The following is a 57,671-nucleotide window of genomic DNA, read 5'->3' as shown; positions in this document are numbered from 1 at the left end:
GAAATCCTTGGCAGCTCGGAAACCGGCGGCATCGCCTGGCGTCAGGGCGCGCAACCCTGGCAGCCGTTTACCGATGTGCAACTGAGCCAGGATGCCGACGGCGCCCTGCGCATCGCCTCGCCCTACCTGCCCGCCGGGCATGTCGAACACACCGCCGACGCCGTGCGTATCCATGCCGACGGCCGCTTCGAACTGCTCGGCCGCCTGGACCGCATCGTCAAACTGGAAGAGAAACGCATCTCCCTGCCCATGCTCGAACACGCGCTGATGACCCACCCGTGGGTCGCCGAAACACGCCTGGGCGTGGTACAGGAAAACCGTGCGTCCCTGGGCGCCCTCGTGGTGCTCAGCGCCGACGGCCTGCATGCCCTGCGCAACCAGGGCCGGCGCAGCCTCACCCAGACCCTGCGCCAACACCTGAGCCAGCATTGCGAAGCCCTGGCGCTGCCGAGGCGCTGGCGTTTGCTGCGCCAACTGCCGCTGAATGCCCAGGGCAAACTGCCCCAGGCCGACGTGGCCGCGTTGCTGCTGGCGCCTCGGCCAAAAGCACCGGAAGTGTTGGAACAGGTCGAAGCCAATGGCGAATGGACCGTGCAGTTGAGCGTGCCGCCGGACCTGGCCTATTTCAGCGGGCACTTCCCGGCCACCCCGGTGCTGCCCGGCGTGGTCCAGGTGGAGTGGGCGTTCAACCTCGGCCAGCAACTGCTCGACTTGCCCGCGACCTTTGCCGGCATGGAAGTGCTCAAGTTCCAGCAACTGGTGCGTCCTGGCGACCGCATCGAACTGCACCTGCGCTTCGACCGCGAGCGCAGCAAGCTGTATTTCGCCTACCGCAACGGCGTCGCCGCCTGTTCCAGTGGCCGGATCCAACTGGAAACCGCCCATGCATAACCTCCTGTGGCGAGCGGGCTTGCCCCGCGTTGGGCTGCGAAGCGGCCCTAAAACCTGCGCCAGAGTTCCGGCTGACACACCTCGGTTACCTTACTGGGGCCGCTGCGCGACCCAACGCGGGGCAAGCCCGCTCGCCACAGGTTATTCACCAACCGGTGGGGTCCATCATGCATAACCCCTGCGCCCTGATCCCGGTCTACAACCACGAAGCCGCCGTGCCGGCCGTGGTCAACAGCCTGTTGCACAGCGGCCTGCCGTGCCTGCTGGTCGATGACGGCAGCAGCCCGGCCTGCGCGGCAGTGCTGGCGCAATTGGCGACCCTGGATCACGTCACCCTGCTGACCCTGCCCCGCAACCAGGGCAAGGGCGGCGCAGTGATGGCAGGCTTCCGCGAGGCAGCGCGCCTGGGCTTCAGCCATGCGCTGCAAGTGGATGCCGACGGCCAGCACGATCTGCGCGAAGTCGAGACCTTTATCGACACCTCGCGCAGGCACCCCGACGCAATCATCTGCGGTTACCCCGAATACGACGAAAGCGTGCCCAAAGGCCGCCTGTACGCCCGCTACCTGACCCATGTGTGGGTGTGGATCAACACCCTGTCACTGCAGATCCGCGACTCGATGTGCGGCTTTCGCGTGTACCCGCTGGCACCCGTGCTGGCGCTGATGGACTCGGCCTATATCGGCACGCACATGGATTTCGACTCGGACATCCTCGTGCGCCTGGCCTGGCGTAACCAGCCGATGCGCTGGCTGCCGACCCAGGTGCATTACCCCGCCGATGGTTTGTCGCACTTCCGCCTGTTCCGCGACAACGTGCGCATCAGTGCCATGCACACCCGCTTGTTCTTCGGCATGTTGGTACGTGCGCCGATGATCCTGTGGCGCCGGTGGCAGGCATGAGCGACAGCAGCAAACACTGGGCTGACCGCGAGGAGCGCGGCAGCTATTGGCTGATGAAACTCACCGCCATCGCCGCCAAGGTCCTTGGCCGTCGCCTGCTGAGCCCGGTGCTGTACGGCATCGTGTTGTACTTCTTCCTGTTCGGTCGCACCGCGCGCCAGAGCGCCTGGCACTACCAGCAGCGCCTGGCCGACTGGAGCGGGCGCGATGAACTGCGCCCTACCCACCGCAAGGTCTTCGCTCAGTTCATGGCCTTCGCCGACGCGCTGCTCGACAAGCTCGACGTGTGGAACGGCAAGTTGCGCCTGGAACAGATCGAGATCGACGACCCGGCAAAACTACGCGGGCAACTGCACGGCGAGCGTGGGCAGATGCTGGTGGGCGCGCACCTGGGCAACCTTGAAGTGTGCCGCGCGCTCGCCGAGATCGGTGAAAAGGTCACCATGAACGTGCTGGTACACACCAAGCACGCCGAACGTTTCAACCGTCTGCTGGGCGAAGCCGGCGCGACCCATTTGCGCCTGATCCAGGTCAGCGAGCTGGACCCGGCCACCATGCTGCTGCTCAGCCAGCGTCTGGACGATGGCGAGTGGCTGGCGATTGCCGGTGACCGCGTGCCGCTGCACGGCGGGCGCACGGTACGCGTGGACTTCCTCGGTCATGACGCCGCATTTCCCCAGGGCCCGTGGCTGCTGGCCGGTTTGCTCAAATGCCCGGTCAACCTGCTGATGTGCCTCAAGCACCAGGGCCGCTATCGCCTGACTATCGAGCCGTTCGCCGCATCGATCGAATGGAAACGCAGCACCCGCGAGCAGGTCATCGCCCAATGGACCGCGCGCTACGCTGCACGCCTGGGCCAGTTCTGCCTGGAGGCGCCCCAACAGTGGTTCAACTTTTACCCTTTCTGGAAGACCGATGACGACGCATCTTGAGCCGGTAACCTTTGGCGAACGCCCCTTGCGCATCGAAGACGTGCTGGCCCTGGCCAACCGTCAGGCGCCTACGCAATTGCAGGACGATGCCGCCTATCGCCAGCGCATCGCCAAGGGCGCGCAGTTCCTCGACTCGCTGCTGGACAAGGAAGGCGTGATCTACGGCGTGACCACCGGCTACGGCGACTCGTGCGTAGTGGCGGTGCCGTTGCAGCACGTCGAAGCCCTGCCCCGTCACCTGTACACCTTCCACGGGTGCGGCCTGGGCAAGTTGCTCGACGCCCAGGCCACCCGCGCGGTGCTGGCGGCGCGTTTGCAGTCGCTGTGCCACGGCGTGTCCGGGGTGCGCGTGGAACTGCTGGAGCGTCTGCACGCGTTTCTGGAACACGACGTGCTGCCGCTGATCCCGGAAGAGGGCTCGGTGGGCGCCAGCGGTGATCTGACGCCGCTGTCCTACGTGGCGGCGACCCTGTCCGGCGAGCGCGAGGTGATGTTCCGCGGCGAACGCCGCCAGGCCGCCGATGTGCACCGCGAACTGGGCTGGGAACCGCTGGTGCTGCGCCCCAAGGAAGCCCTGGCGCTGATGAACGGCACCGCGGTGATGACCGGCCTCGCCTGCCTGGCTTTCGCCCGCGCCGATTACCTGCTGCAACTGGCCACGCGCATCACGGCGCTGAACGTGGTGGCGCTGCAAGGCAACCCGGAACACTTCGACGAACGCCTGTTCGCCGCCAAGCCGCACCCGGGGCAGATGCAAGTGGCCGCCTGGCTGCGCAAGGACCTGGCGATCGATGCGCCCACCGCGCCGTTGCACCGCTTGCAGGACCGCTACTCGCTGCGCTGCGCTCCCCATGTGCTCGGCGTGCTGGCCGACAGCCTGAACTGGCTGCGCTCGTTTATCGAGATCGAACTGAACAGCGCCAACGACAACCCGATCATCGACGCCGAAGAAGAACGCGTGTTGCACGGTGGGCACTTCTACGGCGGGCATATCGCCTTTGCCATGGACAGCCTCAAGACCCTGGTGGCCAACGTCGCCGACCTGCTTGATCGTCAACTCGCGCTGCTGGTGGACGTGCGCTACAACCACGGCCTGCCGAGCAACCTGTCGGGCGCCCCGGCCGACCGCGCAATGCTCAACCACGGCTTCAAGGCCGTGCAGATCGGCACCAGCGCCTGGACCGCCGAAGCACTTAAAAACACCATGCCGGCCAGCGTGTTCTCGCGCTCCACCGAGTGCCATAACCAGGACAAGGTGAGCATGGGCACCATCGCCGCCCGCGATGCGATCCGCGTGCTGGAACTGACCGAGCAGGTCGCCGCCGCCACCTTGCTCGCCGCCAACCAGGGTGTGTGGTTGCGCGCCCAGGCCGAGGATGCACGCCCGTTACCGCCCGCACTGGCAGCGATGCACGAAGCACTGGCAGCGGACTTCCCGCCCGTCATCGAAGACCGCGCCCTGGAAGGCGAACTGCGCCTGTGCCTGCAACGCATCGCCGAGCAACACTGGAGGCTGCATGCGTAGCCCTGGCGTATTGCACAGCGACACCGAAATCCTTGTGCCGTTTTTTGACGTCGACACCATGAACGTCGTATGGCACGGGCACTACGTGAAGTACCTGGAAGTAGCGCGCTGCGCTCTGCTGGACAAGATCGGCCACAACTACACGGCGATGCTGGAATCGGGCTATGCCTGGCCGGTGATCGACATGCAGCTGCGCTATGTGCGCGGCGCCACCTTTGGCCAGACGCTCAACGTGCGCGCCAGCCTGGTGGAATGGGAGAACCGCTTGAAGGTCAATTACCTGATCACCGACCTCGCCAGCGGCGAACGCCTGACCCGCGCCAGCACTGTGCAGGTAGCGGTGGAAATCGCCAGTCGCGAGATGCAATTGGCCTCGCCCAAAATATTCACCGACGCCGTCGAAAGGGCCTTGAAATGAAATCCCCTGTAGGAGCGAGCTTGCTCGCGAAGATCGTCAACGATAACGCTGGTCACCTGACACCCCGTGGCGGCCTCAGGTTTTTCGCGAGCAAGCTCGCTCCTACCGTGTTCGCGTTGTTTGGTTTTGCGGCGGCGGCCCATGGGTTCGATTTGCAACAACTCAGCGACCAGTTGGCCAAACCCAGCGTGATCCACGGCAGCTTCACCCAGGAAAAACACCTGCGCGCCCTGCCGCAACCGCTGGTCAAGATGCAATTGGCCTCGCTCAAAATATTCACCGACGCCGTCGAAAGGGCCCTGAAATGCTGACCCTGTTCTCTGTAGGAGCGAGCTTGCTCGCGAAGATCGTCAACGATAACGCGGGTTTCCTGATACCCCGCGGCGCTCTCGGGTTTTTCGCGAGCAAGCTCGCTCCTACAGTGTTTGTATTGTTTGGTTTTTCGGGGGCGGCACACGCCTTCGACCTGCAACAACTTAGCGATCAACTGGCAAAGCCAACGGTCATTCACGGCAGCTTCACCCAGGAGAAACACCTGCGCGCCCTGCCGCAACCGCTGGTCAGCAAGGGCACTTTCGTCCTGGCCAAAGACCACGGCCTGCTATGGCTGCTCAAAAGCCCGTTGCAACAGGACTACCGCATCAGCCCCCAGGGCATTGCGCGGCGTGATGCCACTGGCTGGCAAACCCTGCCGAACAAGAGCGCCGGCGCTGAGCAGAATCGTTTGTTCCTCGCCGTGCTCCAAGGCGATAGCAGCGGCTTGCAGCGCGACTTCGAACTGCAGCTGCAGGGCGAAGCCACGCAGTGGAAGCTCACGCTGATCCCGCGTTCGATGCTGCTCAAGCAGGTGTTCACCCAGATCAATATCGACGGTGGCGCGCTGGTGCACACCATCGAACTGCTGGAAACCCAGGGCGACAGCACCGTGCTGCGCATGCAGGACAGCACGGCCAGCCAACCGCTCAGCGACGCGGAGCAACACGACTTTGCCCAGTGAGCGTCTGTTACCGCGCCTGTTCCTGACGCTGCTGGTGGCCGTGCTGGCCCTGGCCGGCTGGCAGTGGCGCCATGGCGCGCCGCTGTCGGCCAACCTGATGGAACTGGTGCCGGGCAGCACCCCGGATGCCTTGGAGCAGCAAGCCGAACAGCGCATGCAGGAACCGCTGAACCGCGAGCTGCTGGTGCTGGTGGGGCATGCCGACCGCCAGCAGGCGGTGGCCGTGGCGCAGCAGTTGGGCGAGCGCTGGCAGGCCAGCGGGCTGTTCGAAAAGGTGCAGTGGAACCTGCAGGCCGACCTGCCGGCGTTGCGCGAACAGTTGCTGCGCGGCCGCCTGGCAATGCTTTCGGCCAAGGACCGCGAACAACTGATCGAACACCCCGACGCTTTTATCCAGCAGCGGGTGCAGTCGCTGTTCGACCCGTTCACCGGCTTCAGCCTGGTGCCGAGCCAGGATGACTGGCTGGGCCTGACCGGGCGTATCCAGAACAGCCAGCCGCAACGCGGCGCGGTGCAATTGGATATCGGCAGCGGCGCATTGATCGCCGATGCCGACGGCAAAAGCTGGGTACTGCTGCGCGCGCGCACCACCGGCAATGCCTTCGACATGAAACTGCCGTTGCAAGTGGCGGACTTGCTCCAGGCCAGCCGCGAGCAGGCCGGCCAGCAAGGCGCGCAATTGCTCGCCGCCAGCGGCTTGCTGTATGCCGCCAACGGCCAGCAGCAGGCCACCCGGGAAATCACCTGGGTTGGCGGCGGCGCGACCGTGGGTATTTTGTTATTGCTGTTGCTGGTATTCCGCCGCTGGCGGGTGTTGCTGGCCTTCGTGCCGGTGCTGGTGGGCATGCTGTTTGGTGCGGTGGCCTGCGTGGCGTTGTTTGGCCACATGCATGTGATGACCCTGGTGCTGGGCTCCAGCCTGATCGGGGTGGCGGTGGATTACCCGCTGCACTACCTGTCGAAGAGCTGGAGCCTGCAACCCTGGCGCAGCTGGCCGGCGTTGCGCCTGACCCTGCCGGGGCTGAGTCTGAGCCTGGCAACCAGTTGCATCGGTTACCTGGCGCTGGCCTGGACGCCGTTCCCGGCGCTGACCCAGATCGCGGTGTTCTCCGCCGCCGGCCTGGTGGGTGCCTACCTGTCCGCCGTGTGCCTGTTGCCGGCGCTACTCAAGGGCGTTGAACTGCGCCCGGCGCAATGGCCGCTGCGCCTCGCCGAATGGCTGTGGCGAGTGCGCGGCGCCTTGCTCAAGCGCGTCCCCGGTTCGGTGCTGCTGGTGTGGGTGCTGCTGTTTTGTGCCGGTGGCCTGTGGCAGCTCAATAGCAAAAACGATATTCGCCAATGGATCGGCGCGCCGCCGCAGTTGCTGCAAGAGGCCCAGGCCGTGGCGCGCATTACCGGCTTCCAGCCCACCAGCCAGTTCTTTCTGGTGCGCGCCGAGAACCAGCAGCAGTTGCTCATGCGCCAGGGCGCGTTGAGCCAGCGCCTGGACCAGTTGGTGAACATGGACAAACTCCAGGGTTACCTGGCGCTCAACCAGTTGGTCAACCTGCCTGCCGAGCAGCAACAATTGCGGGATGCGCTGAACAACCTGGCGCCACATTGGCAGCCACTGCTGGACCTCGGCGTGCCCGTCAGCGCCCTGCAAGCGGAAGTCGCGCAGTTGCAGGCACTGCCCACCGAAGACATCGACGCCGCGCTGATGGGGCCCTTGGCCGAGCCTTGGCGTACGCTGTGGCTCGGCCCGGTGGACGGCGGCGTGGCCGCCATGGTCAGCCTGCAAGGCCTGAACAACCCGGCGCTGCTGCGGGTGCAGGCAGTGGATTTGCCCGGCGTACAGTTGGTCGACCGCCTCGGTGACTTGAACCGCGTGTTCGCGGCCACGCAGGTCAGCGCCGCTGAACTGAAATTGATGTCGTGCGTGCTGATCGTGCTGTTGCTGATCCTGCCGTTCGGCTTTGGCGGTGCCTTGCGCATCGTCGCTCTGCCGCTGCTGGCCGCGCTGTGCAGCCTGGCCAGCCTGGGTTGGCTCGGCCAGCCGCTGACACTGTTCAGCCTGTTCGGCCTGCTGCTGGTCACGGCGATCAGCGTCGACTATGCGATTTTGATGCGCGAACAGATCGGCGGCCCTGCCGTGAGCCTTTTAGGCACACTGCTGGCCGCCCTGACTACCTGGTTGTCGTTCGGCCTGCTGGCAGTGTCCAGTACGCCGGCGGTGAGTAATTTCGGCTTATCGGTCAGCCTGGGCCTGGCATTCAGCTTTATGCTGGCGCCCTGGGCCGGCCACCGGACACACGCCTTATGAATATGATTATCGCCAATCTGGCAAGGAGCCCTCGTGCCCATCGTTGAAATGGAACGTCGCCAAGTGGTGGTGATCGGTGCCGGCCCGTCCGGCGCCATCGCCGCCGCGCTGCTAAAGCGCAAAGGGCATGATGTATTGATCATTGAGCGCCAGCACTTCCCGCGCTTCTCGATCGGCGAAAGCCTGCTGTCCCACTGCATCGATTTTATCGAAGAGGCCGGCATGCTCGATGCTGTGCAGGCAGCAGGTTTCCAGGTGAAGACCGGTGCCGCGTTCGCCTGGGGCGAGCGCTACAGCGCCTTTGATTTCAGCGATACCTTCAGCAACGGCAAGCCGACCACCTTCCAGGTGCAGCGCGGCGAATTCGACAAGGTGCTGGCCGACCAGGCGGCGCTGCAGGGCGTAGACATTCGCTACGGCGAAACCATCGTCGGCGTGGACTTCTCCGGCGCCTGCCGCTACCTGCATGTGCGCCGCGAGAACGGCAGCGAATACCACGTCAAGGCCAAGTTCGTGCTCGACGCCAGTGGCTACGGTCGCGTGCTGCCACGCCTGCTGGACCTGGAAGCACCGTCGAATTTCCCGGTGCGCCAGGCGGTATTCACCCACGTCGAGGACCGCATCGAACACCCAGGCTTCGACCGCACCAAAATCCTCGTGACCACCCACCCGACCCAACGCGACATCTGGTTCTGGACCATCCCCTTCAGCGACGGCCGGTGCTCGGTGGGCGTGGTCGCGGCCAAGACCTGTTTCGAGGGCCGCGATGCCGACCTCGATGCCTGCCTGCGCGGCTTTATCGACGAAACCCCGAGCCTGTCCGGCGTACTGCAAAACGCGGTGTGGGACACCCCGGCGCGCACCATCGGCGGCTACTCGGCCAACGTCAAAACCCTGCATGGGCCTGGCTTCGCGCTGCTGGGCAACGCAGCCGAGTTTCTCGACCCGGTGTTCTCCTCCGGCGTGACCATCGCCATGCGCTCGGCGAGCATGGCCGCCGGCCTGCTGGACCGTCAGCTCAAAGGCGAGACCGTGGACTGGCAGAGCGAATTTGCCGAGCCATTGAAGCGCGGTGTCGACACCTTCCGCTGCTACGTCGAAGGCTGGTATGCGGGCACCTTCCAGGATGTGATTTTCCATATCGGTGGCTCGCCCGAGATCAAGACCATGATCAGCTCGATCCTTGCCGGCTACGCCTGGGATGAACGCAACCCATTTGTCAGCGAGCCCAAGCGGCGGCTGCGAATGCTGTCGGAAATTTGCGCGAGTGACCCGGTATGACGTCTCAATACCTGAGTAAAAACTACGTCGAAGAAACCCGGTTCGGCTTCTGGTTCCTGCGCAGTCACACCTGGCAGCATCACGTACTGCGCGTGGCGATCAACGACCTGCGCAGCCTGTTCAGCGAGCCGCTGCCGGTGGCGCCGGTCCTGCTGGACGCGGGTTGCGGCCAGGGCAAATCCTTCAAGCTGTTGCAGCAGGTGTTCGCCCCTTCACGCCTGATCGGCGTGGATGCCGACCCGCACAGCCTGGAACTGAGCCGTCAGGAAGCCGAGCGCCAGCACCTCGCCGTCGAATTGATCGGCAGCGACTGCGCCACCCTCGATGTGCCGGATGCCAGTGTCGACATCCTGTTCTGCCACCAGACCTTCCATCATCTAGTGGAACAGCAGCGCGCGCTGCAAGCGTTTTACCGGGTGCTCAAGCCGGGCGGTTACCTGCTGTTTGCCGAGTCCACCGAAGCCTATATCGACACGTGGGTGATCCGCTGGCTGTTCCGCCACCCCATGCAGGTGCAGAAAAGCGCCGAAGCGTATCTGCAGATGCTCGGCGAGCAGGGCTTTGAATTCGGTCCGCAGAACGTCTCGTACCCGTATCTGTGGTGGAGCCGCGCGACCGATTTCGGCCTGCTCGAGCGCTGGGGCCTGCGCAATCCGCCGCCAGTGGGGCAGCGCGAAGAAACCCTGGTCAACTGCGTGGCGCGCAAACCCCTGGCGAGTGCCGCACCGTGATGCGCCGCCTGTTGATCGGTTGCCTGTTGCTGCTGAGTGCCTGCGCCAGCCAGCCGCCGCTGCCGGAAAAAAACCCGCCCCTGGCGTTGCCGATACAGCTGCATGTGCAGCGCCTGGCGGACGGCCAGCACCAGGACTGGCTGCTGGTGATCCAGCGTGAAGGCGGCGCGATCCGCTGGTCGATGATGGACCCGCTGGGCATCCCCCAGGCCCGGCAAAAGCTGATCGATAGCCAGTGGCAAGCCGACGGCCTGCTGCCCCCCAACCCCCAGGCACGCGAGCTGTTTGCCGCGCTGCTGTTTGCCCTGACTTCGGCAGACGACTTGCGTGCGTTCTATCCCAGCGCCCAGGCGATGGACCTTACGCGCACGCTGCCGGGGCATTGGCAAATCGTCTATCAATCCTCGGAAGTCTTCAGCGTAAACATGGCCGGCCAGCCCCTGAGCTACCGTATTACGCCGCTGGGTGCCGCCCGATGACCGCCTACCTCAATGCCCTCGGCGTGATCTGCGCCCTTGGCCGGGGCCAGGCGGAAGTCAGCCGGCGCCTGTTTGCCGGGGATTGTTCAGGCATGCGTGCCGAAAGTGGCTGGGTGCCGGACCGCGTGTTGCCGGTGGCCGGTGTGCACGGCGAGCTGGCAACCATCCCGGTGCAACTCGGCCAGCAAAGCAGCCGCAATAACCAGTTGTTGCTGGAAGCGGCGTTGCAGATCGAAGGCGAGATTCGACAGGCGATCCACACTCACGGCGCCTCGCGGGTCGGCGTTGTGCTGGGCACCAGCACATCGGGCATCGACGAAGCCAGCCGCGGCATTGCCGAGTACCTGCGCGACAAGCACTTCCCCAGCAACTACGACTACCAGCAACAGGAACTCAGCGCTCCGGCGAATTTCCTCGCCGACTGGCTGCAACTGAGCGGCCCGGCCTATGTGATCTCCACCGCCTGTACGTCCAGCGCCCGCGCGCTGATGAGCGCCCAACGCCTGCTCGACCTGGGCGTGTGCGATGCGGTGATCTGCGGTGGCGTGGACAGCCTGTGCAAGCTGACCCTCAACGGCTTCAGCGCACTGGAAGCGGTGTCGAATGAGCGCTGCAACCCGTTTTCGGCGAACCGCAACGGCATCAATATCGGCGAAGCGGCCGTGTTGTTCGTGATGAGCAGAGCACCCGCGCCGATCACCTTGCTGGGCAGCGGCGCCAGCTGCGATGCGCACCATATTTCCGCGCCCGAGCCCAGCGGCAAAGGCGCGCTGCAGGCGATGCGCAAGGCCCTGGCCAGCGCGAAACGGGAACCTGGGCAAATCGGTTACCTGAACCTGCACGGCACCGCCACCCAACACAACGACGCCATGGAAAGCCTGGCCGTGGCCAGCCTGTTTCCCCAGGGTGTGGCCTGCTCGTCGACCAAACCCATGAGCGGCCACACCCTGGGCGCCGCTGGCGCGCTGGAAGCCGCATTCTGCTGGCTGAGCCTGACTCATGGCCGGCTGCCGCCCCATGTGTGGGACGGCCAGCCCGACCCTGCGCTGCCCGCCTTGCACTGGGCGCGCCTGGGCGACACCCTGGAAAAACCCTGCCTGATGAGCAACTCGTTTGCCTTCGGCGGCAATAACGTCAGCCTGATTATCGGAGAGGCCCCATGATCGATTGGCCACTCGCCGAACTGCTGCCCCACGCGGGGGACATGATCCTGATCGACCAGGTTCTGTCGTTCGATGAGGAGCAGATTCACACCCGCGCCACTGTCAAGCCTGGCGGCCTGTTCAATCGCGCCGACGGCAGCCTGCCGGCCTGGGTCGGTATCGAGCTGATGGCACAAAGCGTCGCCGCCTACGCCGGCTGCCACGCGCGTCAGAAGGGAGAAGCGGTGGAACTGGGCTTCCTGCTCGGCACACGCAAGTTCGAATGTAACGTGGCGTACTTCCCGGAAGGTGCCGAGTTGACCATCCACGGTTTACGTTCGCTGGAAGACGACAACGGCATGGGTGTGTTCGAATGCCATCTCAGCGGCAGCGGCATCCAGGCCAGCGCGCGCTTGAACGTATTTCGTCCGCCCCAGGCGGCCAATTATTTAGATGAATCGAAGGACGAAACGCCATGACTGAATCCGTACTGGTCACCGGCTCCAGCCGTGGCATCGGCCGCGCCATTGCCCTGCGCCTGGCCCAGGCCGGGCATGACCTCGTGCTGCATTGCCGCAGCGGCCGGGCTGAAGCCGACGCGGTGCAGGTCGAGGTGCAAGCGTTGGGCCGCAAGGCGCGGGTGCTGCAATTCGATGTGGCGGATCGTGCGGCCTGCAAGGCAATCCTGGAGGCTGACGTCGAGCAACACGGCGCCTATTACGGCGTGGTGCTCAACGCCGGCCTGACCCGTGACGGCGCGTTCCCGGCCCTGTCGGAAGACGATTGGGACGTGGTGATGCGCACCAACCTGGACGGTTTCTACAACGTGCTGCACCCGGTGATGATGCCGATGATTCGTCGGCGCGCGGCCGGGCGGATCGTGTGCATTACCTCGGTATCGGGCCTGATCGGCAATCGCGGCCAGGTCAATTACAGTGCGTCCAAAGCGGGCCTGATCGGTGCCGCCAAGGCCCTGGCCATTGAGCTGGGCAAGCGCAAAATCACCGTCAACTGCGTGGCACCGGGCTTGATCGACACCGCGATGCTGGATGAAAACGTACCGGTGGAAGAATTGATGAAAATGATTCCGGCACAACGCATGGGCACTCCGGAAGAAGTCGCTGGCGCGGTGAATTTCCTGATGTCGGCCGAGGCGGGCTACATCACGCGCCAGGTCCTGGCCGTGAATGGAGGCTTGTGCTGATGAAGCGCGTCGTCGTCACCGGCATGGCCGGTATGACCTCCCTGGGCAGCGATTGGGCGACCATCTCGGCCAACTTTCGCGCCAACCGCAGCGGTATCCGCCGCATGGACGAGTGGGACCGCTTCACCGAGCTGAACACGCGCCTGGCCGGGCCGATCGACGATTTCGTCGTGCCCGCGCACTGGACGCGCAAGCAACTGCGCAGCATGGGCCGCGTGTCGCGCCTGGCGGTGTGGGCGGCGGAGCAGGCGTTGCGGGATGCCGGCTTGCTCGGTGACGAATCGATCAAGGACGGGCGCATGGGCGTGGCCTGTGGCTCGTCCACCGGCAGCACCGATGAGATCAAGGCCTTCGGCAACATGCTGCTGAACTCGGTGGCCGATGGGCTCAACGCCAACTCCTACGTGCGCATGATGCCCCACACCACGGCGGCGAATATCAGCATCTTCTTTGGCCTGACCGGGCGTCTGATCCCCACTTCCAGCGCCTGTACCAGCGGCAGCCAGGGCATCGGTTATGCCTATGAGGCAATCAAGTTCGGGCGCCTGCCGTTGATGCTCGCCGGCGGCGCCGAGGAACTGTGCCCCACCGAAGCCATGGTGTTCGACGCGCTCTACGCCACCAGCCTGAAAAACGATGCGCCGCAGACCAGCCCGCGCCCCTATGACAGCGGCCGTGATGGCCTGGTGATCGGCGAAGGCGGCGGCATGCTGGTGCTGGAAGAACTGGAGCATGCGTTGGCGCGCGGAGCCCATATCCACGCCGAGATCGTCGGTTTTGGCAGCAACGCCGACGGCCAGCACACCACCCGCCCGGAACAGAAGACCATGCGCCGCGCCATGGAACTGGCCCTGGAAGATGCCGGACTGACACCGGACGCCATCGGCTACGTCAATGGTCATGGCACCGCCACCGACCAGGGCGACATCGCCGAAACCCTGGCCACCAGCAGCCTGTTCGGCAGCCGCATGCCCATCAGTTCGCAGAAAAGTTTCCTCGGCCACACCCTTGGAGCATGCGGGGCGCTGGAGTCGTGGTTCAGCATCGAGATGATGAACCGCGACCTGTACGTGCACACCTTCAACCTGGACTCAGTCGACCCGCAATGCGGCGAGCTGGATTACCTGCAAGGTGAATTCCGCGAGATGCATCACGACTACGTGATGAACAACAACTTTGCCTTTGGCGGCGTCAATACGTCGCTGATCTTCCGCCGCTGGTCCTGACTTTTTAATCGATTGGAGAAAACGGAATGTCTTCCTTGCTACGCGCCACCCTGATCACCCTGGCCCTGCTGACAACCGCTGGCTGCACCAGCAAGCCGGTGCTCAACACCCAGCACGACCTCGCGGCCGACACCCAGGTCAGCGAAGAGAAAATGAAAACGGTGATCGTCAATGCCCTGCAAAAACGCGAATGGAGCGTGCAGCGTCTGAGCCCGCAACTGGTGCAAGCCGAAATCACCGTGCGTAATCAGTACTATGCCGCCATCGATATCCGCTACACCCGCAACAGCTACGCGATCACCTACCGCGACAGTCGCGAGCTGGGCTACAAGGACGGCAAGATCCATCGCAACTACAACCGCTGGGTGAACAATCTGGATAACGACATCATGACGGGCTTGCGCAGCAATGGCGTGAGCGGTGAGGCCGGGTCGGCGGCACAGTTGTTTGAGCAGACCGGTAGCACTAAGCAGAACTGAAGCTCCGTGGCGAGCGGGCTTGCCCGCTCGCCAACAACTCCACAAATGCCTTCGCCATCGGCGTCTGCGCGCCTTTACGCTGCACCAGCCACACCGCCGTCACCGCCTCCTGGTCCAGCAAGGTGCGATACACCACGCCGTCGATGCGGATGCGCTGGTAAGACGCCGGCAGCACCGACACCCCCAACCCCGCCGCCACCAGGCCGATGATGGTCATCGCCTCCCCCGCCTCCTGGGCGAAGTGCGGGCTGAAACCGGCGTCGCGGCACAAGTTGAGCAGTTGGGCGTATAAGCCGCTGCCGTATGTGCGAGGGAAGAAGACAAACGGCTCGTCAGCCAGTTGCGCCAAGTGCAAACCCCGTTCACTGCCCTCGGCCAACGGATGGCCGGCGCTCAGTACCGCGACCAGCGGCTCGCGCATCAACTCGACGACGCTCAACGAGTCCGGCAACGGCAGCGGCCGCATCAGCCCCACCTGGATTGACTCATCCACCAGCGACTCGGCCACTTCGGTACTGCTCATTTCCCGCAGGTTCAGGTGCACCGCCGGGAAGGCCTGACGGAACGCGAAGATCGCCTGCGGGATGCTGGAGTTGAAGGGTGCCGACGAGGTAAAGCCGATCTTCAATTCCCCCAGCTCGCCCAACTGCGCACGCCGCGCCACATCCGCTGCCTTATCTACCTGCGCCAGCACCAGCCGCGCTTCGTGCAGGAACAGCCGACCCGCCTCGCTCAGCTCGACCCGACGATTGGTACGCTCGAATAACCGCGCGCCCACTTCCTGCTCCAGCGCCTGGATCTGCTGGCTCAGCGGGGGTTGCGAGATGCCCAGCACCTGCGCGGCCCGGCCAAAATGCAGCTCTTCGGCGACGGCGATGAAGTACCGCAGATGTCGTAATTCCATGCAAGCCTCATTAGGTCGCAAAAGCTATCAAACAGGTCGAACAATATATTGGAAAGAATCATTAGCCCGCTATATTCTTTTTTGCATTGCCAGCCCTGACCGGTTTTTGCTTCCCGAGGTCCCCGTGAATTCTGCTGTCGCGCCACTCGCTCAAGACACTCCGCCTACCGTCCTGGATGAGGTGGTAGCCCAGCTCAACGACGTGTACATCGAAAAAGGCACGCCGATGTTCATGCGCACGGTGCTGGCGCTGTTCTCTGGCGGTTTCGCCACCTTTGCCCTGCTGTACTGTGTGCAACCGATGATGCCGGCGCTGTCGCGCGAGTTTTCCATCAATGCCGCGCAAAGCAGCCTGGTTCTGTCGGTCGCCACCGCGATGCTCGCCCTGGGCTTGCTGATCACCGGGCCGATTTCCGACACCCTGGGGCGTAAACCGGTGATGGTCGCCGCGCTGTTCTGCGCGGCACTGGCCACCATCGCCAGCGGCCTGATGCCGTCCTGGGAAGGGATTCTGCTGATGCGCGCGCTGGTGGGGTTATCGCTCAGCGGCCTGGCCGCCGTGGCGATGACGTACCTGAGCGAAGAGATCCACCCGCACCACATCGGTCTGGCCATGGGCCTGTACATCGCTGGCAACGCCCTTGGTGGCATGAGCGGGCGGCTGATCATCGGCGTGTTGATCGACTTCGTCAGTTGGCACACCGCCATGCTGATCATCGGCGGCCTGGCGCTGATCGCAGCCACGGTGTTCTGGAAGATCCTCCCCGAATCGCGCAACTTCCGCGCCCGCAGCCTCAAGCCGCGCAGCCTGTTGGACGGCTTTGTCACGCACTTCAAGGATGCCGGCCTGCCGTGGCTGTTCCTTGAAGCTTTTCTGCTGATGGGTGCGTTCGTGACCCTGTTCAACTACATCGGCTATCGCCTGCTGGCCGAGCCTTATAACCTGAGCCAGGCCTTGGTGGGCCTGCTGTCATTGGTGTACCTCTCGGGCATCTACAGCTCGGCAAAGATCGGCTCCCTCGCCGACAGCCTCGGCCGCCGTCGCGTACTGTGGGCCACCATCGTACTGATGCTCGCCGGCATGGCCATGACCCTGTTCAACCCGCTGTGGCTGGTAGTGCCGGGCATGCTGGTGTTCACTTTCGGCTTCTTCGGCGCCCATTCGGTGGCCAGCAGCTGGATCGGCCGCCGCGCCGTGAAAGCCAAGGGGCAGGCATCGTCGCTGTACCTGTTTTGCTACTACGCCGGTTCCAGCATCGCCGGCACCGCAGGCGGGTTCTTCTGGCATTTTGCCGGGTGGCATGGCATCGGTGTGTTTATCGTCGCGCTGTTGATCGGCGCGTTGCTGGTGGCGTTGAAGTTGGCGAAGTTGCCGCCGCTGGCCTCGGCTTGAGGCGCAGCCGCCTTGAATGACATCCGCGCCATCACCCGCTTGCCTCGGCGCTCATGCATGATCACCGCGCCGATGTGCATTACCAGCATCAGCAACAAGGCCGCGCAGGACAGCACATGCACGCGGGTGTACCAGGCGATGCTGGCCGGGTCGGTGTGGAACGGCGCGATGGAGATCAGGTTAAAGAGGTTGATCGGGCGATCCATCATCAGCACGCCTGTCGCCAGCACCACCGCCAACACCAGGTACATGGCCTTATGAACCCATAGCGCCACGTATTCCTGCGGCGAACGCCTGACGGAAAAATCCAGGCCGTGGGCAAAGGAGCAATACACCCGCAAGACAAACACCGGGATGTACAGGGTGGTCACCGACACATTGAAAAACCCCACCCACGCCTTGATCGAGGCCGGCACGGCGAATAGCGCTACGACAAAACCTGACAGTAACGCCCACAAGATGACGACCGCCGAAACCCAATGCAGCAGTTTCTGGCACGTTGAATAGTGAGAGGTGTTCATCCGGCTATCACCCGACAATTAACGCCAATCAATGGCGAGTGGAAAAGTCGGGCAGGATTTTTACTTAGACGGATTACCGTAGCTGTAGGAGAAATCCCAAAGGCCACAGGCTACCAAGGCAGGACTTAACAACCGCTGAAGCGCAACGAGCCCCCCGCTGCCGGGCAGAGGGGGGCTCGATTCAGGCGGGATGCTGTTACTGGTGATATTGCGCGGACAACTCGTGCACCGCTTGCAGGAAAGCACCCGCGTGGTCCGGGTTCACTTCCGGGGTGATGCCATGGCCGAGGTTGAACACATGCCCGGTGCCCTTGCCGTAGCTGGCCAGGATACGCCCGACTTCGGTGCGGATCGCTTCCGGCTTGGCGTACAGCACGGTCGGGTCCATGTTGCCTTGCAGCGCGACTTTATCACCGACACGGCGACGGGCATCGCCGATGTCGCAGGTCCAGTCCAGGCCCAATGCATCGGCACCGGCATCGGCGATGCTTTCCAGCCACAGGCCACCGCCCTTGGTGAACAGGATGACCGGAACCTTGCGGCCTTCGTGCTCGCGGATCAGGCCGCTGACGATCTTGCGCATATAGCCCAGGGAGAACTCCTGGTACGCCGCCGCCGACAGGTTGCCGCCCCAGGTGTCGAAGATCTGCACCGCTTGCGCGCCGGCCATGATCTGGCCGTTGAGGTAGGACGTGACCGACTGCGCCAGCTTGTCCAGCAGCAGGTGCATGGCTTGCGGGTTGTCGTAGAGCATGGCCTTGGTCTTGCGGAAGTCTTTCGACGAACCGCCCTCGACCATGTAGGTGGCCAGGGTCCAGGGGCTGCCGGAGAAGCCGATCAGCGGTACACGGCCGTTAAGCTCGCGGCGGATGGTGCTGACGGCGTCCATCACGTAACCCAGGTCTTTGTGCGGATCGGGGATCGGCAGGGCTTCGATATCGGCCAGGGTGCTGATGACTTTCTTGAAACGCGGGCCTTCGCCGGTCTCGAAGTACAGGCCTTGGCCCATGGCGTCGGGGATGGTGAGGATATCGGAGAAGAGGATGGCCGCGTCCAGTTGCGGGTAGCGGTCCAGCGGCTGCATCGTGACCTCGCAGGCGAACGCAGGATTCATGCACAGGCTCATGAAGTCGCCGGCGTGGGCACGACTGGCGCGGTATTCCGGCAGGTAGCGACCGGCCTGGCGCATCATCCACACAGGGGTGACGTCCACAGGTTGCTTGAGCAGGGCACGAAGGAAACGGTCGTTCTTGAGGGCAGTCATGTCGGCATCCGCAAAAAAAGTGCGCGCATTTTCTCAGAGCGAGACGGAGAAAGACAGTGACTAGCGACAAGCTACAAGCTGCAAGTGAAAGCGCTGTTGCTTCAACTTGCCGCTTGCAGCTTATCGCTCGAAGCTGGCGTCGTCAGACGCCCAGATAATCCAGGATCCCTTCGGCGGCATTGCGGCCTTCGAAGATCGCCGTCACCACCAGGTCAGAACCGCGCACCATATCGCCACCGGCGAAAATTTTCGGGTTGCTGGTCTGGTGCTTGTACTGGCCTTGTTCCGGGGCGACGACGCGGCCCTGGCTGTCGGTCTGGATCTGGAACTGCTCGAACCACGGCGCCGGGCTTGGGCGGAAACCGAAAGCGATGACCACGGCGTCGGCCGGGATGATCTCTTCGGAACCCGGAATCGGCTCGGGGCTGCGACGGCCACGGGCATCCGGTTCGCCGAGACGGGTCTCGACCACCTTGACACCTTCGACGCGGTCTTCACCGACAATGGCGATCGGCTGGCGGTTGTAGAGGAATTTCACGCCTTCTTCCTTGGCGTTCTTCACCTCTTTGCGCGAGCCGGGCATGTTGGCTTCGTCACGACGGTAGGCGCAGGTCACCGATTTGGCGCCCTGGCGAATCGAGGTACGGTTGCAGTCCATCGCGGTGTCGCCACCGCCGAGTACCACGACCTTCTTGCCTTTCATGTCGACGAAATCTTCCGGCGACTTTTCAAAGCCCAGGTTGCGGTTGACGTTGGCGATCAGGAAGTCGAGCGCGTCATACACGCCCGGCAGGTCCTCACCGGCAAAACCGCCCTTCATGTAGGTGTAGGTGCCCATGCCCATGAATACGGCATCGTATTCTTCGAGCAGTTGCTCCATGGTCACGTCTTTGCCGATCTCGGTGTTCAGGCGGAATTCGATGCCCATGCCGGTGAACACTTCACGACGGTTGCTCAGTACGGTTTTTTCCAGCTTGAACTCGGGGATACCGAAGGTCAGCAGACCGCCGATTTCCGGGTTCTTGTCGAACACCACCGGGGTCACGCCGCCACGCACCAGCACGTCGGCACAGCCCAGGCCCGCCGGGCCCGCGCCGATGATCGCGACGCGCTTGCCGGTCGGTTTGACCTTGGACATGTCCGGGCGCCAGCCCATGGCAAACGCGGTGTCGGTGATGTACTTCTCGACCGAACCGATGGTCACCGCGCCGAAGCCGTCGTTGAGGGTGCACGCACCTTCACACAGACGGTCCTGCGGGCACACCCGGCCGCAGACTTCCGGCAGGGTGTTGGTCTGGTGCGACAGCTCGGCGGCGGCGAGGATGTTGCCCTCGGCCACCAGCTTGAGCCAGTTGGGAATGAAGTTGTGCACCGGGCACTTCCATTCGCAATACGGGTTGCCACACCCCAGGCAGCGGTGGGCCTGGTCGGCCGAGTGCTGGGGTTTGAAGGGTTCGTAGATCTCCACGAACTCTTTCTTGCGTTGACGCAACAGTTTCTTCTTCGGATCCTTGCGCCCGACATCGATGAACTGGAAGTCGTTGCTGAGACGTTCGGCCATCTTTAAAACCTCGTACACGACAGCTGTAAGCTACAAGCTTCAAGCTGCAAGAAATCAATTGAACCGGCACACCGCACACTGCTCTTAGCTTGCGGCTTGAAGCTTGCTACTTGCCGCTGCGTCGTCATTGCGGACTCGCAAGTGTGCTGGAGAGCAGAGATTTCAAACTCGCTGCCTTCGGTTTGACCAGCCAGAAACGACGCAGGTAATCATCGAGGTTCTCGGCGAGGTTACGACCCCATTCGCTGCCGGTTTCCTCGACGTACTCGTCCAGCACGTGCTGCAAGTGGTTACGGTAGGATTCCATGGCTTCGCCGCTGATCCGCTGGATCTCGACCAACTCGTGGTTGACCCGGTCGACGAAGGTGTTGTCCTGGTCGAGCACGTAGGCGAAACCGCCGGTCATGCCCGAACCGAAGTTGTAACCGGTCTTGCCCAGTACCGCGACAAAGCCCCCGGTCATGTACTCGCAGCAGTGATCGCCAGTGCCTTCCACCACGGTGTGGGCACCGGAGTTACGCACGGCGAAACGCTCACCGGCGGTACCGGCGGCAAACAATTTGCCACCGGTGGCGCCGTACAAGCAGGTGTTGCCGATGATGGCGCTGTCCTGGGTCTTGTACACGCTGCCCTTGGGCGGAACGATCACCAGCTTGCCGCCGGTCATGCCCTTGCCCACGTAGTCGTTGGCGTCACCTTCCAGGTACATGTGCAGGCCGCCGGCGTTCCACACGCCGAAGCTCTGGCCCGCGGTGCCCTTGAAGCGGAAAGTGATCGGCGCTTTCGCCATGCCCTGGTTGCCATGCTTGCGCGCGATTTCGCCGGAGATGCGTGCGCCGATGGAACGGTCGCAGTTGCAGATATCCAGGCTGAATTCGCCACCGCTGGCGTCGTTGATCGACGAAGCGGCCAGCTCGACCATTTTCTCGGCCAGCAGGCCTTTGTCGAACGGTGGGTTGCGGTCGACCTGGCAGAATTGTGGCTTGTCCGCCGGGATGTGATCGCTGCCCAACAACGGCGTCAGGTCCAGGTGGTGCTGCTTGGCGGTCTGCCCTTCGAGGATGTCCAGCAGATCGGTGCGGCCGATCAGCTCTTCGAGGGAGCGCACGCCCAGCTTGGCCAGCCACTCACGGGTCTCTTCGGCGACGTAGGTGAAGAAGTTCACCACCATGTCGACGGTGCCGATGTAGTGATCCTTGCGCAGCTTCTCGTTCTGCGTCGCCACGCCGGTGGCGCAGTTGTTCAGGTGGCAGATGCGCAGGTATTTGCAGCCCAGGGCGATCATTGGCGCGGTGCCGAAGCCGAAGCTCTCGGCGCCGAGAATTGCGGCCTTGATCACGTCGAGGCCGGTTTTCAGGCCGCCGTCGGTCTGCACCCGGACTTTGCCGCGCAGGTCGTTGCCGCGCAGGGTCTGGTGCGTCTCGGCCAGGCCCAGCTCCCAGGGTGCGCCGGCGTACTTGATCGAGGTCAGCGGCGAAGCGCCGGTACCGCCGTCGTAGCCGGAGATGGTGATCAGGTCGGCATAGGCCTTGGCCACACCGGCGGCAATGGTGCCCACGCCGGCTTCCGCGACCAGTTTCACCGAGACCAGGGCCTGCGGGTTGACTTGTTTCAAGTCGAAAATCAGCTGCGACAAGTCTTCGATCGAATAGATGTCGTGGTGCGGCGGCGGCGAGATCAGGGTCACGCCCGGCACCGCATAACGCAGCTTGGCGATCAGGCCGTTGACCTTGCCACCGGGCAGCTGACCGCCTTCGCCGGGCTTGGCGCCCTGGGCGACTTTGATCTGCAGCACTTCAGCGTTGACCAGGTATTCCGGGGTCACGCCGAAACGGCCCGTGGCGACCTGCTTGATTTTCGAGCTCTTGATCGTGCCGTAGCGCGCAGGGTCTTCACCGCCTTCGCCGGAGTTGGAACGCGCACCCAGGCGGTTCATGGCTTCGGCCAGGGCTTCGTGAGCCTCGGGCGACAAGGCGCCCAGGGAAATACCGGCGGAGTCGAAGCGCTTGAGGATCGACTCCAGCGGCTCGATTTCGCTGATGGCCAGCGGCGTGTCCAGGGTCTTCACCTTGAACAGGTCGCGGATCATCGACACCGGGCGGTTATCCACCAGCGCGGTGTATGCCTTGAACTTGGCGTAGTCGCCCTGCTGCACGGCGGCTTGCAGAGTACTGACCACGTCCGGGTTGTAGGCGTGGTACTCGCCACCGTGCACGAACTTGAGCAGGCCGCCTTGCTGGATCGGCTTGCGCGCACTCCAGGCTTCGGCCGCCAGGGCTTTCTGTTCGGCTTCGATGTCGACGAAACGCGCGCCCTTGATGCGGCTCGGCACACCACGGAAGCTCAGGTCGCAGACTTCTTCCGACAGGCCGATGGCCTCGAACAACTGCGCGCCACGGTAAGAGGTGACGGTAGAGATGCCCATCTTCGACAGGATCTTGAGCAGGCCCTTGGTGATGCCTTTGCGGTAGTTCTTGAACACCTCGTAGAGGTCGCCCAGCACTTCACCGGTACGGATCAGGTCACCGAGCACTTCGTACGCCAGGAACGGGTACACCGCCGAGGCGCCGAAACCGATCAGCACCGCAAAGTGATGCGGGTCGCGGGCGGTGGCGGTTTCCACGAGGATGTTGGAGTCGCAACGCAGGCCCTTTTCGGTCAGGCGGTGGTGCACCGCGCCGGTGGCCAGGGAGGCGTGGATCGGCAGCTTGCCCGGTGCGATATGGCGGTCAGTCAACACGATCTGGGTACGACCGGCGCGCACGGCTTCTTCGGCCTGGTCGGCGACGTTGCGCACAGCGGCTTCAAGGCCGAGGCTCTCGTCGTAGTTCAGGTCGATGATCTGGCGGTCGAAGCCTGGGCGCTCCAGGGTCATCAGCGAGCGCCACTTGGCCGGGGAAATGACCGGCGAGCTGAGGATCACGCGCGAGGCGTGCTCGGGCGATTCCTGGAAGATATTGCGCTCGGCACCGAGGCACACTTCCAGGGACATCACGATGGCTTCGCGCAGCGGGTCGATCGGTGGGTTGGTCACCTGGGCGAACTGCTGGCGGAAATAGTCGTACGGCGTGCGCACGCGCTGGGACAGCACGGCCATCGGCGTGTCGTCGCCCATGGAACCGACGGCCTCGTAGCCTTGCTCGCCAAGCGGGCGCAGCACTTGGTCGCGCTCTTCGAACGTGACCTGGTACATCTTCATGTACTGCTTGAGCTGGTCGATGTCGTAGAACGCCGAACCGTGGTCATTGTCTTCCATGGTCGCCTGGATGCGCAGGGCGTTCTTGCGCAGCCATTGCTTGTACGGGTGACGAGACTTCAGGCGGTTGTCGATGGCATCGGTGTCGAGGATCTGCCCGGTTTCGGTGTCCACGGCGAGGATCTGGCCAGGGCCTACCCGGCCTTTGGCAATCACGTCTTGCGGCTGATAGTTCCACACGCCGATTTCCGAGGCGAGGGTGATAAAGCCATTGGTGGTGGTGACCCAACGCGCAGGGCGCAGACCGTTACGGTCAAGCAGGCACACCGCGTAGCGACCGTCGGTCATGACCACGCCGGCCGGGCCGTCCCACGGTTCCATGTGCATCGAGTTGTACTCGTAGAACGCACGCAGGTCCGGGTCCATGGTCTCGACGTTCTGCCACGCAGGCGGAATGATCATACGCACGCCACGGAACAGGTCGATGCCGCCGGTGACCATCAGCTCGAGCATGTTGTCCATGCTGGAGGAGTCGGAACCGACGCGGTTGACCAGCGGGCCGAGCTCTTCCAGGTCCATCAGGTCGTTGGCGAACTTGGTGCGACGGGCCACGGCCCAGTTGCGGTTACCGGTGATGGTGTTGATCTCGCCGTTGTGGGCGAGGAAGCGGAATGGCTGGGCCAGCGGCCATTTCGGCAGAGTGTTGGTGGAGAAGCGCTGGTGGAACACGCAGATTGCGGTTTGCAGGCGCTCATCGCTCAGGTCTGGATAGAAGGCGGTCAAGTCCGCCGGCATCATCAGGCCTTTATAAATGATGGTTTTGTGGGAAAAGCTGCAGATGTAGTGGTCGGTATCGGCAGCGTTGGCCACCGACGAGCGACGACGGGACGTGAACAGCTTGATCGCCATGTCCTGGTCGCTCAGGCCGTCGCCCGCGATGAACACTTGTTCGATCTGCGGCAGGCGCTCCAGGGCCAGGCGGCCGAGCACGCTGGTGTCGATTGGCACTTTGCGCCAGCCGACGAGTTGCAGGCCGGCGGCGACGATCTCGCGGTTCATGTTCTCGCGAGCGGCTTCGGCTTTGACCGGGTCCTGGTTGAAGAACACCATGCCCACGGCGTACTGCTTGGGCAGCTCGACCGCGAAATGCTCCTTGGCAATGGCGCGCAGGAAGAGGTCGGGCTTTTGAATGAGCAAGCCACAACCGTCACCGGTCTTGCCGTCGGCGTTGATCCCACCACGGTGGGTCATGCAGGTCAGGGCCTCGATGGCCGTTTGCAAAAGGGTATGACTGGGCTCGCCCTGCATATGGGCAATCAGGCCGAAACCGCAGTTATCCTTGAATTCATCGGGTTGGTACAGACCTGCTTTCATAGACACTTTCTCACCAGGCTGCCTCTTATACCGAGGCAAATTTCTTTTCAATTCAACCAGTTACCTTCCACGCCGAACGTACGCCGGCTTTGCAGGGGCAAAAGGGAGGTCATTGTACACACCGACACAGACGCTCACAAATTTAGCGACGAGATGTCGCAAATCTATGTCGCATTTATGAAAGGTTTAAAGCGATATGCTGTGCTAGTCAAAACTTTTTTAATTTTGACCGTTACGACTCAAAAGCGGCTGTGACGCAGACACCACAAAGCGCGCACCCAGAGGCTGCACGCTGTTGTAGTTTTTTGAGGTGCCGGGAGGGCGACCTGGGTAAGGCCGCCAAATCTTCAGCGAGTTGTTGAGAGTTCTTGTTGAACGCTGGCAACAGTGCGAGGCCAAGGTTTACCAGCCTGAACCTTCGCTGGCAAGGTTTTGATTGCGGAGTCAGCGGCCGCACGGCTGGAGAAACTGCCGTACGTGATCACGTAGAGAGGCTTGCCGTTGAGCACTTTCTTGAAATAACGGTACTCGCCGCCATGCTCTTTTACGAACGCCTGGGCATTGGCTTCGGAGCTGGTGCCAAGGATCTGTACCACGAAGTTGCCGGTAGGTTGGCTGCCGTACCAGCTGCTGCCGGCGCTGCCAGCCTTGGCAACGGTGGTCGCCGGCTTTTCAGCGGGCTTGGCCGCAGGCGCTGGCTTGGTGACTGGGGCCGCGGGCTTGGCGGTGGCAACCGTCGGCGCCGGGGTCGGCTTGGCGACTGGCGCGGCGGGTGCGGCCGGGGTACCAGCAGGCACGCCAGCCGGTGGCGCAGTAGTAGTCACGGTCGGTGGCGTGGCACTGGAGCCTTCCACCGGCACGCCGTCGTCGCCTTCGGAGATACCACCAGCTTCTTCCGCGAGCGGACCACGCATCACCGGCTGGCCGACCATCGGCAGGTTGGTCGGTTGGCCGGAGTTGGCGAATTCGACATTCGGCGTGGGCTTGCCCAGTGGCAACTGCGCCTGTTCGGTTGGCGCGCCGGCGGTGGTCGGTGCTTTGCTGCGCCCTGGAATCAACCAGGCAGCGGCGACAGCGACCACCACAACGGCGGAAATGGCCAATACGTGCTTCTTAGGCATAGTGAACCCCATCTTTGGACGCTTGACCGCAGAGCGGCTGGCAATCATGGCTTCGATCATGGCATCGCGGGCGACCTGATTGATGGTGCCAGGCCAGCCGCCAGCGCTTTCGTGAATATCAGAGATCTGCGCAGCGGATAAAAGTTCGATACCGGCCCCCGCCCCTTCGAGACGCTGAGCCAGGTATTCGCGGGTTTCTTCCTCTTCGTACGGCTGCAACTCGATAACGTGGAACAGCTCCTGATCGCCACTGATCTGCTCCAGATCGGCGATCAACGACGACTCACCAAACAGGAACACATGCGGGCGGCCTTCCGGCGTGCCCGCCGCCAGCGCCAGCAGCGCTTCCAGGGCCGATTCGTCAAGCTGCTCGGCGTCGTCCACCAGCAGGTAGACTTCCTGGCCGGTCAACCCCAATTGCACCACTTGCTTGAGGATTGCATTCGGCTCTGCGGTGGAGACGTCCAGGGCCTGTGCGACCTGGCGCAGCACGCCAGCCGCGTCACCGGCTCCACGCGCCGAGACCACCACGCTTTGTACCGATTGCTTGTTGGTGCTGGCCACCAGGGCCTGGCGCAGCAGGGTCTTGCCGCTGCCCAACGGGCCGGTCACGACCAGCAGCAGCTGGCTGTAGCGCGCGAGGTGATGCAACTGCCCCAGCACCGGCTTGCGCTGGGCCGGAAAGAATTTGAAACCAGGCACCCGTGGAGCGAAGGGGTCGTGGCTTAACTGGTAATGGCCGAGGAACGCCTCGTCGGCATGCAAACTAGTCATCGGGATCTTATTAACCTTTAAGCTGGGCCAGGGCGCGGTAATCCGCTCCCAGCGTGGCCTGTAAAATCTCTTTCGGATAATCGTCGGTCACGACCGCTTCACCCATATGGCGCAGCAGCACGAGTCGCAGTCGACCGTCGATCACTTTCTTGTCTATCGCCATATGTTCGAGGAAGTCAGCCTCGGTCATCTCCTCGGGCGGAATCACCGGCAGACCGGCGCGCTGGAACAGGCGGATACCACGATCGCGCTCCTGGGCGCTGATCCAGCCCAGACGGTGCGACATCTCCAGTGCCATCACGGTGCCAGCTGCAACAGCCTCGCCATGCAACCACACACCATAGCCCATGTGCGTTTCGATCGCATGGCCAAAGGTGTGCCCGAGGTTGAGGGTAGCGCGCACGCCGGACTCCCGTTCGTCGGCATTCACCACCAGGGCCTTGGCGGCGCACGAGCGCGAAATCGCTTCGGTCAGCGCCACCTGATCGAGCGCGCGCAGGGCGTCCACATGCTCTTCCAGCCAGGTCAGGAACGGCTCATCGCAGATCAGCCCGTACTTGATAACTTCCGCCAGGCCCGCCGACAGCTCGCGCGGTGGCAGGGTGTTGAGGGTGGCGGTGTCGATCAGCACGGCCTGGGGCTGATAGAACGCGCCGACCATGTTCTTGCCCAGCGGGTGATTGATACCGGTCTTGCCGCCCACCGACGAATCGACCTGGGACAACAGGGTGGTCGGCACCTGGATAAAGTCCACGCCACGCTGATAGCAGGCCGCCGCAAAACCGGCCATGTCGCCGATCACACCGCCGCCGAGGGCGACCACGGTGGTTCGGCGATCATGGCGTGCGGTGAGCAATCCATCAAAGATCAGTTGCAGGGTTTCCCAGTTCTTGTGGGCTTCGCCGTCAGGCAATACCACGGAGATCACCGAGTACGCCGCCAGGCTGCGGGTCAGACGCTCAAGATACAGCGGCGCGACCGTTTCGTTGGAGATGATCGCCACTTGTCGCCCGGCAATGTGCGGCGCGAGCAACTCAGGCTGGTCCAGCAGACCTTCGCCAATATGGATCGGGTAGCTGCGCTCGCCTAGATCGACCTTAAGTGTCTGCATGTGTCCCCGCGTTAGAGATGGAGTGACGACCGACAGCGTCGATCCCGACACTGCCTGATGGCTCTACGCCACACCCCGCAGGATAATGGCGCGCCGCCGAGAATAGCGCATTTCGGGCCTGGCTTTAACGGGGTGGCAGCCGTTGCAGGCGCTCAAGAATGTCGAGGACCACCATCCGAGGCGGCCGCTCATCGGTTTCCACCACCAGATCGGCGATTTCCCGGTACAGCGGATCACGCAGCGCGAGCAGGTCGCGCAGGGTTTTTTCCGGGTTTGCCGTGCGCAGCAGCGGGCGATTGCGATCACGGGCCGTGCGGCCGACCTGCTGCTCGACCGACGCATGCAGATAAACCACCCGCCCACCGGCATGCAGCGCCCGACGGTTTTCATCGCGCATCACGGCGCCACCGCCGGTCGCCAATACCACGCCATCGCAGCCGCATAGCTCGGCGATCATCGCCTGCTCGCGGTCACGAAAGCCCAGCTCGCCTTCCTTATCGAAGATCCATGGGATATTGGCACCCGTGCGCAATTCAATTTCCTTGTCGGAATCTTTGAATGGCAGGCGCAGCTCTTTGGCCAGCAAACGGCCGATGGTGCTCTTTCCAGCCCCCATCGGTCCTACAAGAATCAAATTTCGCACAGAATCAACGACTCACAGCAATCGCCTGGTTATTCATAATACGCGGAGTCAGGAATACCAGCAGCTCGGATTTTTTCTCCGCCAGCACGTCGCGCCGGAAAAGGCGGCCAAGATACGGCACATCGCCCAAAAATGGCACTTTATCTACCACTTTGCTCTGGGTATTGGAGAAAACCCCGCCGATGACAATGGTCTCGCCATCCCTGACCAGCACCTTGGCATTGACCTCGTTTTTCTTGATTGGCGGTACGTCATTGAGTTTGTTCAGGTAATCGGGCTCATCCTTGGTGACTTTCACCTCCATGATCACCCGATCGTCAGGGGTGATCTGCGGGGTAACCTCCAGCGACAGCGACGCCTCCTTGAACGATACCGATGTGGCACCATTGGAGCTGGACTCCTGGTACGGAATTTCGGTGCCCTTGAGGATGCGCGCGGTTTCCTTGTCGGAGGTGACCACCTTGGGCTGCGAGACGATTTCACCGTTGCCGGTCTTCTCCATGGCGGTCAGTTCCAGGTCCAGCAACAGGTTGTCGGCGATATAAGCGATGCCCAGGCCAGAGGTGCCGGTGAGGTTGCCCAGGTCGACAAACGGCGAACTGGGCGGGTTTTCCGGCGGATCTACACCGTCCGGCAGAGGCTTCTGGACCCCACCGGCGCCCCAATCCCCTCGGCTGAGCCGACCACCCCAGCGTGCGCCCAGGCTTTTGTCGTAGTCGACATTGGCCTCGACAATTCGCGCTTCGATCATCACCTGGCGCACCGGGATGTCCAATTGCGCCACGATGCGCCGCAGCTCGTCGAGCCGCTCGCCGGTCTGGTAGGCGATGATGTTATTGGTGCGGTCATCCACCGCCACCGAGCCCCGCTCATCGGTGCTGCCCTCAAGCCCTGTCATCGACTGGAACAACTTGGCAAGATCTGCCGCCCTGGCGTAATTGACCTGCAACAGCTCGCGCCGCAACGGCGCCAGGTCGGCCATTTGCTTGCGCGACTCCAGCGCCAGCAATTCGCGGGCGGCCAATTCCTCGGCGGGCGCCACCAGCAACACCCCGGCCTTCATGCGCTTGTCCAGGCCCTTGGTTTGCAGCACCAGGTCCAGCGCCTGCTCCCATGGAACATCCTTGAGGCGCAGGGTGATGAAACCCTGCACATCGTCACTGACCACCAGGTTCAGGCCCGCCACATCGGCGATCTGCTGCAATACGGCGCGCAGTTCGATGTTCTGGAAGTTGAGGTTGAGCCTGTCTCCGGTATAGGCACCAGAAGCCGCGCCACCAGGAGGCGGCAACCGGATCAGGTCCACACGATTGGGCACAGCGGCAGCCATCGGTGCCGTGAACGCTATCCATAGCGCCACACCGAAGGACGAGAAAGTCCTTTTCATTGTTTGATTCCGTTATGAGTTGACGTTCAGCATGAGGGTTCGCGGGCGCTCCAGCCACGCGCCCTGTTCATCGGGAAACAGCTCGACCAGCTCGATATAGCCATCATGGATGGCCGTGACCCGCCCGTGATCCGGGCCCAGGTAATCGCCGACGGCCAGACGGTGCACCGCCGATGCCACGCGCAGCAGGGCGAAGGTGTGCGCGCCACGGGACAGCGTGCCGACCATCTGGAATTGATCCACCGCAACATCTTCCAAGGCACCCCGCAGCCGCGCGAGGTCCGGCGCGACGGTCGCGCGGCCAGGCACATGATCGACCTGCATGGCCATTGGCTGGAACGGATCGCGCAGGCCGGAAGCGTCGTACACAAAAGCCGGCCCTTGTACGACAGGCTCGCTCGCCCTGATGCCCGGCAGGGCATGCCGATAGGTCTTGGTCAGCAGGTCAAGGCGCAGCAGCTTGGCCTCCCGCTGCAAGTCCAGGTCGTGCACCGTAGCGATTCGCGCCAGCCCACCCAGGGCACTCACGAACCTTGCAAGGTCGTGATAGGCACCCGTGACGCCGACCTGCACAGGTTGCTCGATAAACAGCGACCGAGGTCGCTCATCCAACGGCATGACGTGCTCGACCACCAAGCCATTGACCAGCGCCAGCCGAGCGATGTCTTCCAGCAGGCCAGGCATTTCGGACCCACCCGGCAGTTGCCGCAAAAGCCCGTCGGTCTTTGCCTGCATAAGCTGGAACTGGCGGGCCTGCTCTTCAACGCTGGCCGCCAGGACGGTTTTTTCTTCGATCTGTCGCTGCAGGGCCACTTCCCGTGCCTCGGCCTGCCGCAAGCGCTCCCGAGAAGGGCTCAGGCACATAAAGTCGCCCACCACCAGCACCACGCCGGCCAGCGCGCAGCCCAGCAAGACCTTGCCAGGCCAGGGCCATTGTACGGCGTTGTGAGCAAGCGCGGAAAACTCGAGCCTGGGCAGGCTCATGGCTGGGCCTCGGAGGACTCTCCCTGGCGCACCATCAGTTGAAACTCATTGTTACCGCGCACGCCTTCGGTACGCACATGCTGCAACCGAGTGGCGTGAGCGCCTTGAGAAGCCTCCAGGCGGCGCATCAGTTGAGCGATGTCCTGGCCGGACTCGGCACTGCCACTGATACTCAGTGTGTTGCCCTTCGCCACCACTTCGTGCAGATGCACGCCGTCGGGTACCGCGCGCGCCAGTTGATCCAGCAACTGGGCACCGGACGAGCGGCCATCATGCAGGTCTTGCACGACCTTCATGCGCTCTGCCAATTGCTGGCTTTGCGCCTGCAGGTCGTCGATGGTCCTGATGCGCGCATCGAGCACGTCGCCCTCCTTGCTCAGATGGTCATTGCGCGTCACCTGCCGATCAATCGCCTGATCGATCACCTGATCCGCCAGCCATACGGCCGCAAGCGCCATAGCGCTGAATGCCAGCAGAAACGCCAGGAAATATTTGCGCCGCCGCTCCGCCAGCGCCTGGCGCCAGGGCAAAAGGTTGATTCGTGTCTTCAAGCGAAACTCCTCAGGGCCAGCCCGCAGGCAATTCCCATCCCGTGGGCATCCACGGCCCATTGTGCACTATCGAGCTGATCGCCCGGCGTGAAACTGGCGAAATCCTGACTGCAAGCGCGTGCCAATGCAAACGCTTCGATGTCCACCACCTCTGGCACCAGCCCGGCCAGGGCCAGAACCGCCTCGCGGGCCTCCACATGCGCCTTCAGGCAGGCTGCCATCAGCACCTCGACCCGAGCGGGGTCCTGGGGCGAACGGCCCTGGACCTGAAAGTCGAGGGCCATGTCATCCAGCGGATAGGGAATGTACTGCTCGGCCTCCATCTGGATCATCCAGCTCATCTCGTCGTCGGTGAGCCCCGCCTCCAACTCGATCTCCCGGGTGATGACCGAGGCGCCGGCCACCGCGACCGCAGCGCCGCGCACCGAGGTCTGCATACGCAATAATGCGGCGTGCAGCGTGCGCCCCACCCCTTCAAGGTCCAGCAATGTGCCCTCCACGACGGCACGCGTGGGCAGGTCCTGCGTGGCGTAGGCCTGGACGCGGTAACCGCTGGCCGAGCGCCCCAGCTCAACCAGCCGGATGCCGGTGTCGTTGATGTCGATACCCAACAGGGTGTCGGCTTTTCGCCTGAAAAATCCCTTTACCATAAAACTCCCTATAGCTTTCCCTGTCATACCGCCTGATTGCCGCTGGACTCCGTGCATTCGGTCGACTTGTCGAAGAGCCGCGAATGACGCCCCGAGCCGAAAATGCTTTAATGCCCAGCGTTTTTTCCCGCTTTTTTATCTGCAGCTCGGGTTGATCCATCGTTTGCCATGCATGCCCCGACGCCTAACTCATTCTTTTCTCTGGAAATCCAAAAGCCTTGATTCGTCTGCTGAAGTTTTTCGGGTACTCCATTGTCGCCATCGTCTGCGGGCTGCTGCTCGTACTCAGCGGGGCCTATCTCTACCTTAGTCCGGGTTTGCCCTCCGTAGAGGCCCTCAGAAGTATCCAGTTGCAGATTCCCCTGCGGGTCTACAGCAGCGATGAAAAACTGATCGCGGAGTTCGGCGAGATGCGCCGCACACCGATCCGTTTTGCCGACATTCCCCCCAACTTCATCAATGCCCTGCTCTCGGCTGAAGACGATAATTTCGCCAATCACTATGGCGTCGACCCCAGCAGCCTGGTGCGCGCTGCCACACAATTGGTAAAAAGCGGTCACATCCAGTCCGGCGGCAGCACCATCACCATGCAGGTGGCGAAGAACTTCTTCCTCACCAGCGAGCGCAGTTTTTCGCGCAAGGCCACTGAAATCCTGCTGGCCCTGCAGATCGAACGCCAGCTGACCAAAGACGAGATCCTTGAGCTGTACGTCAACAAGATCTACCTGGGCAACCGCGCCTACGGGATCGAAGCGGCGTCCCAGGTCTATTACGGCAAGTCCATTCGTGACGCGAGCCTGGCGCAGATGGCCATGATTGCCGGCCTGCCCAAGGCACCGTCGCGCTTCAACCCACTGGCCAACCCGGCGCGCAGTAAAGAGCGCCGTGACTGGATCCTGGGGCGCATGTACAAGCTGGGCAAAATCGACCAGGCCGCTTACGAAAGCGCGGTGGCCGAACCGTTGAACGCCAGTTATCACGTCCCGACACCGGAAGTGAACGCACCGTATATCGCCGAAATGGCCCGTGCCGAAATGGTCGGTCGTTATGGCAGCGAGGCCTACACCGAAGGGTTCCGCGTGACTACCACGGTTCCAAGCAATTTGCAGGAAATCGCCAATGATTCGATACATTCCGGCCTGATCACGTACGACCAGCGCCATGGCTACCGTGGCCCGGAATCGCGGCTGCCAGGCAAGACCCTGAGCGCCTGGACCGCCGAACTGGGCAAACAGCGCACGATCAGTGGCCTGGAACCGGCGATCGTCACCCAGGTGATGAAAGATGGCGTGCAGGTGCTTACCCGCACCGGCGAAGCCCATGTGGCCTGGGATAGCATGAAATGGGCACGGCCATTCCTGAACACCAACAGCATGGGCCCGATTCCCAAGCAGCCGTCGGACGTGGCACAAGTGGGTGACCTGATCCGCGTGCAACGCCAGAAAGACGACAGCCTGAAATTCAGCCAGGTACCGCTGGCCCAGGGCGCACTGGTGTCGCTGGACCCGCAGAACGGCGCCATCCGCGCCCTGGTGGGCGGGTTTGCCTTCGAACAGAGCAACTACAACCGCGCCACCCAGGCCAAGCGCCAGCCGGGTTCGAGCTTCAAGCCGTTCATCTACAGCGCCGCGCTGGATAACGGCTACACCGCCGCCAGCCTGGTCAACGACGCACCGATCGTGTTTGTCGACGAGTACCTGGACAAGGTCTGGCGCCCGAAGAACGACACCAACACCTTCCTCGGCCCGATCCGCATCCGCGAGGCGCTGTACAAGTCGCGCAACCTGGTGTCGATCCGCCTGCTGCAGGCAATGGGCGTGGGCAAGACCATCGACTACATCACGCGCTTTGGCTTCAACAAGTCGGACCTGCCGCCGAACCTGTCCCTGGCCCTCGGCACCGCGACCCTCACGCCGATGGAAATCGCCACCGGCTGGAGCACCTTTGCCAACGGCGGCTACAAGATCACGCCGTACCTGATCGATAAGATCGAAAGCCGCAATGGCGATACGCTGTTCACCGCCAACCCGGCCCGCGTGCCCGGCGATGTGGTCAACGGTGTCGCTGCCACCGATGGCCTGGCGGCGCCGAACAACGGTGGCATCACCATCGAGCCAACCCCAGGCGCAGTACCGGCCACGAACGCCGCCCCACCGACAGAACCACAAGCACCCGCCGTCGCCGAGCGTGTGGTGGATGGCCGCACCACCTATATCCTCAACAGCATCCTCGAAGACGTGATCAAGAAGGGCACCGGCCGCCGCGCCCTGGCCCTGGGCCGCGCGGATATCGCCGGCAAGACCGGGACCACCAACGAATCCAAGGATGCCTGGTTCTCCGGCTATAACGCCGACTACGTGACCACCGTGTGGACCGGCTACGACCAGCCGGAAAGCCTCGGCCACCGCGAGTTCGGTGGCACCGTTGCGCTGCCGATCTGGATGAGCTACATGGGCGCCGCCCTGAAGGACAAGCCTCTGCATACCCAGCCGGAGCCGGAAGGTATCCTCAGCCTGCGCATCGACCCGATCAGCGGTCGTGCTGCCTCGCCAAGCACGCCGAACGCGTACTTCGAGCTGTTCAAGAGCGAAGACACCCCGCCATCGGTCAATGAACTGGGCAACGGCGTTGCACCGGGCAGCCCGCTGCCGGCGGATGAGGCGGCGCCGATCGATCTCTTTTAGCCTTGGCTGTAGGAGCGAGCTTGCTCGCGAAAAACTCAAAAACGCCGCGGGGCACCTGATACCCCCATCATCGTTGACGATTTTCGCGAGCAAGCTCGCTCCTACCTGAAAACAGCCTGCAAAAAAGCCCCGACTCGCGAGAGCCGGGGCTTTTTGTTGTCGCGCTACAACGGTTTAGCCGTTGAACACATCATCCACGCTTTGCAGCGGGTAGTTCTTCGGATACGGCAGGGTGGCCACGCCAGTCTCGATCGCGGCTTTGGCCACGGCATCGGAGATCAAGGTGATCAGGCGCTTATCCATAGGTTTCGGAATGATGTACTCACGGCCGAATTCCAGCTTGGCGCCACCGTAGGCATCGCACACGTCCTGAGGCACTGGCAGCTTGGCCAGTTCACGCAGGGCATTGGCGGCCGCCACTTTCATTTCTTCGTTGATGCGCTTGGCGCGAACGTCCAGAGCACCACGGAAGATGAACGGGAAGCCCAGTACGTTGTTGACCTGGTTCGGGTAGTCCGAGCGGCCGGTCGCCATGATCACGTCGTCACGGGTGGCGTGGGCCAGTTCCGGGGCGATTTCTGGATCAGGGTTGGAGCAGGCGAACACGATCGGGTTGGGCGCCATGGACTTCAGGCCTTCGGCGCTCAACAGGTTCGGGCCGGACAGGCCGACGAACACGTCGGCACCGTTCAAGGCGTCAGCCAGGGTGCGCTTGGAGGACGGGTGGGCGAACATTGCTTTGTACTGGTTCAGATCGGTGCGCTCGGACTGGATCACGCCCTTGCTGTCGACCATGTAGATGTTTTCCAGACGGGCGCCCATGCTCACGATCAGCTTCATGCACGAGATGGCCGCCGCACCGGCGCCCAGGCAGACGATCTTGGCGTCAGCCAGGGTTTTGCCAGCGATTTCCAGGGCGTTGATCATGCCGGCCGCGGTAACGATTGCGGTACCGTGCTGGTCATCGTGGAATACCGGAATGTCGCACTGCTCGATCAGGGCCTTTTCGATCTCGAAGCACTCAGGTGCCTTGATGTCTTCCAGGTTGATGCCACCGAAGGTGATGGAGATGCGCTTGACGGTGTCGATGAAAGCCTGCGGGCTTTCGGAGTCGACTTCGATGTCGAAAACGTCAATGCCGGCGAAGCGCTTGAACAGCACGCCCTTACCTTCCATGACTGGCTTGGAAGCCAATGGGCCGAGGTTACCCAGGCCAAGAATCGCGGTGCCATCGGAAATCACTGCAACCAGGTTGCCCTTGCCGGTGTACTTGTACGCCAGCTCAGGGTCACGGGCGATTTCACGTACAGGCTCGGCCACGCCAGGGCTGTAGGCCAGCGACAGGTCGCGGGCGGTAGCGGTGGCTTTGGTGAGCTCTACACTCAGCTTTCCTGGACGAGGATGGGCATGATATTCGAGAGCGGCAGATTTCAAATCAGACATATCGGCATTCCGCTTTTACTGTTGGTCGACGGACCGCCGAGGATACTCGTGTCGTAAAGCCCCTACAAGACTGGGCAGTCACCAGTGTCAAGGCCCCAAAGCGCCGTACTTTGGTCTAAGCCCACGGGATACAAGGGCTTAACTGTTCACAATTGAATAAAAAAATGTCTACAATTTTTACCGCTGCGTCAGCTTGAGCATGCCCGGATCAGTCAGTGGCAGCAGCCAGCGCGCCTGGTCGTTTTTCCGCCCGCCACGCCCGGCGCGATCCTGCACCCAGCCGCGCGCCTCGATTGTCTTGCCTTGCAGACCATTGAGCAGGCTGCTGTCGAACTGACGGGCCAGATCGGGTGCAATGCGTAATACCAGTGAGCCCTGCAAGTCGATCCAGATTCCGCCACGATTGCGTTCGATCTTGTTCACGCGCCCGCTGACCAGGGCAAACCCGGAGTGCTTGAGCTGCACCACATGCAGCACCGGCGACTGCCGCCACACCCCGAGCCCGGCAGTGCGGGCACTGTTTTCGGCCGCCTGCTGGCAGGCCACAAGATCAACATTCGGCGCGACGCCCACTTGGAACCCCAGGCCTTCGGCCAACAGTTGCGCCTCCAGATTCTCGCCATCGGCGCCATACAAGTGGGCCAGGGTGCGACCGTAGCGGTCTTTACCCTCGCGCCCCGGCACCAGGCCAACGCGACCATCACTGGCCGTCACCAATGCCTGCAAGCGTTGTCGGGCAGCGACGGCATAAGGCTCGTCGGTACGGCCCTTCTTGCCGGTTTCCGGCGCATTGAGCCCGATCATGCGCACACTGCGGCCATCCTTGAGGCGCACGGTGTCGCCATCCACCACACGCTGCACCTCGACCTGGGCCAGGCCCGCTGGCGCCGGGCAAAATGCTCCGGCCTGAGCGGCCGACAGCCAAATTGCAGGCACAAAAAAGGCGCCCGCAAGGGACGCCTTTTTCAACAGCTGGCAAAAGCCCATAAGGCTTTTTAGCCTTACTCTGCTGGAGTAGCAGCAGGCTTCTTGCCGAAAGCACCAAAGCGATCTGCGAAGCGCTGTACACGGCCGCCGGTGTCCAGAGTTTTCTGCTTACCGGTGTAGAACGGGTGGCACTCGTTGCATACGTCAGTACCCAGTGGCTTGCACAGGTTCGAGCGAGTTTCGAACTTGTTGCCGCAGCTGCAGGTAACTTCGATGGTTTCGTACGCTGGATGGATATCGGCTTTCATGGTGACTTCCTCGGGCTAGCGTGCCGCCACTCGACACTATTGTCGAATACCGCACGTAATTAGGCCGCGGATTCTACCAGACCTTTTTAAACGCGCAAGCGGCGGTGACGGCTGAAAACGCCCTTTCATCAGAAAACCCCGGCCCCCACGGAAGTCCTCCATTCCAATACCGGAGACGGGACACCTCCACCGCCGGTCTGCTAGTCTCCCGCCCCTGCGCCACTGCCTGCCTTTATATGAGATCCCTCGCGTGCCCGACGCCATTTTGCGCCTAGCCCTGCCCTCGCCCCTGCGCCGCCTGTTCGATTATCGGGCCCCGGCTGGCGTGCTGCGCGCGCAATTGCAGCCAGGCATGCGCGTGCGCGTGCCGTTTGGCCGGCGGGAGATGATCGGCATCCTGGTGGAAGTCGCTGATCACAGCGAAGTGCCCGCCGAAAAGCTCAAGCCGGCCCTGGCCATGCTCGATACCACGCCGCCGCTGCCGCCCGCGCTGTTCAAGCTGTGCCTGTGGACCGCCCAGTATTACCAGCACAGCCTTGGCGACACCTTAAGCTGGGCACTGCCGGTATTGCTGCGCCAGGGCGAACTGGCCGAAGCACGCCAGGAACGCTTCTGGTCGATGGTGCCCGGTGCCCGTCTTGACGATCCGCGCATCGCCCGCGCCCCACGCCAGCGCGAAGCCCTGGCGACCCTGGCCCAGCATCCCCATGGCGTGGCCCATCAGTTGCTCAGCAAGCTGATGCTGAGCAAAGACAGCCTCGACCTGCTGCTGGCCAAAGGCTTGGTGCAGGTCGAGATCCGCAAGCACGCCCCCGACCCGCGCCACGAACACTGGCTGGCCCAGCCGGAACTGCCGCTCAACCCCGAGCAACGCGCGGCGTATGAAGCGATTCGCGCAGGGTTCGACAGCTTCCACGCGTTCCTGCTGGCCGGCGTCACCGGCAGCGGCAAGACCGAAGTCTATTTGCAGCTGATCCGCGAAACCCTGCAAGCCGGCAAACAGGCGCTGGTGCTGATCCCGGAGATCAACCTCGGCCCGCAGACCCTGGCGCGTTTCGAGCAGCGTTTCAATGCGCGCATCGCCCTGGTGCACTCGGCAGTCAACGACCGTGAGCGACTGGAGTCGTGGCTGGCGGCGCGGGACGGCGAAGCGGACATTATTATCGGCACCCGTTCGGCACTGTTCACGCCCATGAAAAACCCCGGGCTGATCATCATCGACGAGGAACACGACGGCTCCTATAAACAGCAGGAAGGCCTGCGCTACCACGCTCGCGACCTGGCATTGGTGCGCGCGCGCCAGGAAGACATCCCGATTGTGCTGGGCTCGGCCACGCCGTCCCTGGAAAGCCTGCACAACGCCTACACCGGTCGCTACGGGCTGCTACGCCTGAATGAGCGCGCCGGCGGCGCCAAGCAACCGCGTTTCCTGCGCCTGGACGTCAAAAGCCGCCCGTTGGACAGCGGCATCTCCGGGCCGATGCAACAAGCCATCGGCCAGACCCTCGCCGCCGGCCAGCAAGTGTTGGTGTTTCTCAACCGGCGCGGCTTTGCGCCGACGTTGCTGTGCCACGATTGCGGCTGGATGTCCGAATGCGAGCGCTGCGATGCGCGCATGACCGTGCACCAGCGCCATGGCGAGCTGCGTTGCCACCACTGCGGCCATGTGGAACGGGTACCGCGCCATTGCCCGCAGTGCGGCAAAGTCGACCTGCGCCCCGTGGGCGCGGGCACCGAGCGTGCCGAGGAGCGTTTGGGCATTCTGTTCCCGGACTACCCGGTGTTGCGGGTCGACCGCGACAGCACCTCGCGCAAGGACGCAATGAACCAGCTGTTTGCCACCATCCAGAAAGGCCAGCCGTGCATTCTGGTGGGCACGCAAATGCTTGCCAAAGGGCATCACTTTCCGCGAGTAACCCTGGTATCGATCCTGGACGCCGACGGCGGCTTGTTCTCGGGTGACTTTCGCGCCAGCGAACGCATGGCACAGTTGATCGTGCAAGTCGCCGGCCGCGCCGGGCGGGCCGAGGAGCCGGGCAAGGTGATTATCCAGACGCACCTGGCCGACCACCCGCTGCTGATCCAACTGACCGAGCAAGGCTACTTTGCCTTCGCTGAACAGGCCCTGAGCGAGCGCCGTTCCGCCGGCCTACCGCCGTTTGCGCACCTGGCGTTGCTGCGCGCCGAAGCCCACAAACCGGGGCAGGCCGAAGGGTTCTTGGATGAAGCCTGCAGTGCCGCTGAACGTTTGCTCGGCGAACTGGGTCTGAGCGGCATCGAATTGCTGGGCCCGGTGCCGGCGCCCATGGAGCGCCGCGCCGGGCGATACCGCGCTCAACTCCTGTTGCAAGCCACCTCCCGCGCGCCGCTGCATCGGCTCTTAAGTAGCTGGTTACTTGCGCTGGAGCAAATGCCCAGTGGCCGCCAGGTGCGATGGTCGTTGGATGTGGACCCGGTAGATTTGTATTAGCCCTGCAGGAGCGAGCTTGCTCGCGAAAACCCCGGGAGCGCCGCGTCAACCCGAATATCTGCGTTGTCGTTGACGATTTTCGCGAGCAAGCTCGCTCCTACAGTGGGCAGGATGCCCTTAAAGAGCCCCGCAGGTCTGGAACGGTTGGCAAGCCCGCCCTCGCCACGGATAATGCCCAGTTTTTCCACCTGCGCATCGCGCGCCGCCGCTTGCGGTCGAAAGAGAACACCATGAAAGACACCATTCGCCAGCTGATCCAACAAGCCCTCACCCAACTCGTCAACGAAGGTGTGTTGCCTGAAGGCCTGACGCCGGCGATCCAGGTGGAAAACACCCGCGACAAGACCCACGGTGACTTCGCCAGCAATATCGCCATGATGCTGGCCAAGCCCGCTGGCATGAAACCGCGCGACCTGGCGGAAAAAATCATCGCGGCGCTGCCGGCCAACGAGAGCATTACCAAGGCCGACATCGCCGGCCCTGGCTTTATCAACTTCTTCCAGAACACCCAGGCCCTGGCCTCGCGCCTGGACGCTGCCCTGGCCGATGCCAAGGTCGGCGCGTACAAGGCCGGCGCCACCCAGCGCGTGGTCGTCGACCTGTCGGCGCCCAACCTGGCCAAAGAGATGCACGTGGGCCATCTGCGCTCGACCATCATCGGCGACGGCGTCGCACGGGTGCTGGAGTTCCTCGGCGATACCGTGATCCGCCAGAACCACGTGGGCGACTGGGGTACCCAGTTCGGCATGCTGATGGCGTACCTGCAGGAAAACCCGATCACCAGCAACGAGCTGTCGGACCTGGAAAACTTCTACCGCGCCGCCAAGAAGCGCTTCGACGAATCCGAAGCCTTCGCCGACCGCGCCCGTGGCCTGGTGGTCAAGCTGCAAGCGGGTGACAAGGAATGCCTGGCGCTGTGGAGCCGCTTCCGCGAGATCTCGCTGTCCCACTGCCAGAAAATCTACGAACTGCTCAACGTCAAACTGACCATGGCCGACGTGATGGGCGAAAGCGCCTACAACGACGACCTGGTCAACGTGGTCAACGACCTCAAGGCCAAGGGCCTGCTGGTCGAGAGCAACGGCGCGCAATGCGTGTTCCTCGAAGCATTCAAGACCGCCGACGGCGAGCCGCTGCCGGTGATCATCGTCAAGGCCGATGGCGGCTACCTCTATGCCACCACCGACCTGGCGGCCGTGCGCTACCGCAGTGGCGTGCTCAAGGCCGATCGCGCGCTGTACTTCGTCGACCAGCGCCAGGCCCTGCACTTCCAGCAGGTATTCGAAGTGGCGCGCCGCGCCGGTTTCGTCACCCACCCGATGCACATGGAACACATGGGCTTCGGCACCATGAACGGCGCCGACGGCCGCCCGTTCAAGACCCGCGACGGCGGCACCGTGAAGCTGATCGACCTGCTCAACGAAGCCCAGGATCGCGCCTACAACCTGGTGAAGGAGAAGAACCCGGAACTGGCCGAGGCCGACCTGCGCAACATCGCCCGCGTGGTGGGCATTGGCGCGGTGAAATACGCCGACCTGTCCAAACACCGCACCAGCGACTACAGCTTCAACTTTGAACTGATGCTCAACTTCGAAGGCAACACCGCGCCGTACCTGCTGTACGCCTACACCCGCGTGGCCGGGGTGTTCCGCAAGTTGGGCAAGGACTTCAACGCAGTACAAGGGCAGATCGTGCTGGAAGCCCCCCAGGAACAGGAGCTGGGCGCCAAGCTGGCGCAATTCGGCGAAGTGCTGAACAGCGTCGGCGAGAAAGGCACGCCGCATATCCTGTGCAGCTATTTGTACGAAGTGGCAGGGTTGTTCTCCAGCTTCTATGAGAACTGCCCGATCCTCAGCGCCGACGACGAAGCCCACAAACAAAGTCGCCTGCGCCTCGCTGCACTGGCTGGACGGACCCTCAAGCAAGGCCTGGAACTGCTGGGCCTGGAAACTCTGGAGCGTATGTAAGTTGGCCGCCAAGAAAAACCTGCACCCAAGCGCGGCGCCAGCCGCTACCAGGCCCCGGCGAAGAAGCCGATCCCGGGCTGGTTGTGGATGGCCATCGGCCTTACGGTCGGCGCGTTTATCGTGTTCCTGATGAAACTGGACCCAGGCCAGGGCGATGACGTCAAACGGGTCAAACAGGAACAGCAGAAGGCCTCGAAAATAGCCGAAGCCAACAAGACCGCCCCGAGCCCGACCGCACCGGTGAAGCCGAAATACGACTTCTACACGCTGCTGCCGGAATCGGAAGTGATCGTACCGCCCGACGCCGTGCCGGAAAAAACCCTGCCCACCCCACAGGTGCCGACCACGCCGGTGACGCCAGCGGAAGCGGCGAAAATCGACACCGCGCGAGCCCAGGCAGCGTTGGCCGGGATCACCCCGCCACCGGCACCGCCGGTTGCAGCGACCAAGGCCGCGCCGGTGACCAAGTTCTTCCTGCAAGCGGGCTCGTTCCCGAAACAGGCGGATGCGGATCGCGTGCGCGCGCAGATCATCCTGCTGGGCCAGACGGTCTCGGTGGAGTCCGGCACGGTGAAGGACGCGACCTGGTATCGCGTGCTGGTCGGCCCGTTCAGCAACCGCGAACAGCTGACCGTGGCACAGAAACAACTGGCTGGCGCCGGCTTTAGCAACCTGCTGTTACAACAACGCCAGAGCCGGTAACGCTCAGTCAACGCAGTACAAATGTGGGAGCCGGGCTTGCCCGGCTCCCACAATGGCTCAGCGGTGGTCTTCGGTGCATGTCGGACAGGTACACACCACTCGTCCGTACACCGACCGTATGGTTGAAATCCCCCCCGCCACCCCCATATGAGTTTCCATCAGGGCATTTTCGCCCCGCTGCGTGGAGACTCTCCCCTTGACCACCATCGTTTCAGTACGTCGCCACGGCAAAGTCGTCATGGGTGGCGACGGCCAGGTTTCCCTGGGTAATACCGTGATGAAAGGCAACGCCAAAAAAGTGCGTCGCCTGTACCACGGCCAGGTGCTCGCAGGCTTTGCCGGCGCCACCGCCGACGCCTTCACCCTCTTCGAGCGTTTTGAAGGCCAGCTGGAAAAACACCAGGGCCACCTCGTACGCGCCGCAGTCGAACTCGCCAAAGAATGGCGCACCGACCGCTCCCTCAGCCGTCTGGAAGCCATGCTGGCCGTGGCCAACAAAGACGCGTCCCTGATCATCACCGGCAACGGCGATGTGGTTGAGCCTGAACATGGCCTGATCGCCATGGGTTCCGGCGGTGGTTATGCCCAGGCGGCGGCCAGCGCGCTGCTGAAGAAAACCGACCTGTCGGCCCGGGAAATCGTCGAGACCGCATTGGGTATCGCTGGCGATATCTGCGTGTTTACCAACCACAACTTCACCATTGAGGAGCAGGACCTCGCTGAATAAGCCACTGCTTATTCCCGCTTGAGGCCGCCAAACACTATGTCCATGACTCCCCGCGAAATCGTCCATGAACTCAACCGCCATATCATCGGCCAGGACGATGCCAAGCGCGCCGTTGCCATTGCCCTGCGTAACCGCTGGCGCCGGATGCAACTGCCCGAAGAACTGCGCGTTGAAGTAACGCCCAAGAACATCCTGATGATCGGCCCGACCGGTGTCGGTAAAACCGAAATCGCCCGGCGCCTGGCCAAGCTGGCCAATGCACCGTTCATCAAGGTCGAAGCGACCAAGTTCACCGAAGTCGGCTATGTGGGCCGTGACGTCGAGTCGATCATCCGTGATCTGGCCGATGCTGCCCTGAAGATGCTGCGCGAGCAGGAAGTGACCAAGGTCAGCCATCGCGCCGAAGACGCCGCCGAAGAACGCATCCTCGATGCCCTGCTGCCACCGGCGCGCATGGGCTTTAACGAAGACGCCTCACCGTCGTCCGATTCCAACACCCGCCAGCTGTTCCGCAAGCGCCTGCGCGAAGGCCAGCTGGATGACAAGGAAATCGAGATCGAAGTCGCCGAGGTCGCAGGCATCGACATCTCCGCGCCGCCTGGCATGGAAGAAATGACCAGCCAGTTGCAGAACCTGTTCGCCAACATGGGCAAGGGCAAAAAGAAAAGCCGCAAGCTCAAGGTCAAGGAAGCGCTGAAACTGGTGCGCGACGAAGAAGCCGGGCGCCTGGTGAATGAGGAGGAGCTCAAGGCCAAGGCCCTCGAAGCGGTCGAACAACATGGCATCGTGTTTATCGATGAGATCGACAAAGTTGCCAAACGCGGTAACTCCGGCGGTGTCGACGTCTCGCGCGAAGGTGTACAGCGCGACCTGTTGCCGTTGATCGAAGGGTGCACCGTCAACACCAAACTGGGCATGGTCAAGACCGACCACATCCTGTTCATCGCCTCCGGTGCGTTCCACCTGAGCAAGCCAAGCGACCTGGTGCCGGAGCTGCAAGGCCGCCTGCCGATTCGTGTGGAACTCAAGGCGCTGACTCCAGGCGACTTCGAGCGCATCCTCAGCGAACCGCACGCCTCGCTCACCGAGCAATACCGCGAGCTGCTGAAAACCGAAGGCTTGGGCATCGAGTTCCAGCCGGACGGTATCAAGCGCCTGGCGGAGATCGCCTGGCAGGTCAACGAAAAGACCGAAAACATCGGCGCCCGTCGCCTGCACACCTTGCTTGAGCGCCTGCTGGAGGAAGTGTCCTTCAGCGCCGGCGACATGGCCGGTTCGCAGAATGGCGAAGCGATCAAGATCGACGCCGACTACGTCAACCGCCACTTGGGCGAATTGGCGCAGAACGAAGACCTGTCGCGATACATTCTGTAAGCCGCAAGCTGTAAGCTACAAGCCGCAAGCTGAACACACTCAACTTGCGGCTTGTAGCTTACAGCCCAAGGTGTCTCCCAATGCCAAAATTCCCCACCGCTGTTAATTTGCACAAAACCTCCAACACCCTCGGCCTCACCTATGGTCCCGACGAGGTTTACCAGTTGCCCGCCGAACTGCTGCGCGTGCACTCGCCTTCCGCCGAGGTGCAGGGCCACGGCAAACCCATCCTGCAATTCGGCAAACTCAACGTTCGCTTGACCCGTATCGAACCGGCCGGTCAGTACGCACTGAAATTGACCTTCGACGACGGCCATGACAGCGGACTGTTCACCTGGGACTACCTCTACCAACTGGCCGTGCGTCAGGACGCGCTGTGGGCCGATTATCTCGCCGAGCTCAAGGCCGCCGGCAAAACCCGCGATCCGAATGCGTCGGTCGTGCGGCTGATGCTCTAGCCCAGGCGTCTTGCTCTTTAGAGGGCATTTTCTAATTTCATTTGCTTGAATGCCCTGTCGCGTGGCCAACGATTGGCCCGCTTGCGAAAAAAATTAAACTCGGGTAACCAATGGAACTGGCAAGTTCCCTGCATTTGACGATGCGGTATCAACGGTCACCCGAGTCGCAGTACCAGGCTTGTGTTGTGTATCTAAACTTGGTCCACAGCGGTACCCGGTACTCGTCTTCCGGACAATGGAGCGTCGTAGATGAGTAACAAGAACAACGATGACTTGAAACGCCAGGCCTCGGAAAACACCCTGGGGCTGAACCCGATCATCGCGTTACGCAAAAAGGATTTACTGGCCTCGGCCAAGATGGTGCTGACCCAAGCCATCAAGCAACCGTTGCACAGCGTCAAGCACGTCGCACATTTTGGCATCGAGTTGAAAAATGTGATGTTCGGCAAATCCGCGTTGACGCCGGAAAGCGACGACCGTCGCTTCCACGACCCGGCCTGGAGCCAGAACCCGCTCTATAAACGTTACCTGCAAACCTACCTGGCGTGGCGCAAGGAGCTGCACGACTGGATCGGCGACAGCAACCTGTCGGAGCAGGACATCAGCCGCGGCCACTTCGTGATCAACCTGATGACCGAAGCCATGGCCCCCACCAACAGCGCGGCCAACCCGGCGGCGGTGAAGCGCTTTTTTGAGACCGGCGGCAAAAGCCTGCTCGACGGTCTGTCCCATCTGGCCAAGGACATGGTGCACAACGGCGGTATGCCGAGCCAGGTCAATATGGACGCCTTTGAAGTCGGCAAGTCCCTGGGCACCACAGAAGGCGCAGTGGTGTTTCGCAATGACGTGCTGGAGCTGATCCAGTACAAACCGATCACCGAGCAGGTGCACGAACGCCCGCTGCTGGTAGTACCGCCGCAGATCAACAAATTCTATGTGTTCGACCTGAGCCCGGATAAGAGCCTGGCGCGCTTCTGCCTGCGCAATGGCCAACAGACGTTTATCATCAGTTGGCGCAACCCGACCAAGGCCCAGCGTGAGTGGGGCCTGTCGACCTATATCGAGGCGCTCAAGGAAGCGGTCGACGTGGTCACGGCGATCACCGGCAGCAAAGACGTCAACATGCTCGGCGCCTGCTCCGGCGGCATCACCTGCACCGCGCTGCTCGGCCACTACGCGGCGCTGGGCGAAAAGAAGGTCAACGCCCTGACCCTGCTGGTAAGCGTACTGGACACCACCCTGGACACCCAGGTGGCGCTGTTTGTGGATGAGCAAACCCTGGAAGCGGCCAAGCGCCATTCCTACCAGGCCGGCGTGCTGGAAGGCCGTGACATGGCCAAGGTATTTGCCTGGATGCGCCCCAACGACCTGATCTGGAACTACTGGGTCAATAACTACCTGCTGGGCAACGAGCCGCCGGTGTTCGACATCCTGTTCTGGAACAACGACACCACACGTTTACCGGCCGCTTTCCACGGCGACCTGATCGAGCTGTTCAAGAACAACCCGCTGGTACGCGCCAACGCCCTGGAAGTGTGCGGCACCCCCATCGACCTCAAGCAGGTCACCGCCGACATCTACTCCCTGGCCGGCACCAATGACCACATCACACCGTGGCAGTCGTGCTACAAATCGGCGCAGTTGTTTGGCGGCAAGGTGGAGTTCGTGCTGTCCAGCAGCGGGCATATCCAGAGCATCCTCAACCCGCCCGGCAACCCCAAGGCGCGCTACCAGACCAGCGACAGCCTGGCGGGCAAGCCGCTGGAATGGCAGGAAAATGCGACCAAGCACACCGACTCCTGGTGGCTGCACTGGCAGGCCTGGCAGGCGGAACGGGCGGGGAAGTTGAAGAAGGCTCCGACAGTATTAGGCAACAAGACGTACGCTGCAGCCGAAGCGGCGCCGGGTACCTATGTGCATGAACGCTAGTCCTGTAGGAGCGAGCTTGCTCGCGAAAGGCTCAAGATCAACACGGGACATCAGCTATCCCGCGTTATCGTTGACGACCTTCGCGAGCAAGCTTGCTCCTACAGGGATTGAAGCACCTATCGAAGGGCTCCCCCATGCCGCAACCGTTCATCTTTCGCACCATCGACCTGGATGGCCAGACCATTCGCACGGCGGTACGCCCGGGCAAGCCACACTTGACGCCACTGCTGATCTTCAACGGCATCGGCGCCAACCTTGAGCTGGTGTTTCCGTTCGTCCAGGCCCTGGACCCGGACCTGGAAGTGATCGCCTTCGACGTGCCTGGCGTGGGTGGCTCTTCGACGCCCAAGCGGCCCTATCGCTTTCCCGGCCTGGCCAAGCTCACCGCGCGCATGCTCGATTACCTCGACTATGGCCAGGTGAATGCGGTGGGTGTGTCCTGGGGCGGGGCGCTGGCGCAACAGTTCGCCTACGACTACCCGGAGCGCTGCAAAAAGCTGATCCTGGCGGCGACCGCCGCCGGCGCCTTTATGGTGCCGGGCAAGCCAAAGGTGTTGTGGCTGATGGCGAGCCCCCGCCGCTACATCCAACCGTCCCACGTGGTGCGCATCGCGCCGATGATTTATGGCGGCTCGTTCCGCCGCGATTCCAAGCTGGCCGCCGAACATGCGAGCAAAGTGCGTTCGGCCGGCAAGCTGGGCTACTACTGGCAGCTGTTCGCCGGCGTGGGCTGGACCAGCATCCACTGGCTGCACAAGATCCGCCAGCCCACCCTGGTACTGGCCGGGGACGACGACCCGCTGATCCCGCTGATCAACATGCGCATGCTCGCCTGGCGCATTCCCAACGCACAGTTGCACATCATCGATGACGGCCACCTGTTCCTGATTACCCGGGCCGAGGCCGTTGCCCCGATCATCATGAAGTTTCTCGAGGAAGAGCGCCTGCGCGCCGTGATTCATCCACGACCGGCAGTGTAAGGACCACACCGCCGCGCAACTTGCCAGGAACCGACTATGGTTCTGAATTGGCGTGCCTGTTGATCGCTTGTGACGAAGGAGTGTTGGCTCATGCGAGAAAGACCCGTGACGAACCCGGCGCCCACCCCGGCCGCGTTCATCAATGCGCAAAATGCGATCACCGGCCTGCGTGGCCGGGATCTGCTGTCCACGCTGCGCAGCGTCGCCGTTCATGGCCTGCGCAACCCTGTGCATACCGCCCGTCACGCCCTGGCCCTCGGCGGCCAACTCGGCCGTGTGCTGCTCGGCGAAACCGTGCACGAGCCCAACCCGCGCGATAGCCGCTTCGTCGACCCGACCTGGACACTCAATCCGTTCTACCGACGCAGCCTGCAAGCCTACTTGAGCTGGCAGAAGCAGACCCGCCAGTGGATCGACGATAGCGCGCTGAATGACGATGACCGGGCCCGCGCGCACTTCGCGTTTGCCCTGCTCAACGATGCGGTGTCCCCGTCAAATACCCTGCTCAACCCGCTGGCGGTCAAGGAACTGCTCAATTCCGGCGGCAACAGTGTCGTGCGTGGCGTGAGTAACCTGTTCGAGGACTTGCTGCACAACAACGGCCTGCCGCGCCAGGTCAGCAAGCACGCGTTCGAAGTGGGCAAGACCGTCGCCACCACCCCGGGCGCGGTGGTGTTTCGCAATGAACTGCTGGAGCTGATCCAGTACAAGCCGATGAGCGAAAAGCAGTACGCCAAACCGCTGCTGATCGTGCCGCCGCAGATCAACAAGTACTACATCTTCGACCTGAGCCCGGCCAACAGTTTTGTGCAATACACCCTCAAGAATGGCCTGCAGACCTTTATGGTCAGTTGGCGCAACCCGGATGTGCGCCACCGCGAATGGGGGCTATCCACCTATGTGGCGGCGCTGGAAGAAGCACTCAACGTCTGCCGGGCGATCACTGGCGCCCGCGAGGTCAACCTGATGGGCGCCTGCGCCGGCGGCCTGACCATCGCCGCCCTGCAAGGCCACCTGCAAGCCAAGCGCCAGCTGCGCCGCATCTCCAGCGCCAGCTACCTGGTGAGCCTGCTGGACAGCCAGATCGACAGCCCCGCCACGCTGTTCGCCGACGAGCAGACCCTGGAAGCCGCCAAGCGCCGCTCCTACCAGCAAGGCGTGCTGGACGGCCGCGACATGGCCAAGGTGTTCGCCTGGATGCGCCCCAACGACCTGATCTGGAACTACTGGATCAACAACTACCTGCTGGGCAAGGAACCGCCGGCGTTCGACATCCTGTACTGGAACAACGACAACACGCGCCTGCCCGCCGCGCTGCATGGCGACCTGCTGGACTTCTTCAAGCACAACCCGCTGAGCCATCCCGGCGGCCTGGAGGTGTGCGGCACGCCTATCGACCTGCAGAAGGTCACCGTGGACAGCTTCAGCGTGGCCGGGATCAACGACCACATCACACCGTGGGATGCGGTGTATCGCTCCACGCAACTGCTGGGCGGCGAGCGGCGTTTCGTGCTGTCCAACAGCGGGCATATCCAGAGCATCCTCAACCCGCCGGGCAACCCCAAGGCCAACTACGTCGAAAACCCCAAGCTGAGCAGCGACCCGCGCGCCTGGTACTACGACGCCAGCCACATCGAAGGCAGCTGGTGGCCGCAGTGGCTGGCATGGATCCAGCAACGCTCGGGCGCGCAACGCGAAACCCTGACCGCCCTGGGCAACCAGAATTACCCACCGATGGAAGCGGCGCCGGGCACCTATGTGCGCGTGCGCTGAGCTCAACGATCACATTAAGAAGACTGGATGAAGACCCGCGACCGTATCCTTGAATGTGCCCTGCAGTTGTTCAACCACAAGGGCGAGCCGAACGTGTCGACCATGGAGGTGGCCAATGAAATGGGGATCAGCCCCGGCAACCTCTACTACCACTTCCATGGCAAGGAGCCCCTGGTGCTCGGGCTGTTCGAGCGCTTTCAAAACGAGCTGGCACCGCTGCTCGACCCGCCGCCGGATGCGCAGCTGGAGGCCCAGGATTACTGGCTGTTCCTGCACCTGATCGTGGAGCGCATGGCCCATTACCGGTTCTTGTTCCAGGACCTGTCGAACCTGGCCGGGCGTCTGCCGAAGCTGGCCAAAGGCATTCGCAGCCTGCTCACGGCGCTCAAGCGCACCCTCGCGTCGTTACTGGCCCGGCTCCAGGCGGCAGGGCAATTGGTCAGTGATACCCAAGCGCTCGGGCAGTTGGTGGAGCAGATCACCATGACCCTGCTGTTCTCCCTGGACTATCAACGGATTCTCGACCGCCGAGGCGAGGTGCAGGTGGTGGTGTACCAGATCATGATGCTGGTGGCGCCCCACCTGTTGCCGCCGGCACGGCAGGCGACACAACGTTTGGCGCTGCGTTATCTGGACGATCGACTTTAACCGGCACTCATGCCGGCTTACCGAACTGCTGAGTGAACTTGAACAGTTCACTGTCACTGGTAATACCGAGCTTTCGATACGCCGATTGTTTTTGCGTGCTGATGGTACTTGCACTGCGCGAGAACTTGGCCGCAATCGAACTGACGGACATGCCATCGAGAAAACAGCGCAACACTTCCTGCTCTTTGGGAGTCAGGCAGGCACTCAATTGCACAGGCTCCGAGAAGTCCAGATCGTTATGCGCAAACTCAAGCACTGACTGCATGCCCTGCAAGGCGGGCATCATAGTGGGCTGCAGATAAATACGGCCCTGGGCAACGGTTCGAATGGCCGTGACCAGATCAGCCAGATTCTGGGTTTTGCCCAGGATGCCCCAACATCCGGCCTTCAACGACAATGAGACGGTGGCTGGCGTGTAGTGCGACGACACCACCAACGGCCTGCAACTGACGAAACGCCTGTGCAAGGCACTGATCAGGCTGAGGCCATCAATGTCCGACGGTGCCAGGGCGAAGTCCATGACCACCACATCCGCGCGTCGCCGAGAAAGCGCCTCCAGCAGTTGCTGGCCCGTTCCGAAGGAACCGATCACCTCGATATCCGATTCTTTGCTCAGGCTCAGCTCAATGCCTTGCCGAACCATTTCATGGTCATCCAGCAACATGACGGTATACGCAGTGGAAATTGAAGTACGCATAGAAGCCCCACACAGGTCAATGCAGCACTGCACACATTCGGTGAGCCCGGTATAGCTCAGCGACCTATAGGGATCAATACAAGGACGCACTAATTGGTGCTCTTGCTTACAGTAAGTACTGAAGGAAAATTCCTAGTAAATGACTGATATACAGAAATACAACCTCAAAAAAAACAAACAAAACAACAGGATTTCGAACAATCACGAAGAGCAACTCGTGGGTTCTCTATAGAGCGGATTCACCTTTTGATACAAATTATCTGCACCGCCACTTGAGGGAAACCCGAGTTCATTAATCAGGCGGAACACTCCTTATCTGACGACTGGACTTACGATGAACCTCACTGCTCTCTCCACTCTTGCGGCCGCACTCGCCTTTACCGCCGCGACCTCGCCAACCGCGCACGCCACAGACGGCGTTATTCATTTCAACGGCCTGGTGTCCGACGTGACGTGCACAGTCGAAAGCGCCGCATCGGGCACTGGCGCAGTGGTCAAGAACGTCAACCTGGGCGGCGTCAGCGCCTCACGCCTGGCCACGGCGGGCAGCCGCTCCAACCTTACCGGTTTCACCGTTCGCATTGGCGCACCGGGTGAGGCCAGTTGCACCAACGGGCGCACCGCCATGATCGCCTTTGACCCGACCAGCCCGGCCATCGACGTCGCCAGCGGGCGCTTGAACATCGACGGTCATGACGACCCCGACGACATCACCAACGCCAAGAACGTGCAGGTGGAAGTCACCCGCCGCGACGGTACGGCCATCAACGTCTACAGCGAAAAATCCGAAGGTGTGGTGATTGTCGACAACCAGGCCGTCATCCCCCTGGCGGCCCAGTTGTATGCCAGCGGCGCCGCCACCGAAGGCGCGGTCAAGACCCGCGTCGGCTTTATGGTCGAGTACGCCGAGTAGCTCGTCGCACAAGGTTCGAAGAGATCGCACATGATGAACATCCTCACCCCCCTTGCGCTCGCCTGCTATGTATTGGCAGGCACCTCGCTGTGGGTGCCCCCCGTCCAGGCCGGCGTAATTGTCCACGGCACACGAGTCATCTACCCGGCCGAACAGCAGGAGGTCGTGGTGCGCCTGGAGAATAAGGGAAACCGCCCGACGCTGGTACAAACCTGGCTGGATACGGGCGATCGACACTCGACGCCAGCGACCGCACACTCGCCGTTCACGCTGTCGCCGCCGCTGTTCCGTATCGAGCCCAGCCAGCAACAGGCACTGCGCCTGCGCTATTCCGGCGAGCCGCTGCCCACCGATCGCGAAAGCCTGTTCTGGCTGAACGTGCTGGAAGTGCCGCCGCTGTCCGCGCAGGCCGCGCAGAACAACCAGATCCAATTGTCGTTCCGCACGCGCTTGCGGGTGTTCCTGCGGCCGTCGTCGCTGCCTTACCCGGTGGCGGGCGCGGCGGCAAAACTGCAGTGGCAGCTGGTGGCCCATGAGCAGGGGTTCGCCCTGCAAGCCACCAACCCTACGCCGTACCATATTTCCCTCGCATCGGTGGATTTGGTCAGCGCAGGCAAGCGCTTCAGCAAGGCGCCGAACCAGGCGGCCAACGACAGCCTGTTGCGGCCGGCCGGCGATGTAAAACGCTTTGTCTTGCCCCAGTTGCGCAAACATCCAAGCCATGCGGTGAGGGTCGAGTTCACCACCGTCAGCGACTTTGGCGCCCGCGTACAGCACTCGGTCGACCTGGCCTCCACTGGCGAATAACCCTATGCATGCCATTTCTGTTTTCCACGCACTGCTGCTTTGCACGCTGTTGAGCCCCACCACGGTGCAAGCCAGCGTGGTCATCAACGGCACGCGGGTGATTTACCCGCAAGAGGCCAACGAGGTGACGGTCAGGCTGGAAAGCAACAATGAGGCGCCGGTGCTGGTCCAGGCGTGGCTGGACAATGGCGACGAACATTCAACGCCAGACCTGGCGGGCATCCCTTTGTCGCCACGCCGCCGATTTTCCGCATGGAACCCGGCAAGCAGCAGGTGGTGCGCCTGGCCTATACCGGCGAAACCTTGCCATCGACGCAGGAAAGCCTGTTCTGGTTCAACCTGCTGGAGGTGCCTGCGCAATCCCATGGCGCCCAGCAGGGCAACCAGTTGCAGCTCGCCTTTCGCTCGCGCATCAAGCTGTTTTTTCGCCCGCATGCCCTGCCATATGCCGTCGACGCAGCCCCTGGAAAGCTGCAATGGCGCCGCGTATCCACCGCGCAGGGCCAGGCCCTGGAAGTCTATAACCCGACGCCCTATCACGTGACGTTCGAACAGATCGATGTGCAGGCCTCGGGGCAACGCCATACCCGCGCCCCCGGGGCAACCGGCGCCGAGAACATGGTGGTGCCTGGCGGCCACAATCGCTTTGCGCTGCCGACGCTCATGCCGCCATCGGACGACGCAGCGATCACCATCGAGTTCCAGACGCTCGACGATTTTGGCGTAAAGGTCCCCCACAGCGCCGAGGCCTGGCCATGACGGGCCTTGCGACATAGCCGGCAACTGGCGCCATCGCCTGTGCAAGCAGGCGGCCCACTGCATCACACACCTTCGGTTCAAGCCCATCCATGCGGGCAGGGGCTCCCCATGCCGAAATTTGCATCGCAATTGTTTGGGTACATTGAACATGAGTTTGAAGACAGTCTCGGTAAGACACCGTCGCTTGAAGCGCTCGGTGCGCGGCCTGTTACTGGTGGGGAGTGCCCATGCCATGGGCTGCCACGCTGCCGAGCAGGTCGAATTCAACCCGGCGTTTTTTCCAGACGGCGCAGTGGGCCTGCAGGTGGACGTCTCACGCTTCAATAGCGGCAATGTCGTGCTGCCCGGCAGCTATCGCGCCGAGGTCTACCTCAACGGCCAGTGGATAGGGCGCGAGACCTTGCCATTCGCAGCGGTAGAGGGCCAGAAGTCGGCACAGGTTTGCCTGGCGCATGACGCGCTGCTGAGGTTTGGCATCACCGCGACAACACCTTCCTCCGATTGCGCCGACATCGCCACGGACCTGCCCGGCGCCAGCAGCCACTTTGACCCTGGAGAAGGCCGCCTGGACCTGCAAGTGCCGCACATTTACCTGGCGCGCCAGCCGAGAGGCTATGTCGACCCGCAACACTGGGACAGCGGCATCGATGCCGCCTTTGTGCGCTATAACCTCAACACCTTTGCCACGCGCTCGGGCGGTCGCTCCTTGGGTTCCAGCTACCTGGGCCTGAACACAGGCCTCAACCTGGGCGACTGGCACTGGCGCCACAACGGCAACTACACCCGCACCCGCCTGGCCTCGGGTTATCAACGCAGCGCCACGTATGTGCAGCGCGAAGTCGGCCCACTGCAGGCCCAACTGATGGTGGGCGAAATCTACACCCCCGGCGCATTGTTCGACAGCGTGCGCCTGCGCGGTGCCAGCCTGTTCAGCGATGACCGCATGCTGCCTGACTCGCAGAGCGGTTTTGCCCCGGTGGTACGCGGCGTGGCCGAGACCAACGCACGAGTCAGCGTGCGGCAACGCGGCGTGTTGCTGGACGAGGTATCGGTAGCGCCCGGCCCGTTCGTCCTCGACGATTTGTTTGCCACCGGATATGGCGGCGACCTCGATGTCACGATTACCGAGGCCGACGGCCGGGTCCGCACGTTCGTCGTGCCGTTCGCCGCCAATACCCACCTGCTGCGACCCGGCCATTACCAGTACGCCATCAGCCTTGGCCAACTGGATGAAGTCGGCCTGCGCCACGCACCGACGCTGCTGCAGGCAACCTTCCAGCAGGGCCTGAACAACCTGCTGACCGGCTACACCGGTATGGTGCTGGCCGACGACTACCACTCGCAGTTGCTCGGCGCGGCTTTCAATACCCCTCTCGGCGCGCTGTCGTTCGACCTGACCCACTCCGTTGCGCAACTGCCGGGCCAGGGCTCGCGTGAAGGGCAAAGCGTGCAACTGCGCTACAGCAAGAACTTCGCCGATACCGGCACCCACTTTGCACTGGGCGCGTACCGGTACTCCACCGCAGGCTTCCTCGACATGGGCGATGCCGCACGCATTCGCGGCCTCGCCATCGACGGTTTGAAGGGCGAAAGCGTCTCGCGCCTGCGCGACAGGATGGACCTGAGCCTCAACCAAAGCCTGGGCAACGGCTCGGTGTACCTGACCGGCTCCGCGCAACACTACTGGAACCGCAGCGATGGCAACCTGACGTTCACCAGCGGTTACAGCGGCAGCTGGAAGCGCCTGCACTACACCGTCAGCGTACAGCGCAGCCGCGACTTGCTGAGTGAGCGGGTCGACAAGCAAGTGGACTTGACCCTGAGCCTGCCACTGGGCGGCGGCGCACGCGCACCGAGCCTGACCACCACGCTCTACCGTGGTGACCACAACAGCGGTGAGCGCATCAGCTTGGGTGGCAGCAATGGCGAGCGTGGCGAACTCAGCTATGCCGTGAGTGCCAGCGGAGCCGGCGGCCGCAGCGCCACCAGTGCCGACGTGAAATACCAGACAGGTCATGGGGTACTGTCCGCCGGCTATGGCCAAAGCGATGCATACCGTTCGACCTCCGTCGGCATGACGGGCGGGATTGTCGCCCACCCGGGCGGCGTGACCTTTGCCCCGGAGCTGGGCGATACCCTGGGCATCGTTCAGGTACCGGACGCGGTGGGCGCGCGCATCAACGGCAACCACAGTGCCCGGATCGGCCAGAGCGGCTTCGCCGTGGTGCCTCATCTCACACCCTACCGCCAGAACGTCGTCGAACTCGACCCCAAGGACCTGTCCGTCGACGTGGAACTCAAGAGCGCTTCGCAGAACGTGGCGCCACGCGCCGGTGCGGTGGTGAAGCTGCAGTTCGAGACCGTCAGCGGCCAGGCGTTGCTGATCACGGCGGTGCGCGAGGATGGCAGCCCGCTGCCGTTCGGTTCGGATGTGTTCGACGAAGACGGTGCCAGCGTGGGGGTGGTCGGCCAGGGTGGCAAGGCCTTTGTGCGCGTGTCTCGCCCCCACGGGCAACTGACGGTCAGGTGGGGCGCCCACACTGAAACCCTGTGCCGGTTGACCTACGGCACGGGCCAGCAGCCCGCTCTCCCTGCTCCACAGCGCCTGCGGCACCTGCACGCCGGCACATGCGCGCCCGGTAACGCCACGGCCGCTCGGCCCGTCGTGACCGACCCACTCTTTTCCCGAGGCTCATCATGAAGCATTCGATCATACGCCTGTCGACACTGCTGGGCCTTGGCCTGCCACTCGCCGCTCATGCGGAGTGCGACAGATACCCCATGGCCACCACCCATACCCTCACCCTTGCGGCGACAATCACCGTGCCCGACAGCCTGCCCGTGGGCAGCGTGATCACCCGACAGCCGTTCAGCGGCACGGGGCCCAGCCTCCTCATCTATTGCCCGACCGTCACCCAGGCCACGATCATTGGAAAATACCCGGACATCAAAGACCCGGCCACCCTGGCCTATCACACCGAGGTCCCGGGCATTGGCATTCGCATTTTCATCAAGGACGCCCGGGGCCTGACCAATCCCTATGGAATACACAGTCAAAGTGCGCTCTCGGCGCCCGGCATATGGCCGACGCTCACCAACGCAGAGGCCGCGTTCTACAAAATCGGACCAGTCACAACCGGAGTTATAAAGAGCGGAGACATCTTCAGATCAACGTGGCATACGGAGCCGAACATGCTGCTACGGCTCGGCAACGCGGTTCGCTTCGTCAGGCCTGCTGCCACCTGCGATCTGGCGGCCGGTGACGTCAACCGCACGATCACGCTTGACCCCGTCAAGGTGAGCACCTTCCAAACCGCCACATTCGCAGGTGCGCGCCACTTCGAGCTGAGTGCGAACTGCAGCGATGCAACCAATGTGACCTTCAGCTTTTCCGGCAGCCCTGCGCCCGGCAATACCGCGCTTTTCGCCAACACCGGCACTGCCAGCGGCGTGGCGCTGTGGCTGTACTCACGCATCAATGGGGTTAACCAGACCATTCCCGCCAATGGCACCGGCCACACGCGCACGCTGAAGGTCTCCGGCAATCGTGCGGTATTGCCGCTCGGCGCGGCCTATCACAAGAACGGCACGGTCAGCCAAGGCACGCTCGCCAGCACGGCCACCGTCACCCTCACCTACAACTGAACGCCAGAGCACCGACTGATGAAGACCAAGCCCCTGCGCCTGCTGCTGGCGCTCACCACGAGTTTCGTCGCCCACGCGCTTCACGCCGCGACCACGGGCACCTTGAGCTTTGCCGGCCAAATCAACGCCGGCACATGCAACCTCGCAGCGGGCGACGTGAATCGCACCATTACCCTGCCGGCCATCAAGGTTTCAGACTTTGATAACAGCCCCAGCGCGGGCTCGCTGGATTTCGAGATTACGGCCGAGTGCGAGTCGGATATACGCAACGTGATTTTCTTGTTCGCGGGCACCCCCGCCGAAGGCCACCCCGCGCTGTTTGCCAATTCGGGGACCTCGCGCGGTACGGCGCTGTGGTTGCTGCATCGCGCGTCGCCCTTGCAAGCCATTCCGGCCAACGGTGCCGCGGCCCAACGCAGCCGTAGCGTTGCGACGACCAGCAACAAGGCCGTGCTGCCGCTCACTGCGGCGTACCACACCACCGGCGCTGCGATCACCCACGGCACCCTGGCCAGCG

The 57,671-nt window shown here is 62.7% G+C and carries 46 protein-coding genes and 5 pseudogenes (2 of these 51 cut by a window edge); 34 read left to right on the top strand and 17 right to left on the bottom strand.

Annotated features, from left to right (window positions below; translation table 11 throughout):
* From AB4O05_RS07050 to AB4O05_RS06975, 16 genes and pseudogenes are all read left to right on the top strand, one after another.
* Nucleotides 1-891, top strand: partial view of an ApeI family dehydratase gene (locus AB4O05_RS07050; protein ID WP_460131999.1) — the 3' portion only. It extends 780 nt beyond the left edge of the window; 891 of the gene's 1,671 nt are visible here — the last part of the coding sequence; its start codon lies beyond the left edge, outside the window; it ends in the stop codon at nt 889-891.
* 167 nt (nt 892-1,058) lie between these two features.
* A complete protein-coding gene (locus AB4O05_RS07045; RefSeq protein WP_460132000.1) occupies nt 1,059-1,793 on the top strand; it encodes a glycosyltransferase family 2 protein in 735 nt (244 codons plus the stop codon).
* Complete coding sequence (locus AB4O05_RS07040; protein ID WP_460164855.1) at nt 1,790-2,725, top strand: LpxL/LpxP family acyltransferase; 936 nt, start codon at nt 1,790-1,792, stop codon at nt 2,723-2,725. The genes AB4O05_RS07045 and AB4O05_RS07040 overlap by 4 nt, the downstream gene beginning before the upstream one ends.
* Nucleotides 2,709-4,250 carry an HAL/PAL/TAL family ammonia-lyase gene (locus tag AB4O05_RS07035; protein ID WP_460132002.1) on the top strand — a complete coding sequence of 514 codons (1,542 nt, stop codon included), beginning with the start codon at nt 2,709-2,711 and terminating at the stop codon, nt 4,248-4,250. The genes AB4O05_RS07040 and AB4O05_RS07035 overlap by 17 nt, the downstream gene beginning before the upstream one ends.
* Nucleotides 4,243-4,668 (top strand): acyl-CoA thioesterase, encoded by a 426-nt coding sequence (locus AB4O05_RS07030; RefSeq protein WP_460132003.1) that lies wholly within the window; start codon nt 4,243-4,245, stop codon nt 4,666-4,668. The genes AB4O05_RS07035 and AB4O05_RS07030 overlap by 8 nt, the downstream gene beginning before the upstream one ends.
* Nucleotides 4,665-4,913 (top strand): annotated as a pseudogene (locus AB4O05_RS07025) (outer membrane lipoprotein carrier protein LolA); the annotation flags it as partial. The gene AB4O05_RS07030 and the pseudogene AB4O05_RS07025, both read left to right, overlap by 4 nt.
* A 59-nt stretch (nt 4,914-4,972) precedes the next feature.
* Complete coding sequence (locus AB4O05_RS07020) at nt 4,973-5,665, top strand: outer membrane lipoprotein carrier protein LolA (protein WP_460132004.1); 693 nt, start codon at nt 4,973-4,975, stop codon at nt 5,663-5,665.
* Complete coding sequence (locus AB4O05_RS07015) at nt 5,655-7,967, top strand: MMPL family transporter (RefSeq protein ID WP_460164854.1); 2,313 nt, start codon at nt 5,655-5,657, stop codon at nt 7,965-7,967. Before AB4O05_RS07020 ends, AB4O05_RS07015 begins: the two co-directional genes overlap by 11 nt.
* A 33-nt stretch (nt 7,968-8,000) precedes the next feature.
* Nucleotides 8,001-9,248, top strand: coding sequence for an NAD(P)/FAD-dependent oxidoreductase (locus AB4O05_RS07010; RefSeq protein ID WP_460132008.1), 1,248 nt, complete (start codon nt 8,001-8,003; stop codon nt 9,246-9,248).
* A complete protein-coding gene (locus AB4O05_RS07005; RefSeq protein ID WP_460132010.1) occupies nt 9,245-9,979 on the top strand; it encodes a class I SAM-dependent methyltransferase in 735 nt (244 codons plus the stop codon). The genes AB4O05_RS07010 and AB4O05_RS07005 overlap by 4 nt, the downstream gene beginning before the upstream one ends.
* Nucleotides 9,976-10,458: a hypothetical protein gene (locus AB4O05_RS07000; RefSeq protein ID WP_460132012.1), complete on the top strand. Its 483-nt coding sequence runs from the start codon at nt 9,976-9,978 to the stop codon at nt 10,456-10,458. The genes AB4O05_RS07005 and AB4O05_RS07000 overlap by 4 nt, the downstream gene beginning before the upstream one ends.
* Nucleotides 10,455-11,621: a beta-ketoacyl-[acyl-carrier-protein] synthase family protein gene (locus tag AB4O05_RS06995; RefSeq protein ID WP_460132014.1), complete on the top strand. Its 1,167-nt coding sequence runs from the start codon at nt 10,455-10,457 to the stop codon at nt 11,619-11,621. Before AB4O05_RS07000 ends, AB4O05_RS06995 begins: the two co-directional genes overlap by 4 nt.
* Nucleotides 11,618-12,079 (top strand): hotdog family protein, encoded by a 462-nt coding sequence (locus AB4O05_RS06990; protein WP_460132016.1) that lies wholly within the window; start codon nt 11,618-11,620, stop codon nt 12,077-12,079. Before AB4O05_RS06995 ends, AB4O05_RS06990 begins: the two co-directional genes overlap by 4 nt.
* Nucleotides 12,076-12,804, top strand: coding sequence for a 3-oxoacyl-ACP reductase FabG (fabG, locus tag AB4O05_RS06985; protein ID WP_460132017.1), 729 nt, complete (start codon nt 12,076-12,078; stop codon nt 12,802-12,804). Before AB4O05_RS06990 ends, fabG begins: the two co-directional genes overlap by 4 nt.
* Nucleotides 12,804-14,030, top strand: a complete 1,227-nt coding sequence (locus AB4O05_RS06980; protein ID WP_460132018.1) for a beta-ketoacyl-ACP synthase — start codon at nt 12,804-12,806, stop codon at nt 14,028-14,030. Before fabG ends, AB4O05_RS06980 begins: the two co-directional genes overlap by 1 nt.
* 26 nt (nt 14,031-14,056) lie before the next feature.
* The gene (locus tag AB4O05_RS06975; protein WP_460132019.1) at nt 14,057-14,509 is read left to right on the top strand and encodes a hypothetical protein; all 453 of its coding nucleotides are present in this window, start codon (nt 14,057-14,059) and stop codon (nt 14,507-14,509) included.
* Here the strand turns inward: AB4O05_RS06975 and AB4O05_RS06970 are convergent.
* A complete protein-coding gene (locus AB4O05_RS06970; RefSeq protein WP_460132021.1) occupies nt 14,496-15,413 on the bottom strand; it encodes a LysR family transcriptional regulator in 918 nt (305 codons plus the stop codon). The two genes, AB4O05_RS06975 and AB4O05_RS06970, sit on opposite strands and share 14 nt — an antisense overlap.
* A 172-nt stretch (nt 15,414-15,585) precedes the next feature.
* Here AB4O05_RS06970 and AB4O05_RS06965 point away from each other — a divergent pair, with 172 nt between their 5' ends.
* Nucleotides 15,586-16,806: an MFS transporter gene (locus tag AB4O05_RS06965; RefSeq protein ID WP_460137645.1), complete on the top strand. Its 1,221-nt coding sequence runs from the start codon at nt 15,586-15,588 to the stop codon at nt 16,804-16,806.
* Nucleotides 16,807-16,838: 32 nt separating this feature from the next.
* Here AB4O05_RS06965 and AB4O05_RS06960 read toward each other — a convergent pair.
* The 11 genes and pseudogenes from AB4O05_RS06960 to pilM form a co-directional block, all read right to left on the bottom strand.
* A pseudogene (locus tag AB4O05_RS06960) lies at nt 16,839-17,327 on the bottom strand (cytochrome b/b6 domain-containing protein); the annotation flags it as partial.
* A gap of 196 nt (nt 17,328-17,523) precedes the next feature.
* The gene (gene hemE, locus AB4O05_RS06955; RefSeq protein ID WP_460132022.1) at nt 17,524-18,591 is read right to left on the bottom strand and encodes a uroporphyrinogen decarboxylase; all 1,068 of its coding nucleotides are present in this window, start codon (nt 18,589-18,591) and stop codon (nt 17,524-17,526) included.
* 142 nt (nt 18,592-18,733) lie between these two features.
* Nucleotides 18,734-20,152 (bottom strand): FAD-dependent oxidoreductase, encoded by a 1,419-nt coding sequence (locus AB4O05_RS06950; RefSeq protein ID WP_460132024.1) that lies wholly within the window; start codon nt 20,150-20,152, stop codon nt 18,734-18,736.
* Nucleotides 20,153-20,276: 124 nt separating this feature from the next.
* A complete protein-coding gene (gene gltB, locus AB4O05_RS06945) occupies nt 20,277-24,722 on the bottom strand; it encodes a glutamate synthase large subunit (protein WP_460132026.1) in 4,446 nt (1,481 codons plus the stop codon).
* A 347-nt stretch (nt 24,723-25,069) separates the two neighbouring features.
* Nucleotides 25,070-26,617 (bottom strand): AAA family ATPase, encoded by a 1,548-nt coding sequence (locus AB4O05_RS06940; RefSeq protein WP_460132028.1) that lies wholly within the window; start codon nt 26,615-26,617, stop codon nt 25,070-25,072.
* 10 nt (nt 26,618-26,627) lie between these two features.
* On the bottom strand, nt 26,628-27,728 hold the full coding sequence (gene aroB, locus AB4O05_RS06935; RefSeq protein WP_460132029.1) for a 3-dehydroquinate synthase: 1,101 nt from the start codon (nt 27,726-27,728) through the stop codon (nt 26,628-26,630).
* A gap of 124 nt (nt 27,729-27,852) precedes the next feature.
* Complete coding sequence (gene aroK, locus AB4O05_RS06930; RefSeq protein WP_003171222.1) at nt 27,853-28,371, bottom strand: shikimate kinase AroK; 519 nt, start codon at nt 28,369-28,371, stop codon at nt 27,853-27,855.
* Between the two features lie 4 nt (nt 28,372-28,375).
* Nucleotides 28,376-29,632 (bottom strand): annotated as a pseudogene (locus AB4O05_RS06925) (type IV pilus secretin PilQ); the annotation flags it as partial.
* A gap of 138 nt (nt 29,633-29,770) precedes the next feature.
* The gene (locus AB4O05_RS06920; RefSeq protein ID WP_460132030.1) at nt 29,771-30,742 is read right to left on the bottom strand and encodes a pilus assembly protein PilP; all 972 of its coding nucleotides are present in this window, start codon (nt 30,740-30,742) and stop codon (nt 29,771-29,773) included.
* Entirely contained in the window at nt 30,739-31,293 is a 555-nt protein-coding gene (locus tag AB4O05_RS06915) for a PilN domain-containing protein (protein WP_460132031.1), read from the bottom strand. Before AB4O05_RS06915 ends, AB4O05_RS06920 begins: the two co-directional genes overlap by 4 nt.
* Nucleotides 31,290-31,943 (bottom strand): type IV pilus assembly protein PilM, encoded by a 654-nt coding sequence (pilM, locus tag AB4O05_RS06910; protein ID WP_460132033.1) that lies wholly within the window; start codon nt 31,941-31,943, stop codon nt 31,290-31,292. The genes AB4O05_RS06915 and pilM overlap by 4 nt, the downstream gene beginning before the upstream one ends.
* 221 nt (nt 31,944-32,164) lie before the next feature.
* Here pilM and AB4O05_RS06905 point away from each other — a divergent pair, with 221 nt between their 5' ends.
* Nucleotides 32,165-34,627 (top strand): penicillin-binding protein 1A, encoded by a 2,463-nt coding sequence (locus tag AB4O05_RS06905; RefSeq protein WP_460137647.1) that lies wholly within the window; start codon nt 32,165-32,167, stop codon nt 34,625-34,627.
* 174 nt (nt 34,628-34,801) lie between these two features.
* Here the strand turns inward: AB4O05_RS06905 and AB4O05_RS06900 are convergent, their stop codons facing one another.
* The 3 genes from AB4O05_RS06900 to rpmE form a co-directional block, all read right to left on the bottom strand.
* A complete protein-coding gene (locus AB4O05_RS06900; protein ID WP_460132036.1) occupies nt 34,802-36,070 on the bottom strand; it encodes a malic enzyme-like NAD(P)-binding protein in 1,269 nt (422 codons plus the stop codon).
* Nucleotides 36,071-36,247: 177 nt separating this feature from the next.
* Entirely contained in the window at nt 36,248-37,057 is an 810-nt protein-coding gene (locus AB4O05_RS06895; RefSeq protein WP_460132038.1) for a thermonuclease family protein, read from the bottom strand.
* A gap of 14 nt (nt 37,058-37,071) precedes the next feature.
* Complete coding sequence (gene rpmE / locus AB4O05_RS06890) at nt 37,072-37,305, bottom strand: 50S ribosomal protein L31 (protein WP_005784030.1); 234 nt, start codon at nt 37,303-37,305, stop codon at nt 37,072-37,074.
* Nucleotides 37,306-37,555: 250 nt separating this feature from the next.
* Here rpmE and AB4O05_RS06885 point away from each other — a divergent pair, with 250 nt between their 5' ends.
* Nucleotides 37,556-39,775 carry a primosomal protein N' gene (locus tag AB4O05_RS06885; protein WP_460132040.1) on the top strand — a complete coding sequence of 740 codons (2,220 nt, stop codon included), beginning with the start codon at nt 37,556-37,558 and terminating at the stop codon, nt 39,773-39,775.
* On the opposite strand, the gene AB4O05_RS06880 is transcribed toward AB4O05_RS06885, so the two are convergent.
* A complete protein-coding gene (locus AB4O05_RS06880) occupies nt 39,772-40,035 on the bottom strand; it encodes a hypothetical protein (protein WP_460132042.1) in 264 nt (87 codons plus the stop codon). The two genes, AB4O05_RS06885 and AB4O05_RS06880, sit on opposite strands and share 4 nt — an antisense overlap.
* Between AB4O05_RS06880 and argS the strand changes: the two genes are divergently transcribed.
* From argS to AB4O05_RS06835, 9 genes and pseudogenes are all read left to right on the top strand, one after another.
* Nucleotides 40,006-41,742 carry an arginine--tRNA ligase gene (argS, locus tag AB4O05_RS06875; protein WP_460132044.1) on the top strand — a complete coding sequence of 579 codons (1,737 nt, stop codon included), beginning with the start codon at nt 40,006-40,008 and terminating at the stop codon, nt 41,740-41,742. The genes AB4O05_RS06880 and argS overlap by 30 nt on opposite strands.
* 9 nt (nt 41,743-41,751) lie before the next feature.
* Nucleotides 41,752-42,444: pseudogene (locus AB4O05_RS06870) on the top strand (SPOR domain-containing protein); the annotation flags it as partial.
* A gap of 196 nt (nt 42,445-42,640) precedes the next feature.
* Entirely contained in the window at nt 42,641-43,171 is a 531-nt protein-coding gene (gene hslV, locus AB4O05_RS06865) for an ATP-dependent protease subunit HslV (RefSeq protein WP_010563201.1), read from the top strand.
* A 36-nt stretch (nt 43,172-43,207) separates the two neighbouring features.
* Entirely contained in the window at nt 43,208-44,545 is a 1,338-nt protein-coding gene (gene hslU / locus AB4O05_RS06860; protein ID WP_460132049.1) for an ATP-dependent protease ATPase subunit HslU, read from the top strand.
* A gap of 80 nt (nt 44,546-44,625) precedes the next feature.
* Nucleotides 44,626-45,003 (top strand): gamma-butyrobetaine hydroxylase family protein, encoded by a 378-nt coding sequence (locus AB4O05_RS06855; RefSeq protein WP_460132052.1) that lies wholly within the window; start codon nt 44,626-44,628, stop codon nt 45,001-45,003.
* 249 nt (nt 45,004-45,252) lie between these two features.
* Nucleotides 45,253-46,932: a class II poly(R)-hydroxyalkanoic acid synthase gene (gene phaC / locus AB4O05_RS06850; protein ID WP_460132053.1), complete on the top strand. Its 1,680-nt coding sequence runs from the start codon at nt 45,253-45,255 to the stop codon at nt 46,930-46,932.
* A gap of 134 nt (nt 46,933-47,066) precedes the next feature.
* Complete coding sequence (gene phaZ, locus AB4O05_RS06845; RefSeq protein ID WP_460132054.1) at nt 47,067-47,912, top strand: poly(3-hydroxyalkanoate) depolymerase; 846 nt, start codon at nt 47,067-47,069, stop codon at nt 47,910-47,912.
* Nucleotides 47,913-48,002: 90 nt separating this feature from the next.
* Nucleotides 48,003-49,685: a class II poly(R)-hydroxyalkanoic acid synthase gene (gene phaC / locus AB4O05_RS06840; RefSeq protein WP_460132056.1), complete on the top strand. Its 1,683-nt coding sequence runs from the start codon at nt 48,003-48,005 to the stop codon at nt 49,683-49,685.
* Nucleotides 49,686-49,712: 27 nt separating this feature from the next.
* Nucleotides 49,713-50,333 carry a TetR/AcrR family transcriptional regulator gene (locus tag AB4O05_RS06835; protein WP_460132058.1) on the top strand — a complete coding sequence of 207 codons (621 nt, stop codon included), beginning with the start codon at nt 49,713-49,715 and terminating at the stop codon, nt 50,331-50,333.
* A 7-nt stretch (nt 50,334-50,340) separates the two neighbouring features.
* On the opposite strand, the gene AB4O05_RS06830 is transcribed toward AB4O05_RS06835, so the two are convergent.
* Nucleotides 50,341-51,030 carry a response regulator transcription factor gene (locus AB4O05_RS06830; protein ID WP_460132059.1) on the bottom strand — a complete coding sequence of 230 codons (690 nt, stop codon included), beginning with the start codon at nt 51,028-51,030 and terminating at the stop codon, nt 50,341-50,343.
* Nucleotides 51,031-51,364: 334 nt separating this feature from the next.
* Here AB4O05_RS06830 and AB4O05_RS06825 point away from each other — a divergent pair, with 334 nt between their 5' ends.
* The 6 genes and pseudogenes from AB4O05_RS06825 to AB4O05_RS06800 all read left to right on the top strand — a co-directional run.
* The gene (locus AB4O05_RS06825; protein ID WP_460132060.1) at nt 51,365-51,943 is read left to right on the top strand and encodes a fimbrial protein; all 579 of its coding nucleotides are present in this window, start codon (nt 51,365-51,367) and stop codon (nt 51,941-51,943) included.
* A gap of 33 nt (nt 51,944-51,976) precedes the next feature.
* On the top strand, nt 51,977-52,750 hold the full coding sequence (locus AB4O05_RS06820) for a fimbrial biogenesis chaperone (protein ID WP_460137648.1): 774 nt from the start codon (nt 51,977-51,979) through the stop codon (nt 52,748-52,750).
* A gap of 4 nt (nt 52,751-52,754) precedes the next feature.
* Nucleotides 52,755-53,509 (top strand): annotated as a pseudogene (locus AB4O05_RS06815) (fimbrial biogenesis chaperone).
* A gap of 148 nt (nt 53,510-53,657) precedes the next feature.
* The gene (locus tag AB4O05_RS06810) at nt 53,658-56,210 is read left to right on the top strand and encodes a fimbria/pilus outer membrane usher protein (protein WP_460132063.1); all 2,553 of its coding nucleotides are present in this window, start codon (nt 53,658-53,660) and stop codon (nt 56,208-56,210) included.
* Complete coding sequence (locus tag AB4O05_RS06805; RefSeq protein ID WP_460132064.1) at nt 56,207-57,154, top strand: fimbrial protein; 948 nt, start codon at nt 56,207-56,209, stop codon at nt 57,152-57,154. Before AB4O05_RS06810 ends, AB4O05_RS06805 begins: the two co-directional genes overlap by 4 nt.
* Before the next feature lie 18 nt (nt 57,155-57,172).
* A protein-coding gene (locus AB4O05_RS06800; protein ID WP_460132065.1) for a fimbrial protein crosses the window boundary here: on the top strand, nt 57,173-57,671 show its 5' portion. 29 nt of this gene lie beyond the right edge of the window; only the first 499 of its 528 coding nucleotides appear in the window; it begins with the start codon at nt 57,173-57,175; its stop codon lies beyond the right edge, outside the window.

This window comes from Pseudomonas sp. S1_G07, from assembly GCF_054668565.1.
Note: the sequence above shows the minus strand (reverse complement) of the source record. Positions and strands in the feature narration are given on the sequence as shown.

Excerpts from the sequence above, each read along its gene's own strand:
- AB4O05_RS06970 (WP_460132021.1), bottom strand. The coding sequence starts at position 15,413 with ATGGAATTACGACATCTGCGGTACTTCATCGCCGTCGCCGAAGAGCTG.
- rpmE (WP_005784030.1), bottom strand. The coding sequence starts at position 37,305 with ATGAAAGCCGATATCCATCCAGCGTACGAAACCATCGAAGTTACCTGC.
- AB4O05_RS07005 (WP_460132010.1), top strand. The coding sequence starts at position 9,245 with ATGACGTCTCAATACCTGAGTAAAAACTACGTCGAAGAAACCCGGTTC.
- AB4O05_RS06895 (WP_460132038.1), bottom strand. The coding sequence starts at position 37,057 with ATGGGCTTTTGCCAGCTGTTGAAAAAGGCGTCCCTTGCGGGCGCCTTT.
- pilM (WP_460132033.1), bottom strand. The coding sequence starts at position 31,943 with ATGGTAAAGGGATTTTTCAGGCGAAAAGCCGACACCCTGTTGGGTATC.
- AB4O05_RS06820 (WP_460137648.1), top strand. The coding sequence starts at position 51,977 with ATGAACATCCTCACCCCCCTTGCGCTCGCCTGCTATGTATTGGCAGGC.
- AB4O05_RS06900 (WP_460132036.1), bottom strand. The coding sequence starts at position 36,070 with ATGTCTGATTTGAAATCTGCCGCTCTCGAATATCATGCCCATCCTCGT.
- AB4O05_RS06920 (WP_460132030.1), bottom strand. The coding sequence starts at position 30,742 with ATGAGCCTGCCCAGGCTCGAGTTTTCCGCGCTTGCTCACAACGCCGTA.
- AB4O05_RS06825 (WP_460132060.1), top strand. The coding sequence starts at position 51,365 with ATGAACCTCACTGCTCTCTCCACTCTTGCGGCCGCACTCGCCTTTACC.
- argS (WP_460132044.1), top strand. The coding sequence starts at position 40,006 with ATGAAAGACACCATTCGCCAGCTGATCCAACAAGCCCTCACCCAACTC.
- AB4O05_RS06940 (WP_460132028.1), bottom strand. The coding sequence starts at position 26,617 with ATGACTAGTTTGCATGCCGACGAGGCGTTCCTCGGCCATTACCAGTTA.
- phaC (WP_460132053.1), top strand. The coding sequence starts at position 45,253 with ATGAGTAACAAGAACAACGATGACTTGAAACGCCAGGCCTCGGAAAAC.
- AB4O05_RS06980 (WP_460132018.1), top strand. The coding sequence starts at position 12,804 with ATGAAGCGCGTCGTCGTCACCGGCATGGCCGGTATGACCTCCCTGGGC.
- gltB (WP_460132026.1), bottom strand. The coding sequence starts at position 24,722 with ATGAAAGCAGGTCTGTACCAACCCGATGAATTCAAGGATAACTGCGGT.
- hemE (WP_460132022.1), bottom strand. The coding sequence starts at position 18,591 with ATGACTGCCCTCAAGAACGACCGTTTCCTTCGTGCCCTGCTCAAGCAA.
- hslU (WP_460132049.1), top strand. The coding sequence starts at position 43,208 with ATGTCCATGACTCCCCGCGAAATCGTCCATGAACTCAACCGCCATATC.
- AB4O05_RS06810 (WP_460132063.1), top strand. The coding sequence starts at position 53,658 with ATGAGTTTGAAGACAGTCTCGGTAAGACACCGTCGCTTGAAGCGCTCG.
- AB4O05_RS07040 (WP_460164855.1), top strand. The coding sequence starts at position 1,790 with ATGAGCGACAGCAGCAAACACTGGGCTGACCGCGAGGAGCGCGGCAGC.
- AB4O05_RS06975 (WP_460132019.1), top strand. The coding sequence starts at position 14,057 with ATGTCTTCCTTGCTACGCGCCACCCTGATCACCCTGGCCCTGCTGACA.
- phaC (WP_460132056.1), top strand. The coding sequence starts at position 48,003 with ATGCGAGAAAGACCCGTGACGAACCCGGCGCCCACCCCGGCCGCGTTC.
- AB4O05_RS06995 (WP_460132014.1), top strand. The coding sequence starts at position 10,455 with ATGACCGCCTACCTCAATGCCCTCGGCGTGATCTGCGCCCTTGGCCGG.
- AB4O05_RS07020 (WP_460132004.1), top strand. The coding sequence starts at position 4,973 with ATGCTGACCCTGTTCTCTGTAGGAGCGAGCTTGCTCGCGAAGATCGTC.
- AB4O05_RS06855 (WP_460132052.1), top strand. The coding sequence starts at position 44,626 with ATGCCAAAATTCCCCACCGCTGTTAATTTGCACAAAACCTCCAACACC.
- AB4O05_RS06835 (WP_460132058.1), top strand. The coding sequence starts at position 49,713 with ATGAAGACCCGCGACCGTATCCTTGAATGTGCCCTGCAGTTGTTCAAC.
- phaZ (WP_460132054.1), top strand. The coding sequence starts at position 47,067 with ATGCCGCAACCGTTCATCTTTCGCACCATCGACCTGGATGGCCAGACC.
- AB4O05_RS07030 (WP_460132003.1), top strand. The coding sequence starts at position 4,243 with ATGCGTAGCCCTGGCGTATTGCACAGCGACACCGAAATCCTTGTGCCG.
- AB4O05_RS06805 (WP_460132064.1), top strand. The coding sequence starts at position 56,207 with ATGAAGCATTCGATCATACGCCTGTCGACACTGCTGGGCCTTGGCCTG.
- AB4O05_RS07035 (WP_460132002.1), top strand. The coding sequence starts at position 2,709 with ATGACGACGCATCTTGAGCCGGTAACCTTTGGCGAACGCCCCTTGCGC.
- AB4O05_RS06950 (WP_460132024.1), bottom strand. The coding sequence starts at position 20,152 with ATGGCCGAACGTCTCAGCAACGACTTCCAGTTCATCGATGTCGGGCGC.
- aroB (WP_460132029.1), bottom strand. The coding sequence starts at position 27,728 with ATGCAGACACTTAAGGTCGATCTAGGCGAGCGCAGCTACCCGATCCAT.
- AB4O05_RS07045 (WP_460132000.1), top strand. The coding sequence starts at position 1,059 with ATGCATAACCCCTGCGCCCTGATCCCGGTCTACAACCACGAAGCCGCC.
- AB4O05_RS06830 (WP_460132059.1), bottom strand. The coding sequence starts at position 51,030 with ATGCGTACTTCAATTTCCACTGCGTATACCGTCATGTTGCTGGATGAC.
- AB4O05_RS06990 (WP_460132016.1), top strand. The coding sequence starts at position 11,618 with ATGATCGATTGGCCACTCGCCGAACTGCTGCCCCACGCGGGGGACATG.
- fabG (WP_460132017.1), top strand. The coding sequence starts at position 12,076 with ATGACTGAATCCGTACTGGTCACCGGCTCCAGCCGTGGCATCGGCCGC.